Origin of the sequence: Kineosporia sp. A_224, assembly GCF_002198655.1 — a bacterium.
Taxonomy (GTDB): Bacteria; Actinomycetota; Actinomycetes; order Actinomycetales; family Kineosporiaceae; genus R-H-3.
In genome coordinates, this window is sequence record NZ_MWLN01000212.1 from 1 (window position 1) to 56,734 (window position 56,734).

General features: G+C 75.3%; 50 protein-coding genes and 2 pseudogenes (1 of these 52 cut by a window edge). 23 read left to right on the forward strand and 29 right to left on the reverse strand.

Annotated features, from left to right (window positions below; all coding sequences use genetic code 11):
• Nucleotides 1-166 precede the first annotated feature (166 nt).
• The 3 genes from EDJALFJO_RS26540 to mraZ all read right to left on the reverse strand — a co-directional run bounded on the left by EDJALFJO_RS26540 (nucleotide 167) and on the right by mraZ (nucleotide 2,502).
• The gene (locus tag EDJALFJO_RS26540) at nucleotides 167-784 is read right to left on the reverse strand and encodes a hypothetical protein (RefSeq protein ID WP_088289338.1); all 618 of its coding nucleotides are present in this window, start codon (nucleotides 782-784) and stop codon (nucleotides 167-169) included.
• Complete coding sequence (gene rsmH / locus EDJALFJO_RS26545) at nucleotides 781-1,800, reverse strand: 16S rRNA (cytosine(1402)-N(4))-methyltransferase RsmH (protein ID WP_088289339.1); 1,020 nt, start codon at nucleotides 1,798-1,800, stop codon at nucleotides 781-783. The genes EDJALFJO_RS26540 and rsmH overlap by 4 nt, the downstream gene beginning before the upstream one ends.
• A gap of 270 nt (nucleotides 1,801-2,070) precedes the next feature.
• Nucleotides 2,071-2,502, reverse strand: a complete 432-nt coding sequence (gene mraZ, locus EDJALFJO_RS26550; protein WP_088289340.1) for a division/cell wall cluster transcriptional repressor MraZ — start codon at nucleotides 2,500-2,502, stop codon at nucleotides 2,071-2,073.
• Between the two features lie 544 nt (nucleotides 2,503-3,046).
• Here mraZ and EDJALFJO_RS26555 point away from each other — a divergent pair.
• From EDJALFJO_RS26555 to EDJALFJO_RS26565, 3 genes are all read left to right on the forward strand, one after another.
• Nucleotides 3,047-4,003, forward strand: a complete 957-nt coding sequence (locus EDJALFJO_RS26555; protein WP_088289341.1) for a MoxR family ATPase — start codon at nucleotides 3,047-3,049, stop codon at nucleotides 4,001-4,003.
• Nucleotides 4,004-4,087: 84 nt separating this feature from the next.
• Complete coding sequence (locus EDJALFJO_RS26560; RefSeq protein WP_088289342.1) at nucleotides 4,088-5,422, forward strand: DUF58 domain-containing protein; 1,335 nt, start codon at nucleotides 4,088-4,090, stop codon at nucleotides 5,420-5,422.
• A complete protein-coding gene (locus EDJALFJO_RS26565; protein WP_088289343.1) occupies nucleotides 5,419-7,830 on the forward strand; it encodes a DUF3488 and transglutaminase-like domain-containing protein in 2,412 nt (803 codons plus the stop codon). Before EDJALFJO_RS26560 ends, EDJALFJO_RS26565 begins: the two co-directional genes overlap by 4 nt.
• Nucleotides 7,831-7,888: 58 nt before the next feature.
• On the opposite strand, the gene EDJALFJO_RS26570 is transcribed toward EDJALFJO_RS26565, so the two are convergent.
• From EDJALFJO_RS26570 to EDJALFJO_RS26600, 8 genes and pseudogenes are all read right to left on the reverse strand, one after another.
• Nucleotides 7,889-9,139, reverse strand: coding sequence for a cytochrome P450 (locus tag EDJALFJO_RS26570; RefSeq protein ID WP_088289344.1), 1,251 nt, complete (start codon nucleotides 9,137-9,139; stop codon nucleotides 7,889-7,891).
• A 151-nt stretch (nucleotides 9,140-9,290) separates the two neighbouring features.
• Entirely contained in the window at nucleotides 9,291-9,686 is a 396-nt protein-coding gene (locus tag EDJALFJO_RS26575) for a DUF3040 domain-containing protein (protein ID WP_088289345.1), read from the reverse strand.
• Nucleotides 9,687-9,925: 239 nt separating this feature from the next.
• A complete protein-coding gene (locus EDJALFJO_RS26580) occupies nucleotides 9,926-11,170 on the reverse strand; it encodes a DNA polymerase IV (RefSeq protein ID WP_088289346.1) in 1,245 nt (414 codons plus the stop codon).
• Nucleotides 11,171-11,191: 21 nt separating this feature from the next.
• Complete coding sequence (locus EDJALFJO_RS26585) at nucleotides 11,192-12,022, reverse strand: bifunctional 2-polyprenyl-6-hydroxyphenol methylase/3-demethylubiquinol 3-O-methyltransferase UbiG (protein ID WP_233150046.1); 831 nt, start codon at nucleotides 12,020-12,022, stop codon at nucleotides 11,192-11,194.
• A gap of 139 nt (nucleotides 12,023-12,161) precedes the next feature.
• Nucleotides 12,162-12,527: pseudogene (locus EDJALFJO_RS35815) on the reverse strand (hypothetical protein); the annotation flags it as partial.
• A gap of 1 nt (nucleotide 12,528) precedes the next feature.
• Nucleotides 12,529-16,640, reverse strand: a pseudogene (locus EDJALFJO_RS26590) (DNA polymerase III subunit alpha); the annotation flags it as partial.
• 60 nt (nucleotides 16,641-16,700) lie between these two features.
• Entirely contained in the window at nucleotides 16,701-17,246 is a 546-nt protein-coding gene (locus tag EDJALFJO_RS26595) for an SAV_6107 family HEPN domain-containing protein (protein ID WP_198950675.1), read from the reverse strand.
• 8 nt (nucleotides 17,247-17,254) lie between these two features.
• Nucleotides 17,255-17,668 carry a DUF6504 family protein gene (locus EDJALFJO_RS26600; protein WP_088289348.1) on the reverse strand — a complete coding sequence of 138 codons (414 nt, stop codon included), beginning with the start codon at nucleotides 17,666-17,668 and terminating at the stop codon, nucleotides 17,255-17,257.
• Nucleotides 17,669-18,084: 416 nt separating this feature from the next.
• Between EDJALFJO_RS26600 and EDJALFJO_RS26605 the strand changes: the two genes are divergently transcribed.
• The 4 genes from EDJALFJO_RS26605 to EDJALFJO_RS26620 all read left to right on the forward strand — a co-directional run bounded on the left by EDJALFJO_RS26605 (nucleotide 18,085) and on the right by EDJALFJO_RS26620 (nucleotide 23,015).
• Nucleotides 18,085-19,383 carry a Fic family protein gene (locus EDJALFJO_RS26605; protein WP_088289349.1) on the forward strand — a complete coding sequence of 433 codons (1,299 nt, stop codon included), beginning with the start codon at nucleotides 18,085-18,087 and terminating at the stop codon, nucleotides 19,381-19,383.
• 205 nt (nucleotides 19,384-19,588) lie between these two features.
• Nucleotides 19,589-20,305 (forward strand): succinate dehydrogenase cytochrome b subunit, encoded by a 717-nt coding sequence (locus EDJALFJO_RS26610; protein ID WP_198950676.1) that lies wholly within the window; start codon nucleotides 19,589-19,591, stop codon nucleotides 20,303-20,305.
• Nucleotides 20,306-20,319: 14 nt separating this feature from the next.
• On the forward strand, nucleotides 20,320-22,275 hold the full coding sequence (locus tag EDJALFJO_RS26615) for a fumarate reductase/succinate dehydrogenase flavoprotein subunit (protein WP_088289390.1): 1,956 nt from the start codon (nucleotides 20,320-20,322) through the stop codon (nucleotides 22,273-22,275).
• Nucleotides 22,272-23,015: a succinate dehydrogenase/fumarate reductase iron-sulfur subunit gene (locus EDJALFJO_RS26620; RefSeq protein WP_088289351.1), complete on the forward strand. Its 744-nt coding sequence runs from the start codon at nucleotides 22,272-22,274 to the stop codon at nucleotides 23,013-23,015. The genes EDJALFJO_RS26615 and EDJALFJO_RS26620 overlap by 4 nt, the downstream gene beginning before the upstream one ends.
• Nucleotides 23,016-23,063: 48 nt before the next feature.
• On the opposite strand, the gene EDJALFJO_RS26625 is transcribed toward EDJALFJO_RS26620, so the two are convergent.
• Nucleotides 23,064-23,780 (reverse strand): hypothetical protein, encoded by a 717-nt coding sequence (locus EDJALFJO_RS26625; protein ID WP_088289352.1) that lies wholly within the window; start codon nucleotides 23,778-23,780, stop codon nucleotides 23,064-23,066.
• 121 nt (nucleotides 23,781-23,901) lie between these two features.
• Between EDJALFJO_RS26625 and EDJALFJO_RS26630 the strand changes: the two genes are divergently transcribed.
• The 7 genes from EDJALFJO_RS26630 (at nucleotide 23,902) to EDJALFJO_RS26660 (ending at nucleotide 29,929) form a co-directional block, all read left to right on the forward strand.
• Nucleotides 23,902-24,426 (forward strand): YbaK/EbsC family protein, encoded by a 525-nt coding sequence (locus EDJALFJO_RS26630; protein WP_233150048.1) that lies wholly within the window; start codon nucleotides 23,902-23,904, stop codon nucleotides 24,424-24,426.
• Between the two features lies 1 nt (nucleotide 24,427).
• Complete coding sequence (locus tag EDJALFJO_RS26635) at nucleotides 24,428-25,183, forward strand: monooxygenase (protein WP_088289353.1); 756 nt, start codon at nucleotides 24,428-24,430, stop codon at nucleotides 25,181-25,183.
• 9 nt (nucleotides 25,184-25,192) lie between these two features.
• Complete coding sequence (locus EDJALFJO_RS26640) at nucleotides 25,193-25,804, forward strand: DUF4126 domain-containing protein (protein WP_088289354.1); 612 nt, start codon at nucleotides 25,193-25,195, stop codon at nucleotides 25,802-25,804.
• A 65-nt stretch (nucleotides 25,805-25,869) separates the two neighbouring features.
• The gene (locus EDJALFJO_RS26645; RefSeq protein ID WP_088289355.1) at nucleotides 25,870-26,757 is read left to right on the forward strand and encodes a carotenoid biosynthesis protein; all 888 of its coding nucleotides are present in this window, start codon (nucleotides 25,870-25,872) and stop codon (nucleotides 26,755-26,757) included.
• Nucleotides 26,754-27,875 carry a glycosyltransferase family 2 protein gene (locus EDJALFJO_RS26650; RefSeq protein ID WP_233150049.1) on the forward strand — a complete coding sequence of 374 codons (1,122 nt, stop codon included), beginning with the start codon at nucleotides 26,754-26,756 and terminating at the stop codon, nucleotides 27,873-27,875. The genes EDJALFJO_RS26645 and EDJALFJO_RS26650 overlap by 4 nt, the downstream gene beginning before the upstream one ends.
• Nucleotides 27,876-27,917: 42 nt before the next feature.
• Nucleotides 27,918-28,364: a hypothetical protein gene (locus EDJALFJO_RS26655; protein ID WP_088289356.1), complete on the forward strand. Its 447-nt coding sequence runs from the start codon at nucleotides 27,918-27,920 to the stop codon at nucleotides 28,362-28,364.
• Nucleotides 28,361-29,929, forward strand: a complete 1,569-nt coding sequence (locus EDJALFJO_RS26660; protein WP_088289357.1) for an NAD(P)/FAD-dependent oxidoreductase — start codon at nucleotides 28,361-28,363, stop codon at nucleotides 29,927-29,929. Before EDJALFJO_RS26655 ends, EDJALFJO_RS26660 begins: the two co-directional genes overlap by 4 nt.
• 434 nt (nucleotides 29,930-30,363) lie before the next feature.
• On the opposite strand, the gene EDJALFJO_RS26665 is transcribed toward EDJALFJO_RS26660, so the two are convergent.
• Entirely contained in the window at nucleotides 30,364-31,011 is a 648-nt protein-coding gene (locus EDJALFJO_RS26665; protein ID WP_088289393.1) for a CDP-alcohol phosphatidyltransferase family protein, read from the reverse strand.
• Between the two features lie 20 nt (nucleotides 31,012-31,031).
• The gene (locus EDJALFJO_RS26670; protein WP_158220576.1) at nucleotides 31,032-31,676 is read right to left on the reverse strand and encodes an SIMPL domain-containing protein; all 645 of its coding nucleotides are present in this window, start codon (nucleotides 31,674-31,676) and stop codon (nucleotides 31,032-31,034) included.
• Between the two features lie 103 nt (nucleotides 31,677-31,779).
• On the opposite strand from EDJALFJO_RS26670, the gene EDJALFJO_RS26675 reads away from it, so the two are divergent.
• Complete coding sequence (locus tag EDJALFJO_RS26675; RefSeq protein ID WP_088289394.1) at nucleotides 31,780-32,562, forward strand: SDR family NAD(P)-dependent oxidoreductase; 783 nt, start codon at nucleotides 31,780-31,782, stop codon at nucleotides 32,560-32,562.
• 19 nt (nucleotides 32,563-32,581) lie between these two features.
• Here EDJALFJO_RS26675 and metF read toward each other — a convergent pair whose 3' ends face one another.
• Nucleotides 32,582-33,484, reverse strand: a complete 903-nt coding sequence (gene metF, locus EDJALFJO_RS26680; RefSeq protein ID WP_088289359.1) for a methylenetetrahydrofolate reductase [NAD(P)H] — start codon at nucleotides 33,482-33,484, stop codon at nucleotides 32,582-32,584.
• Nucleotides 33,485-33,730: 246 nt separating this feature from the next.
• Between metF and EDJALFJO_RS26685 the strand changes: the two genes are divergently transcribed.
• Genes EDJALFJO_RS26685 through EDJALFJO_RS26695 form a run of 3 tightly spaced genes read left to right on the forward strand, consistent with a single transcriptional unit; the run spans nucleotide 33,731 to nucleotide 37,430 of the window.
• Nucleotides 33,731-34,873, forward strand: coding sequence for a polyprenyl synthetase family protein (locus EDJALFJO_RS26685; RefSeq protein WP_088289360.1), 1,143 nt, complete (start codon nucleotides 33,731-33,733; stop codon nucleotides 34,871-34,873).
• A complete protein-coding gene (crtI, locus tag EDJALFJO_RS26690; protein WP_088289361.1) occupies nucleotides 34,873-36,435 on the forward strand; it encodes a phytoene desaturase family protein in 1,563 nt (520 codons plus the stop codon). The genes EDJALFJO_RS26685 and crtI overlap by 1 nt, the downstream gene beginning before the upstream one ends.
• 56 nt (nucleotides 36,436-36,491) lie before the next feature.
• Nucleotides 36,492-37,430, forward strand: a complete 939-nt coding sequence (locus EDJALFJO_RS26695) for a phytoene/squalene synthase family protein (RefSeq protein WP_088289395.1) — start codon at nucleotides 36,492-36,494, stop codon at nucleotides 37,428-37,430.
• A gap of 6 nt (nucleotides 37,431-37,436) precedes the next feature.
• Here EDJALFJO_RS26695 and EDJALFJO_RS26700 read toward each other — a convergent pair whose 3' ends face one another.
• A complete protein-coding gene (locus EDJALFJO_RS26700; protein WP_088289362.1) occupies nucleotides 37,437-37,862 on the reverse strand; it encodes an Rv2175c family DNA-binding protein in 426 nt (141 codons plus the stop codon).
• Nucleotides 37,863-38,054: 192 nt separating this feature from the next.
• Here EDJALFJO_RS26700 and EDJALFJO_RS26705 point away from each other — a divergent pair, with 192 nt between their 5' ends.
• From EDJALFJO_RS26705 to EDJALFJO_RS26715, 3 genes are all read left to right on the forward strand, one after another.
• Nucleotides 38,055-39,419, forward strand: coding sequence for a LysM peptidoglycan-binding domain-containing protein (locus EDJALFJO_RS26705; RefSeq protein WP_088289363.1), 1,365 nt, complete (start codon nucleotides 38,055-38,057; stop codon nucleotides 39,417-39,419).
• Nucleotides 39,420-39,526: 107 nt separating this feature from the next.
• A complete protein-coding gene (gene pknB, locus EDJALFJO_RS26710) occupies nucleotides 39,527-41,605 on the forward strand; it encodes a Stk1 family PASTA domain-containing Ser/Thr kinase (RefSeq protein ID WP_088289364.1) in 2,079 nt (692 codons plus the stop codon).
• A 7-nt stretch (nucleotides 41,606-41,612) separates the two neighbouring features.
• Complete coding sequence (locus tag EDJALFJO_RS26715; RefSeq protein WP_088289365.1) at nucleotides 41,613-42,962, forward strand: DUF6461 domain-containing protein; 1,350 nt, start codon at nucleotides 41,613-41,615, stop codon at nucleotides 42,960-42,962.
• 20 nt (nucleotides 42,963-42,982) lie between these two features.
• On the opposite strand, the gene EDJALFJO_RS34565 is transcribed toward EDJALFJO_RS26715, so the two are convergent.
• The 7 genes from EDJALFJO_RS34565 to EDJALFJO_RS26750 all read right to left on the reverse strand — a co-directional run bounded on the left by EDJALFJO_RS34565 (nucleotide 42,983) and on the right by EDJALFJO_RS26750 (nucleotide 49,359).
• On the reverse strand, nucleotides 42,983-43,147 hold the full coding sequence (locus tag EDJALFJO_RS34565; RefSeq protein WP_158220577.1) for a hypothetical protein: 165 nt from the start codon (nucleotides 43,145-43,147) through the stop codon (nucleotides 42,983-42,985).
• 62 nt (nucleotides 43,148-43,209) lie between these two features.
• On the reverse strand, nucleotides 43,210-43,812 hold the full coding sequence (locus EDJALFJO_RS26725; protein WP_088289367.1) for a sulfite oxidase-like oxidoreductase: 603 nt from the start codon (nucleotides 43,810-43,812) through the stop codon (nucleotides 43,210-43,212).
• 73 nt (nucleotides 43,813-43,885) lie between these two features.
• The gene (locus EDJALFJO_RS26730; protein ID WP_198950677.1) at nucleotides 43,886-44,935 is read right to left on the reverse strand and encodes a low specificity L-threonine aldolase; all 1,050 of its coding nucleotides are present in this window, start codon (nucleotides 44,933-44,935) and stop codon (nucleotides 43,886-43,888) included.
• A gap of 139 nt (nucleotides 44,936-45,074) precedes the next feature.
• On the reverse strand, nucleotides 45,075-46,451 hold the full coding sequence (locus EDJALFJO_RS26735) for a class II 3-deoxy-7-phosphoheptulonate synthase (protein WP_233150051.1): 1,377 nt from the start codon (nucleotides 46,449-46,451) through the stop codon (nucleotides 45,075-45,077).
• Nucleotides 46,452-46,551: 100 nt separating this feature from the next.
• Nucleotides 46,552-47,256 (reverse strand): response regulator transcription factor, encoded by a 705-nt coding sequence (locus EDJALFJO_RS26740; protein ID WP_088289369.1) that lies wholly within the window; start codon nucleotides 47,254-47,256, stop codon nucleotides 46,552-46,554.
• A 2-nt stretch (nucleotides 47,257-47,258) separates the two neighbouring features.
• The gene (gene macS, locus EDJALFJO_RS26745) at nucleotides 47,259-48,470 is read right to left on the reverse strand and encodes a MacS family sensor histidine kinase (RefSeq protein ID WP_233150052.1); all 1,212 of its coding nucleotides are present in this window, start codon (nucleotides 48,468-48,470) and stop codon (nucleotides 47,259-47,261) included.
• Between the two features lie 49 nt (nucleotides 48,471-48,519).
• Nucleotides 48,520-49,359 (reverse strand): lysophospholipid acyltransferase family protein, encoded by an 840-nt coding sequence (locus tag EDJALFJO_RS26750; RefSeq protein WP_088289398.1) that lies wholly within the window; start codon nucleotides 49,357-49,359, stop codon nucleotides 48,520-48,522.
• A gap of 241 nt (nucleotides 49,360-49,600) precedes the next feature.
• Between EDJALFJO_RS26750 and EDJALFJO_RS26755 the strand changes: the two genes are divergently transcribed.
• Both EDJALFJO_RS26755 and EDJALFJO_RS26760 read left to right on the forward strand, forming a co-directional pair.
• Nucleotides 49,601-50,371, forward strand: a complete 771-nt coding sequence (locus EDJALFJO_RS26755; RefSeq protein ID WP_088289370.1) for a carboxylesterase — start codon at nucleotides 49,601-49,603, stop codon at nucleotides 50,369-50,371.
• A complete protein-coding gene (locus EDJALFJO_RS26760) occupies nucleotides 50,368-50,904 on the forward strand; it encodes a hypothetical protein (protein WP_088289371.1) in 537 nt (178 codons plus the stop codon). The genes EDJALFJO_RS26755 and EDJALFJO_RS26760 overlap by 4 nt, the downstream gene beginning before the upstream one ends.
• A gap of 176 nt (nucleotides 50,905-51,080) precedes the next feature.
• On the opposite strand, the gene EDJALFJO_RS26765 is transcribed toward EDJALFJO_RS26760, so the two are convergent.
• From EDJALFJO_RS26765 to EDJALFJO_RS26790, 6 genes are all read right to left on the reverse strand, one after another.
• Nucleotides 51,081-52,049, reverse strand: a complete 969-nt coding sequence (locus EDJALFJO_RS26765; protein WP_143448800.1) for a hypothetical protein — start codon at nucleotides 52,047-52,049, stop codon at nucleotides 51,081-51,083.
• A 260-nt stretch (nucleotides 52,050-52,309) separates the two neighbouring features.
• Nucleotides 52,310-53,053, reverse strand: coding sequence for an endonuclease/exonuclease/phosphatase family protein (locus EDJALFJO_RS26770; protein WP_088289373.1), 744 nt, complete (start codon nucleotides 53,051-53,053; stop codon nucleotides 52,310-52,312).
• A gap of 12 nt (nucleotides 53,054-53,065) precedes the next feature.
• Nucleotides 53,066-54,052 carry an ROK family glucokinase gene (locus tag EDJALFJO_RS26775; protein ID WP_088289399.1) on the reverse strand — a complete coding sequence of 329 codons (987 nt, stop codon included), beginning with the start codon at nucleotides 54,050-54,052 and terminating at the stop codon, nucleotides 53,066-53,068.
• Nucleotides 54,053-54,141: 89 nt separating this feature from the next.
• Nucleotides 54,142-55,086, reverse strand: a complete 945-nt coding sequence (locus EDJALFJO_RS26780) for an ROK family glucokinase (protein WP_088289374.1) — start codon at nucleotides 55,084-55,086, stop codon at nucleotides 54,142-54,144.
• Between the two features lie 58 nt (nucleotides 55,087-55,144).
• Nucleotides 55,145-55,537 (reverse strand): hypothetical protein, encoded by a 393-nt coding sequence (locus EDJALFJO_RS26785; RefSeq protein WP_143448801.1) that lies wholly within the window; start codon nucleotides 55,535-55,537, stop codon nucleotides 55,145-55,147.
• Nucleotides 55,534-56,734, reverse strand: the 3' portion of a protein-coding gene (locus EDJALFJO_RS26790) for an ArsA family ATPase (protein WP_088289376.1). Its footprint extends 26 nt past the window's final position; only the last 1,201 of its 1,227 coding nucleotides appear in the window; its start codon lies beyond the right edge, outside the window — the gene reads right to left on this strand; the stop codon is at nucleotides 55,534-55,536. The genes EDJALFJO_RS26785 and EDJALFJO_RS26790 overlap by 4 nt, the downstream gene beginning before the upstream one ends.

Here is a 56,734-nt window from a genome sequence, read left to right on the forward strand (position 1 = left end):
CGTACGACGACGCGCCGGCCGGCGCGTCGTCGTACGCCGCGCAGCAGGCGCGGCACCGCGCGCGTCGCGCGGTCCCGTCCCCCGTGTCCCGTCCGCCACCGGTCGCCTCCTGGCCTGGAGTGTGGCCGCCGGGGCGGCCGTCATTCGCGCCTCCCGGCGCCCGTCGTCAGTTCGTGGGCTTGCTCGTCGCCTTCGCCGTCGCGGTGCCGGACCTCGTGGCCGGCTTCGTGCTCTTCTTCGCCGCGGTGCCACCGGCCTTCGCCGTCGACGTGGCGGCCGGCTTCGTCCCCGGCTTCGCCCCGCTCTTCGCCCCCGCCGAGCCCTTCGCCGACGGGGTCGGCGTGGCCACCGCAGGCTTCTTCACCGTAGGTGACGGCTTGGCTACGCCAGCAGCAGGCACGCCGAGCACCTTGCCGTCGGAGGCCCGCAGGAACGCCGGGTTCGGCGCCGGCACCATGCCGTACCTGCTCGCCTGGGCCGCGAGGTTCTGCGGGGCCTGGAGCCGCTCGAGCTCCTCCTGGAGCGCCTGCTGCTGCTCCCCGAGGACGCGCGCCTGGCTCTGCGCGCGCTGCAGGGCGTAGGCCCCGCGCTCGAGGCTCATCTGGACCAGGAGCAGGGTGACGAGCCCGGCGACGAGCAGCGTCGCGCACGCGACGACGGCGCCCGCCCGGGACCGGGTGTGCGCCGGTGCTGCGACGACCCGCAGCCGCGGCGGCGCCGGGACCGGTCGGGCCGCCGGCCGCGCGTGGCGCGTCGGCATCCGGACGGCGGTGGACTGGCTCATGCTGCATCCCCTCTGGTGTGCGTGCGCCCCCTGGCGGGCGCACCCCCCCGGCCGGCCCTGACCCGCTCGGCGGCGCGCAGTCGCACCGACGCCGCGCGGGGGTTGGCCGCGATCTCCGACTCCGTCGCCGTCTCCGCCCCGCGGGTGAGCAGCCGGAGCACGGGCGCGTGCTCGGGCAGCTCGACCGGCAGGCCGGGCGGCGTGGTGCTGCGCGCCCCGTCGGCGAGGGCGTGCTTGACGATGCGGTCCTCGAGCGAGTGGTAGGCCATGACGACGACCCGGCCGGAGACGGCCAGGGAGTCCAGCGCGGCCGGCACCGCGCGCTCGAGGACCTCCAGCTCGCGGTTCACCTCGATCCGCAGGGCCTGGAAGGTGCGCTTGGCCGGGTTGCCGCCCGTGCGCCGGGCCGGCGCGGGGATGCTGTCCCGGATGAGCTCGACGAGCCGGGCGCTCGTCGTGAACGGGCTGGTGGCGCGGGCCCGGGCGACGTTCTCCGCGATCCGGCGGGCGAACTTCTCCTCGCCGTACCGGGAGATGACCCGGGCCAGGTCGCGCACCTCGTACGTGTTGAGCACGTCGGCGGCGGTCGGCCCGGTCGTCTGGTCCATCCGCATGTCGAGCGGGGCGTCCACGCTGTAGGCGAAGCCGCGGTCCGCCTCGTCGAGCTGGAGCGAGGAGACGCCGAGGTCGAGGAGCACGCCCTGCGCCGGGCCGAGCCCGAGCCGCTCGAGGACGGCGGGCATCTCGTCGTAGACCGCGTGCACGAGGCGCACCCGCTCCCCGAACGGCGCGAGCCGCCGGCCGGCGAGCTCGAGGGCGTCGGGGTCGCGGTCGATGCCGACGAGCACCGCCTGCGGGCAGGCCTCGAGGAGGGCCTCGCTGTGGCCGCCCATCCCGAGCGTGCCGTCGACGACGACGGCGCCCGGCGCGGCGAGGGCCGGGGCGAGCAGGGCGACGCAGCGGTCGCGCAGCACCGGCACGTGCCGGTCGCGCGCGTCACCCCCGCTGCCCGTCATCTCGACCCTTTCCTCCCCCGGTGGACCGGGACCTCGTCGTGCTGCGCCTCGTCGTGCTCGTCGTCCTGCTCGACGACCTGCTCGTCGTCCCCGCCGGCGTGTCGCGGAACATCGCCGGAGGGCTGCCCGGGTACGGCCCGGCCGCCAGGTCCCCATCCGCCCGCCCTGACGGCCTGACACCGGGGAAGGTGAGTCAGGACGTCACGGGCGGCTGGAGACCTCGCGGCCGGATCAGTCGGGTCGTGCGGGTCGTGCCGTGGTGCCGGGTGGTCAGAACAGGCCGGGGACCACCTCGTCGGTCTGCTCGGCGAACGCCTCCTCGGATGCGGACAGGTAGGTCTCCCAGGCCTGGAGGTCCCAGATCTCGACCCGCTCACCGGCACCGATGACGGCGCAGTCGCGCTCCAGACCCGCATAGCTGCGCAGGAGCGGCGGGATGGTGACCCGCCCCTGCCGGTCGAGCTGCTCGTCGCTGGCCCCGGAGAGGAAGACCCGCAGGTAGTCGCGCGCCTGCTTGCTCGTCACCGGTGCCTGCCTGAGCTGCCCTGCGAGCCGTTCGAACTCGGCGACCGGGAAGACGTAGAGGCAGCGTTCCTGCCCCCTCGTCACCACGACGCCGCGCTCGAGCTGCTCGCGGAACTTCGCCGGAAGGATCAGCCGCCCTTTCTCGTCGAGCCGGGGGGTGTGCGTGCCGAGGAACACGGCCGCCTCCCTCCGGTCCCGCCGGCGACCGTGGCCTTCGATCGCTGGACGAGCCATTCCGCTCCAACGCCCCCCACAGTACTCCACTTTCCCCCACGGTCAACGATGAAACGCCCCCGATCTGGATCTGCGGGCGGCATCCGCGCAGGTCAGAGGGGTGGTGCGCAGGTGGGGGGTGTCAGCCGTCCGGCCCATGCCAGGGCGGGGCGATCTGGGCGAACCGGGACGCCGGCGGGCCCGTCGGGGGCCCGGTGGGGGCTCCCCGGCCGGTTCGTGGGGCGAAGTGGGGGGCTCCGGGGGCGGCGCGTGCCCGGGCCGATTCGTCGGGATCGGAGAAGATCGGGGAGGATCGACGACGGATCGACGCAACCCGGTGGCCGGGACGGGCGTCCTCTGCCCGGACTCCACGCCCGGCGGAGCCGCCCGTGAACGAACGCCGCGGTCGCGCCGTTGTCAGGGATGACGCCGGGCTGCCACCTGAGAGACTGTGGGTCACGCCGCTGGGCACGAAGCAGAAGGAGACGGTGTGAGCACACCTGCCCCCATGTCGCTCGACGACCTCGTCCGCGCGACCGGTGCCATCCGCGCCGCCGTGGAGACCGTCGTCGAGGGCAAGCCCGACGTCGTCCGCCTGTCGGTGACCGTCCTGCTCGCCGAGGGGCACCTGCTCCTCGAGGACGTCCCGGGCGTCGGCAAGACGATGCTCGCCAAGTCGCTGGCGCGGGCCGTCGGCTGCTCGGTGCGCCGCATCCAGTTCACGCCCGACCTGCTGCCGAGCGACGTCACCGGCGTGAGCATCTACAACCAGGAGCGGCAGGACTTCGAGTTCAAGCCGGGCGCCGTCTTCGCGAACGTCGTCGTCGGGGACGAGATCAACCGGGCCTCGCCGAAGACCCAGTCCGCCCTCCTGGAGTGCATGGAGGAGCGGCAGGTCACCGTCGACGGCACGACGTACCGGCTCCAGCCGCCGTTCATCGTCATGGCGACCCAGAACCCCGTCGAGATGGAGGGCACCTACCCCCTCCCCGAGGCGCAGCGCGACCGCTTCATGGCCCGGCTGTCGATGGGCTACCCGTCGGCCGCCGCCGAGGTCGACATGCTCGAGCGGCACGGCGAGCACGACCCGCTGTCGGCGCTCGCCCCGGTCGCGGACGCCGAGCTGGTCCGCCGGCTCATCGCGACGGCCCGGGCGGTCTACGCCTCGGACGCCGTCAAGGAGTACGTCGTCTCGCTCGTCCGGGCGACCCGGTCCACCGCGGACCTGCGCCTCGGCGCCTCGCCGCGCTCGGCCCTGCACCTGCTGCGGGCCGCGAAGGCGCACGCCGCGATGGAGGGCCGTCAGCACGTCCTGCCGGACGACGTCCAGGAGCTCGTGCACCCCGTCCTCGCGCACCGGCTGCTGCCGAGCGCGGACGCCCAGCTCGCCCGGCGCTCTCCCGAGGAGGTCCTCTCGGGCCTGCTCGCGCACGTCGCCATCCCGAGGTCGCGCGCGACCGCGTGACGCCCGGCCGGCCGACGGGCTCACAGGAAGGGATGGCACCGTGTCGACGATGAGTGCACCGACCAGCGCACCCGGGGGACGTCGATGACCGACCTGCGCTCCTGGCTGCGCCCGGCGCTGTCCGGGCTCACGACCCGCGGCAGGTCCTTCCTCGCGGCGGGCGGCGCGGCCGCGGTCTGCGCGGTCGTCCTCGGCCAGCAGGACCTCCTGCGGGTCGCCGTCCTGCTCGCCGCCCTGCCGCTCGGCTGCGCGATCGTGCTCGGCCGGTCGCGGTACCGGCTCGCCCTGACCCGGACGATCACCCCGCAGCGGGTCGTCGCCGGCACGACCGCCCGGGTGCGCCTGGAGCTGGAGAACCTCACCCGGCTCGCGACCCGCGTCCTGCTCGCCGAGGACCGCGTCCCCTACTCGCTCGGGCCGTCGCCACGGTTCGTCCTCGCCCGGCTGCCCGGCGGGCGCCGGGCCGCGGTGACGTACTCGCTGCGCTCGGAGGTCCGCGGCCGCTACAGCGTCGGCCCGCTCCGGCTGCGCCTCACCGACCCGTTCGGGATGTGCGAGCTGACCCGCTCGTTCACCGCGACCGACCCGCTCGTCGTCGTCCCGCGGACCTGGCCGCTGTCCCCCGTGACCGCCGGCGGGCAGTGGTCCGGCAGCGGGGAGTCGCTGGCCCGCAGCGCCGCCGCGAGCGGCGAGGACGACATCGCGACCCGGGAGTACCGCTACGGCGACGACCTGCGCCGGGTGCACTGGCGCTCGACGGCCCGCCGCGGCGAGCTCATGGTCCGCCGCGACGAGCAGCCGCGGCAGATGCGCGCGACCGTCCTGCTCGACGTCCGGCCGCAGGCGCACCGCGGCGAGGGCCCGGCGTCGTCCTTCGAGTGGGCGGTGAGCGCCGCGGCGTCCGTCGCGGTGCACCTCGCCGGGCAGCGCTACGGCGTCCGGCTCGTCGTCGACGAGCGGCCCGCCGGCTGGACCGGCCCCTACAGCGGGGACGGCGCCGGCCAGCTCCTCGACGAGCTCGCCGTCGTCGACCTCGGCGACGCCCCCGACCTCAACGGCGCGGTGACCGCGATGGCCCGCACCGGGGGCGACGGGCTCGTCGTCGCCGTGCTCGGCGAGTGCGGCGAGGAGGAGGCCACGGCCCTGGCCATGATGGGCCGCCGGACCGGCCGCGGGATCGCGATCCTGCTCCGGACGACGGCCTGGGGCCCCGCGCCCGACCGCGCGAGCGGCGAGGCCGACGAGAACCGGCGCCGCGCGGCGGCCGTGCTGCGCTCCGGCGGCTGGGTCGTCACCGAGGCCGGCCCCGAGGAGACCGTGCGGCAGGCCTGGGACCGGGTCGCCGACGCCCGCCCCGGCACCGAGTTCCGGCTCGCGCCCGTGCCCGCCCCGCTCCCCGGCGCAGGAGGATCCCGATGAGCTCGACGACCCAGGCCCGGCTCACCCTCGCGTCGGTCCTCGCGACGATGCTCGCGGCGCTCACGCTGAGCCCGCTCGTGCGCGGCAAGGCCTGGCTCGTCGCGGTCTTCGTGCTCGTGGCCGTCGTCGCCGGTGTCGGCGCCGCCGTCCGTCAGGTGACCCGCTCCTGGCTCGTCGTCCTGCTCGCCCAGCTCGCGGCCTTCGCGCTCGCGGTGACGGCGCTGTTCGCCCGCAACGCGGCCCTGTGGGGCGTGCTCCCCGGGCCGGAGGCGTGGCGCGCGCTCGCCGAGCTGGTCCGGGCCGGGGTCGAGATCACCGAGCAGGACGGCCCGCCGGTCGAACCGGCCCGCGGCCTCATCCTGCTCGTCGCCGGCGGTGTCGGCCTCGTCGGGCTCGTCGTCGACGTCCTCGCCGTCTCGCTGCGCCGCCCCGCGGTCGCGGGCCTGCCGCTGCTCGCCGTGTACTGCGTCCCGGCGGCGGTGCTGCCGGACGGCGTCTCGTGGGTCTGGTTCGTCCTCGGCGGGCTCGGCTACCTGCTCCTCATCGCCGCGGACGCGACCGACCGGATCCGGGGCTGGGGCCGGGTCCTGGGCAACCTCGGGCCGGACGGCGAGGGCCGGACCATGGCCGGCGGCCCGCTGAGCGGCGCCCGCCGGATCGGGGTCGGGGCGCTCGCCGTGGCGGTCCTCGTACCGCCGCTCGTGCCCGGGCTCGGGGAGCAGATCCTCGGCAACGGCTCGGGCTCGGGCGACGGCAAGGGCAACCGGCAGATCGCCGTCGTCAACCCGATCCTCACCCTCCGCGAGGACCTCAACGACCGCGCGGACATCACCGTGATGACGTACAAGCTCTCCGGGGACCAGCAGCCCGAGCCGCTGCGGATCGTCGCCGACACCCAGTACCGCGGCGACAAGTGGGAGCCGCCGACGGACCGCAAGATCCCGCGGGACAACACGGTCCAGACCCAGATGGGCACGCCGCCCGGCCTCACCCCGGCGGTCGCCACCGAGCGGCTCCAGATGTCGGTGACGGTCAACGACTACAAGCAGAACTTCCTCCCGCTGCCCTACCCGGCGTACAAGGTCGACATCGAGGGCGACTGGCTCTGGGACGCCTCGACCCTCAACGTCGTCGGCAGCGGCACGGACACCCGCAACAAGCAGTACGAGGCCTACTACTACGACGTGCAGCCGACGGCCGAGCAGCTCCAGGCCGCGGGCCTGCCGCCGCAGAGCATCAGCGACGAGTACACCAAGCTCCCGGCCGACTTCCCCGCCACGCTCCGCGACACCGCGAAGCAGGTCGCCGGCAACGGCTCGGACTACGAGCAGGCGACGGCGCTGCAGAAGTACTTCCGGGACGGCGGCTTCCGGTACGACACGAACGCACCGGTCGGCACCGGCTCGAACGACGGCAGCCAGGACGTGCTCGTGCAGTTCCTGCGCGTCAAGCGCGGGTACTGCGTGCACTTCGCGTCGGCGATGGCCGTCATGGCCCGGGCGCTGAACATCCCGGCGCGGGTCGCGGTCGGCTTCCTGCCCGGGAGCAAGGGCGCGGACGGCACCTACACCGTCAGCCTGCGGGACGCGCACGCGTGGCCCGAGCTCTACTTCGACGGCGTCGGCTGGGTGCGGTTCGAGCCGACCCCGGCCGGCCGGGTCGCCCAGGTCCCCGGCTACACGACGGGGGTCCAGGAGCCCGAGGAGTCGCCGACGCAGACGCAGACGCAGACCTCGGAGCCGTCGAGCAGCGCGTCGTCCGCGCAGCAGCGCACCGGCGCCCCGGACGAGAACCTCGGCCCGGTGGAGCAGACGCCGCTGCTCGAGCGGGTCCTCGCCGCGATCCCGTGGCGCGTCGTCCTCGCCGTCCTGCTCCTCGGGCTGCTCGGGCTCGTCCCGCTGCTCGCGGCGACCGTCGTCCGGCGGCGGCGCTGGCGGCGGGCGGTGACGGCGTCCGCACGCGCGGAGGCCGCGTGGGAGGAGCTGCGCGAGCGGCTCGCCGACCTCGGTGTCCGGTGGGCCTCGTCGTGGACGCCGCGCGCCCTGCAGCGCCGGCTCGCCGACGACCACACCCTCGGCGGCAGCGAGCGCGGGGCGCTCGGCCGGCTCGTCGACGACGTCGAGTCGGCCCGCTACATGCCGCCCGGTGCGCCGGGCCGCGACCCCGACGAGATGGGCGAGGACGTCCGCACGGTCGCCGACGGCGTCGCCCTCACGGTGCCCAAGGGAGCCCGGCGGCGGGCCCGCTGGTTCCCACGGACCGGGGTCGAGGTGCTGGGCGGGATCGCCCGCAGCGCCGACGTCGCGGCCGACGAGGCCGGACGGCGGGCGGCGGCGCTCGGTGCCCAGGTGCGCCAGAGCGTCGGGGCCGGGCGGCGCAGCGGTCCGGGCGACGGCCCGGAGGACTGAGCCCCCGGGGGTCGTCCCCCGGGTTCGGTCGTCGGGCGTGCTTCTCGGCCGCGGCCCCTCAGCCGCGCCGCACCCGCACCCGCACCGGGAGGCGGAGCATCCCGCGGATCGTCGTCCCCGGGCGGCGGACGGGCCGGCCGGCCGGTTCGAGGTCGAGCCGGGCGGCGAGCGTCGCGAGGGCGACCTCGCCCTCGAGCCGGGCGAGCGGCGCCCCGACGCAGTAGTGGATTCCCGCCGAGAAGGCGAGGTGCTCGACGGCGGGCGTCCGGAGCAGGTCGAACCGGGCCGCGTCCGGGTGCACCGCGGGGTCGCGGTTCGCCGCGCCGATGAGGGCGACGACCCACTGGCCGCGCCGGACCGGGACGCCGCCGAGGTCGAGCGGGGCGTGCGCGACCCGGGCGGTCCGTTGCACGGGCGGGTCCTGCCGGAGCGTCTCCTCGACGGCGGCCGCGGCCAGGCCCGGGTCGGCGCGCAGCAGCTCCCACTGGTCGCGGTCGGCGAGCAGGGCGTGGACGGCGTTGCCGACGAGGTTCACGGTCGTCTCGAACCCGGCGACGAGGAGGAGCTGGACGAGCGGCAGCAGCTCGGCGGCCTCGATGCCGTCGCCCTCGTGCGCGACGAGGTGGCTGATGACGTCGTCGCCCGGGTCGGTGCGGCGCCGGACGACGAGGTCGCCGAGCAGCGTGGTGAGCGCCTGCTGGGCGGTCATGAGGTCCCGGGCGTGGCGCAGCGACCGGATGCCGTCGAGCGCGCTGCCGATCGTCGTCCCGTAGCGGGCGAACCGCGCGCTGTCGGCGTCCGGGACGCCCAGCAGGTCGGTGATCACGGCGATCGGCAGCGGCGCCGCCAGCGCGGCCACGAGGTCGAACGTGCCTCCGGTCGCGGCGTCGTCGACGAGGCGGTGGGTGAGCTGCTCGATCCGGGTGCGGTAGGCGGCCATCCGCCGCGGGGTGAACGCGGGGGCCGCGAGCCGGCGCAGCCGGGTGTGGTCCGGCGGGTCGCGCTCGAGGAACGACAGGTCGATGCCCTCGGTGCGGTCGGGCATGCCCAGGGCCCGGACGCCGAGCCGGCGGTCCCGCAGGGCCTCGCTCGTCACGGCGTGCCCGGTCGTGACCCAGTTGCCGAGCCGGGTCGGGGCGACCGGGCCGTGCGCGCGGAGCTCCTCGTAGACCGCGTACGGGTCGACCCGGCCGGGGCGGAGCATGAGGCGGGCCATCGGGTCCCGGCGGCCGTAGCCCTGCCAGGCGGTCGCGGCGCGTTGCGCGTACAACCCGCCGGCGAACCGCACGACGTCCGTCACGGTGCTCATCCCGGCCTCACCCCCACGGGCGCCCTGCTCTGCTCCCCGGGCTCCCCCGGCCCCAGCCTCGCACGGACGCAGCGGAGGGGCCCGCCTGGTGGCGGGCCCCTCCCGAGGCTGGGTGCCGTGCTGCCGGCCGACAGGCGGCCGGGTGGTCAGCTCAGTTCTGGTCGCGGCGACGGTCCCAGCGGTCCTCGAGACGCTGCATGAACGAGCCGTTCCCACCGCCCCGGCGCTTCACGGGGCGGCCCTTGACGGTGCCGGCGGCGGAGACCACCCCTGCGGGGCCGCCCTTGCGCTGGCTCGACACGGCGTACGCCGTGCCGGCGAGCATGAAGATGAAGCCGAGGATCGCGAGGACGTAGTTCTTGCCCGCGACGCCGGCGACCAGTCCGACGAGTCCGAGGGAGATCGCCGCTGCACCGATGAGGATCTTCCGGCCCGCCCCGGCCCGGCGGTTGGCACCGCGCATGGTGGAGGCGAACTTGGGATCCTCGGCGTAGAGGGCGCGCTCCATCTGCTCGAGAAGGCGCTGCTCGTTGTCCGAGAGCGGCACGTCGACCTCCCAGGTGCAGTCCGCGATACAAACAGGATAAGTCCGGGCCGCGCGGCGCGAAACCCGATCCAAGGATGACTCGGCAACCCCGTGTTTCGACTTGATGACGCTCGGGGGGTCCGAAAGGTTCGTCGTGACATCACCCGATCAGCAGCATGGTGCATCGGATCCCGGCGCACCACCCGGTGAAACGGTGCGAAACGGCGTCGAACGGGCCTGGACGGTCGCCGGACGGTGGATCACGCCGACTCGTCCGGCTGCACGAGGCTCGCCGGCCGGACGGCGCCCGCCCCGAACCGCGCGCTCGCCCGGTCGACCGCCTGCTCGGCCTCGCGCCAGCCCTGGGGCCGCTCGTCGAGGGCGAGCTGGTGGTGGCTCCCGGCGGCGTCCGCCAGCCCCTCGACCCGCACCCCGACGAGCCGGATCCGGGCCCGGTCGAGCCCGAGCGCGGCGTAGAGGTCGCGGGCCACGGCGTAGACGGTGCGCGCGACGTCGGTCCGCTCGGGCAGCGTGCGGGCCCGGGTGATCGTCGTGAAGTCGGCGAACCGGACCTTGATGCTCACGGTGCGCCCGACCATGCCCTGCGACCGCATCCGGGCGGCGACCCGTTCGGACAGCCGCAGCAGCTCGCGCAGGACGACCTGTGTGTCGTCGACGTCCCGGGCGAACGTCTCCTCGGCGCCGATGCTCTTCTCGACCTGCTCGGGGACGACCGGGCGCGGGTCCCGGCCCCACGAGAGCGCGTGCAGGTGGCTGCCGGCGGCGTCCCCGACGGCCCGGCGCAGCGTCTCCACCGGGACGTGCGCGAGGTCGGCGACCGTGCGCAGCCCGAGCCGCTGGAGCGCCTCCTCGGTGCGCTCGCCGACGCCCCAGAGCGCCCCGACGGGGAGCCTGTGCAAGAAGGTCACCGTCTCGTCCCGCGGGACGACGAGCAGCCCGTCCGGCTTGGCCCGCCCGGACGCGAGCTTGGCGACGAACTTCGTCGAGGCGACGCCGACCGAGCACGTGATGCGCTGCTCGTCGGCCACCCTGTCCCGGATGATCTGCCCGATCGCGGCGGGCGGCCCGAGTCGGCGGAGGGCGCCCGCGACGTCGAGGAAGGCCTCGTCGAGGCTCAGCGGCTCCACGGCCGGCGTCACCGAGCGGAAGATCTCCATGATGCCGTGGGAGACCTCGCTGTACCGGTGGTGCCGGGGCTCGAGGACGACGGCCTGCGGGCAGAGCCGGCGGGCCCGGCCCATCGGCATCGCCGAGTGGATGCCGAACCGGCGGGCCTCGTACGTCGCCGAGAGGACGACGCTGCGCCCGCTGCCGCCGCCGACGACGACCGGCAGGCCGTGCAGGTCGGGGCGGTCGATGAGCTCGACGGACGCGAAGAAGGCGTCCATGTCGACGTGGAGGATCGTGCAGCCGTCGTCGTCACCGGTGAGGCCGTCGTCGAAGCCGCCCGGGCGCCCGGCCCGGTCGAGCTGGCGGCGGCTCACGGGGCACCTCCCCCGGTGGCCTCAGGCCCGGCGCTGGGCGACCAGGTGGAGCTGGGCCGCGACCGCGGACAGGACCGCCCGGTCGGGGTGCTCGCTCGCGGCCCGCTCGAGGTCGAGGAGGGCCTGGGCGGCCTCGGGGTCGCCGTCGACGAGCGCGCCGGGGAGCAGGTCGGTGAAGATCCGCACGCCGTGGACGAGCCGGACCTCGACCGAGCCGCCGCCCGAGCCGTCACCGGTCGCGGCCGGCCGGTCGGCGAGCAGGCCGCGTAGGGCGGCCTCGTCGAACCGGCGGGGCATGGGGTCACCGTCGCCGCCGCGGCCGGCGGGGTCGTCAAGGATCCGCCGGGCCTCGGCGAACCGGCCGGAGAGCGCCCGGGCGAAGAGGGCGCCGAGCCGTTGCGCGACGAGGACGCTGAGCAGCCCGTCGGGCCGCAGCGCGTCGACGGCGTCGTGGAGGGCCGCGTGCGGGTCGTCGACGTACTCCAGGGCGCCGTGGCACAGGACGACGTCGGCGACCCCGGCCCCCAGGACCGAGGTGAGCGCCCCGGCGTCCCCCTGCTCGGCCCGGACCCGGTCGGCCACACCGGCGTCGGCCGCCCGGCGGCGCAGGGCCGCGAGGGCGTCCGGGCTGGGGTCGACGACGGTGACCCGGTGCCCCAGCTCGGCGAGCGGGACGGCGAAGCCGCCGGTGCCGCCGCCGACGTCGACGACGTCGAGGGACGCCCGGCCGACGGCCTGCGCCTGCTCCGCGACGAGGGTGTCGAGCACCTCCCAGACGACGGCGGTCCGGATCGCCGAGCGCGGGTCGCCCCGCAGTGCCCAGCGACGGGCTCGGGCGGTGTCAGGGGCCACGGTCGGTCTCCCGGATGAGGTCGCGTCGTCCACGGTCGGGACGTCGCCTCCCAGCCTAGTGAGCGCGTGCCCCGCGGCGGCGGCGCGGTCACCGGGACACCCGCGGGACGCGCCGGTACCGCGCGGTGCAGGTCGTCGCTCACCGGCCGCTGCTCCCCGGGCTCGTGTGCCAGAGCTTGCGCGGCGGCTCGCTGCGGCGGCGCCGCTCGCCCCCGGCGTCGCGCGGGTCTCCCCCGGCCGTGACCGGGTCGTTCGCCGCCTGGTCGCCGGCTGCCGGGTCGCCGGCTGCCGGGTCTCCCCCGGCCGGCCGCTCCCCCGGCCGCAGCGGGCGGCGGCCCCGGTCGCCGTCGACGACCGGGCCGGCTCCTTCGGCGGCGAGCATCCGCCGGGTGTCCCGGGTGTTCTCCCCCGGCGGCTTGATGTCGGCGTACGGCGACTGCCGGAACCCGCTCGCGTGGACGAGCACCCGGCGGTGCCCGGACCCGCCGCCCATCCCGCCGGCCCGNGCCGCCGCGGCGGCCGCCGGCCGGGCGACGTCCCGGTCGCCGCTCGGCAGCCCGGTGCGGGTCAGCGCGGCGGCGTACTCCTCGTCGGCCGTCGGACCGCCGTCGGAGACCGGGACGACGACCCCGCCGCCGAACGTCGTGACCGGCGGGCGGACCATGACCGGCCGCGACGACCGGCTCGCCGCCGCCCCGCGGACGGCGGCCTGGGTCGTCTCGTCGTCCCACGAGCGCTCGGCGGTGACGATCCGCCGGACCGCCTCCAGACCGCCCTCGACCCAGGCGTCCCAGAGCACCGGCAGCTCCCACGCCCCGGTCGCCCGCAGCGACACCCCGCGCGGGCCGGTCCGGCGCAGGACACCGCGGACGACGAGCAGCCAGGAGTGGAAGACCGTCGCGGCGTACGGGCCCTGGGCGTCCTCGAAGAACGTCGCGTCGACCGGACCGGTCGCGTCGTCGAGGGTGAGGAAGACGACCCGGCGCCCGGACCGCACCGGCGGGGTCTGGGTCGCGACCTTGACCCCGGCGACGAGCAGCTCGCTGCGGCTGCGCCGGCGCAGGACGTCGGCGGAGCGGGTCACCCCGAGCGCGTCGAGGAGCGGGACGTAGAAGTCGAGGACGTGCCGGCTCGCGTCGAGCCCGAGCACCTCGAGCTCGGCCCGGACCCGCTCCGCCCCGGTCATCTCGGGCAGCCCGCTGCGGACGGTCTCGTCCGGGGCGTCGCCGAGGTCGAGGGCGAGCTGGACCGAGTGGTCCTGCGGCGGGGCCGCCGTCCGGGGGGCCTGCGACTGGCGGGCCGCGGCCTCCCGGACGGCGTCCGGGTGCGGTCCGTCGGGCCCGACGTCCCCGACGTGCCCGCCCTGCCCGACGTGCCCGACCTGCCCGTCCCGGGCCGCCCCCCGGGACGCCCCGGTGCCCGGCCGGCCCTTCGTCACCGACCGGGTCCACCGCTCGAGCTCGGCGACCTGCAGGAGCAGGTCGCGCCGGGTCACCCGGCCGCGCCGCCGGACCGGCAGGGTCGAGCCGAGCCCGTAGAGGGTGTCGAAGGCCCCGGCGACGACGAGCCGCTCGACGACCGGGCGGGACACGTGCGCGCGGTGCCAGAAGTCGGCGAGCGAGTGGTACGGCCGGCCCGCGACGATGCGCGCGACCTCGGCCTCCGAGATGCCCTTGACGTCGGCGAGGGCGAGCCGGATGCCGTACGGCCGGCCGTCGGGCAGCCCCTCCCCGGGCAGCGGCCGCGGGGTCGGCGGGTCGTCGGGCGCGTCGTCCGGTGCCTGGCCGAAGAGCCCGTCGGGGTGGGTGTCGGGGTGCGCGTCGGGCCGGGCGTCGTGGCCCGCGTCGGCCGCGGCCACGTCGGGGCTGGTGCCCCGCGAGGGCCGGGCGTCGACCTGGTCGAGGATCCGCGGCGGCGGCTCGTCCCACCAGGTGACCTTCTCCACCCGGTACGTCGCGTCGGAGACGTTGACGTCGAGCGGCAGGACGGCGATGCCGAAGTTGCGGGCGTCGTCGAGGATGAGCCGCTTGGGGTACATCCCCGGGTCGTGGGTGAGTACCCCGGCGAGGAAGGCCGCCGGGTGGTGCGCCTTGAGCCACGCCGAGTGGTAGGTCGGCAGCGCGAACGCCGCGGCGTGCGCCTTGCAGAACCCGAACGACGCGAAGGCCTTGAGCACCTCCCAGATCCGGTCGACCGTCGCGGCGTCGTAGCCGAGGGCGGTCGCCCGCGGCCGCCACCACGCCTCGACGTCCACCTGGCCCGCGGGCGAGCCCATCGCCCGCCGGACCTCGTCGGCCTGGGCGAGGCTGCACCCCGCGGTGACCGCGACGATCTTGAGCACCTGCTCGTGGAAGACGACGACGCCCGCGGTCTCGGCGAGGGCCGGCTCGAGGCTCGGGTGCAGGTAGTCGGGCTCGTCCCAGCGCTGCCGGGCCCGCAGGAACGGGGTGACCATGTCGGACTTCACCGGCCCGGGCCGGAACAGCGAGATGTCGATGATGAGGTCGCCGAACGTCTCCGGGGCGAACTTGCCGACGAGCTCGCGCTGCCCGGGCGACTCGATCTGGAACATCCCGAGGGTGTGCGTCGAGCGGATGAGGCGGAACGTCGCCTCGTCGTCGTGCGGCACGGCGTCGAGGTCGATCCGGCCGGTACCCGGGTCGAGGTAGCCGGTCACCGGGTCGGCGGCCACCTCCGGGTGGCGCCCGGCGGCGAGGGCGTCGGGACCGTCGACCCGTTCGACCTCCTGCAGGGCGTAGGCCATCGAGGACTGCATCCGGATCCCGAGGACGTCGAGCTTGAGCAGGCCGAGGTCCTCGACGTCGTCCTTGTCGAACTGGCTCATGGGGAACCCGACCCAGCTCGACTCGACCGGGGTCCGGTCGAGCAGGCTCCGGTCGGAGAGCAGGACGCCGCACGGGTGGAGCGCGACGTGCCGCGGCAGCCCGTCGAGCCGCTCGACGAGGTCGAAGAGCAGGTCGAGCCGGGCCGCGCCGAGCCCGGACGCCCGCAGCTCGGGCAGCTCCCGGATCGCGTGCCGGACGTCCCGGGCCCGGATGTGCGGGAACGACTTGGCGATCGCGTCGACCTCGGGCGGCGGGAGGCCGAGCGCGGCGCCGACGTCCCGGACGGCGTGCCGCACCCGGTAGGTGTCCATCATCGACACGCAGCTGACCCGCTCCGACCCGAAGCGCCGCAGGATCTCCTCGTAGACCTCGGTGCGCCGGGCGGACTCGACGTCGACGTCGATGTCGGGCAGCTGGGCGCGCATCGGGGAGAGGAACCGCTCCATGAGCAGGTCGTGCCGCAGCGGGTCGACCCCGGAGATGCCGAGCAGGTAGTTCACGAGGCTGCCGGCCCCCGAGCCGCGCGCCGCGACCCGGACCCCGATCCCGCGGATGAGCCGGCACACCTCGCCGACGGTGAGGAAGTAGGCCGGGAAGCCCATCTCCGTGATGGTCGCCAGCTCGTGCTCGAGCCGCTCGGAGACCGCGCGCAGCCGCTGCGCGGACGCCCCGGGGTAACGCCGGCCGATCCCGGCCTCGCACTCCTTGCGCAGCCGGGACTGCGCGCTCTCCCCGATGCCGAGGCCGAGGACCTCGTCCTCCGGCAGGTGGACGCTGCCGGTGCCGAGGTCGGCCTGGGCGTCGAGCCGGCACCGGTCGGCGAGGGCCTGCGTCGCCGCGAGCAGGCCGGCCGCGCCGGCCTCGTCCCCCGCCGCCCGGGCGACCTCGCGGGCGACGGACGCCATGTGCCCGCCCGGCGCGAGGAACCCCTCGGCGCTGACCCGGTCGACGTGCCGGGTGTCGAGGGCGACGAGCCGGCGGGCGGCGTCCAGGACGTCGACGGTCGTCGCGCCGTCCGGCGTCGCGGACCGGACGGCGTTCGTGAGGACGGCGGTCACGCCGGCCTCACGGGCCACTGCGAGCATCCGCGCCGCGTGGCCGACGCTGCCCGGGGTGCCCTGCGCGCCGTGGTGGCAGACGACCTCGACGTAGAGCTCCGCCGGGGCGGGCAGCACGGCACGCCAGCGGTCGAGGACGGCCCGGGCCAGGTCGGGCCGTCGGGCGAGCACCGCCCGGCCGACCTCGGAGCCGGGACCGAGGAGGACGGCGAGGGCGGGCGCCCCGCTGCGGGGGTCGGTCGCGTGCTCGCCGACGAGGTCGGGGGTGGCCACCGGCCGGCCCCGCTCCCCGCGCAGGTGGGTCGCCGACACGAGCCGGCACAGCCGGCCCCAGCCGGCGGCCACGGGCAGCCCGGTCGCGGTGTCCGCGGCGAGGGCGAGGACGGTGACCCGCGGGTGCCGCGGGTCGACGCTCGCCCCGCCGCGCACCGGGGTGCGCCCGGCCGGGCGGGCCGTCGGGACCGCCCAGCCGGGCAGCCCGTCGAGGAGCCCGCTCGGCTCCACGGCGAGGTCGACGCCGAGGATCGGGGACAGCCCCGCCGCAGCGCAGGCCCGGGTGAACTTCACCGCGCCGTAGAGCCCGTCCCGGTCGGTGAGCGCGAGCGCGTCCATGCCGTGCCCGGCCGCCTCCTCGACGAGCGCCGCCGGGGTCGAGGCGCCGTAGCGCAACGAGTAGCCGGAGGCGACGTGGAGGTGCGTGAAGGGAACACCCATGGCCTGGCCCGCCTCTTCCGGTTCTCTCCTACGTGACAGGTGGGCTGACGAGCAGGTGGGTCACGTGCAGGTCGGCAGCGCCCCCGGCAGCACCGGCTGGTAGGGCATGCCGAGCACCGTCTCCACGACGTGGTGGAAGGTCTCGGAGTCGCGCAGGAGGTCGTCGGCGTCGCGCGCCGAGATCCCCTCGCCCCGGCCGGCCTCGATGGCGGCGCGCCGGGTCGCGGTCGCGGCGAAGAAGGCCGCCCACTCGGTGAGCTCGGGGGCGACCCTGGGGAGGATGTCCCAGACGCTGCGGGGACCGCCCCGGGTCGTCGCCCGCCCCCGGACCGCGAGCACCGCGGCCCCGGCCCGCAGCGCCGCGAGGTGCGCCGCGACGTAGCGCTCGCCGCAGCTGCGGGCCGCGCAGGCCTGGAGCAGCCCCGCCCGGGACCGTTCGAGCAGCATGCGTGCGGCCACCGAGACGGGTGGACGGTCCAGAGTGCTCACCGGCATGTCGGCCTCCTGGTCGGCGGGCCCTGCGCCGCCGGTCGTGTCCTGCATCGGGTCGTTCGGGTCGTTCGGGTCGTGCTCGTGCGGGTCGTCGGGCCCGCTCCTGCCGCTCACGACGCACGTCAGTCCGCGACGCGGACGAGGCGCCACCCGTCGGCCCGCGCCCCCTCGCGGCAGAGGTCGAAGACCCCGGTGCCGTGGACCCGGCCACGGCTCGCCTCGACCCGCCACACCTCGCGCTCCGGGGCGAGCGCGACCCGGGGGCCGCGCACCTCCTGCTCGTCCCCCTCGTGCTCGTCCCCCTCGCGCGGCACCACGCCCGGACCGGTGCCCGGACCCGCGCCCCCCGGACCGTGCTCGTCGCCGTCCCCGTGGACCGCCCGCGCCGCCGCGGACGCCCACCAGGCCCGGCGCTCGCGCCAGTGCCCGAGGACGTCGCGGACGACGTAGAGCCGGCCGTGCCACAGGAAGCTCCCCGGTCGTTCGCCGTCCGGTGCAGGACGGACCTCGACCGGTTCCTCGTACCGTCGGACCATTGCGGTGCCTCCCCTCGTGAGTGCGCGCCGGGCGTCGTCGACGTCGGTGTCGACGGGTGCCGGCGACGCCGTGGGGAAGACGGACGCCGGTGCCCCACCCGGCGGGCGCGCTTCCCCACACGCCCGCCGGATGAGACCCGTTGGTCACGGCCCGTGGCACGGCGGGGTCGAGTCGCCGTGCCACGGACCGCTCGCCCGGCGGGTCCGCGATCCCACCAGGCGTTCGAACACGCGTTCGAACGATTTCGACTGTACACCGCCCCCGGCCGGGGCTCAACGGCTTGCGCACCTCCGCCGGGACGGCCGGGCGTGTCGCCGCAGGAGACACGCCCGGATCGCCCGGGAACCGCTGGAAACGTCACTCCGACCGTGCTGTACTTACACTTAGGCACGACAAACGTCAGCGAGGAGGAGTGATGGTGACACTTTCCGCCGCCGGCGCCGCTGACCCCGTGGCCGACCCGGTCACCGACCACGCCGCCGATCCGGGGCCGGAGCCGTGGCCCGCCGTCGCCGGCCAGCCCCGCACCTGGGAGTGGCCCCGGCACGGCCCCAAGCCTCCCCGGGGGGACCGACAGTTCCGCGAGTTCGAGGCCGCGGTGCCGCCCGCGATCGGCGAGCGGCCCGTCCGCCCGGGTCCCGAGGCCCGGGCCGCGCTGGCCGCCGCGACCGAGGCGGTCGCCGTCCTCGACCGCTCCGCGACCGTCGACCTCACCGCCCTCGCCGGCGCCCTGCTGCGCTCGGAGTCCGTCGCGTCGTCCCGGATCGAGCACCTGCGCGCCTCCCAGCGCGAGGTCGGGCTCGCGATGCTCCGCGGCGGCGACCCGCGCAGCGCGGCCGCGCACGTCGCGGCGAACGTCCGGGCGATGACCCTCGCCGTGGCCCGCGCCGCCGACGGCGGCGACACGACCGTCGACGACGTCCTCGACGTCCACCGCACGCTGCTCGCCGACGACCCCGAGCAGTCCGGCTGGGCCGGCCACCTGCGCACCGTGCAGAACTGGGTCGGCGGCTCGTTCCACTCCCCGCGCGGCGCCCTCTTCGTGCCGCCGCAGCCCGGCCTCGTCGCCCCGCTCATGAACGACCTCGTCCGGTTCTGCAACCGGGTCGACGTCGACCCGGTCGCCCAGGCCGCCGTCGCCCACGCGCAGTTCGAGACGATCCACCCCTTCACCGACGGCAACGGCCGCACCGGCCGGGCGCTCGTCCACGTCCTCCTGCGCCGCCGGGGCCTGGTCCGCACGACGGTCGTGCCGGTCTCGACGGTGCTCCTCGCGGACGTCGACGCGTACTTCGCGGGGCTGGCCGACTACCGGGCCGGCCGGCTCGACGTCTGGCTCGCCCGGTTCGCGGCGGCGACGTCGCACGCGGCGTCCGCCGGGCTGCGGCTCGCGCTCGACCTCGCCGAGGTGCGCGGCGCGTGGTGGGACGCCGCCCGGCCGCGGCGCGGGTCCGTCGGCGCGGTGCTCCTCGAGGCGCTCCTGCGCCAGCCCGTCGTCGACATCGACACCCTCCGGGTGCTCGCCGAGGAGGGCGGCGCCGACGGCGCCGTCGCGGACAAGAACCTCTACCGGGCCGTCGACCGGCTCGTCGGGGCCGACGTCCTCGCCGAGGTCTCGGGCGGCTCCCGCAACCGGGTCTGGGCGGCGGTCGACGTCCTGGACCTCCTCGAGCGTTTCGAGACCGACCTCGGACGGCGGCGGGCCCCGCTGTGATGTCGAACAGCTGTGACGTCGGCCGGCTGTGACGTCGGCCGGCTGTGACGTCGGCCGGCGGTACAGCAGCGGCGCCCGGCGGCCCCGCGCACAGACCCACGGACCCCGCCACCGGGACGGACGTGGCGAATTCCACGACGTCCGCACGCGTGTTCCGGGTCCCCGGTCCTGGTAGTCACCCCCGGTGCGCACATAATGTCCACTCGTGGCCACCCAGACCCTGAGCTCCCGGAAGACCGGAGCGCGACGCACGACCGTTGCGATGAAGCTGCTCATGGCGTCGACCGGTGGGTTGTTCGTCTTCTACGTGCTCGCGCACATGTACGGCAACCTCAAGGTCTTCGCCGGGCAGGACGCCTTCGACACCTACGCCCACCATCTCCGGACCATCGGAGAGCCGATCCTCCCGTACGCGGGCTTCCTGTGGCTCTTCCGGGTCGCCCTGATCCTCGCGCTCGTCGGGCACGCGTACTCGGCCTTCTACCTGTGGAGCAAGGCGAGCGGTGCGCGCAGCACGCGCTACGCCGTCAGCGCCGCGAGCCGGATGGCCTGGAAGTCGCAGACGATGCGCTGGGGCGGGGTCGCGCTCCTGCTCTTCCTCGTCTGGCACCTGATCCAGTTCACGATCGTCAAGGTCAACGTCAACCCCGACGTCAAGGACGCCACGATCGGCGACAGCCCCTACGCGCTCGTCGTCGCGAGCTTCCAGGTCTGGTGGGTCGTCGTGATCTACCTCCTCGCGCTGGCAGCCCTCGGGCTGCACCTGCAGCATGGGGTGTGGAGCGGTGCCCAGACGCTGGGGTGGACCAACTCCCCGCGGGCCCGACGGACGGCGAAGACGACCGCGTACGCGATCGCCCTCGTCACGACGATCGGCTTCGCACTGCCTCCGCTGTTCATCCTGTTCGGCGTCGTGGACTGATGGGACCGACCGACATGACCGACCGCACCGCAGGGCTGTTCGTCGAGGGCGAGCCCATCCATGACACCAAGGCCCCGGCCGGGCCGATCGAGACCCGCTGGAGCCGGCGCAAGTTCGAGGCCAAGCTCGTCAACCCGGCGAACCGGCGCAAGCTGTCGGTCATCGTCGTCGGCACCGGCCTGGCCGGTGCCTCGGCGAGCGCGACGCTCGGCGAGGCCGGCTACGTCGTGAAGTCCTTCTGCTACCAGGACTCCCCGCGCCGCGCGCACTCGATCGCGGCCCAGGGCGGCATCAACGCGGCGAAGAACTACAAGGAGGACGGCGACTCCGTCTTCCGTCTCTTCTACGACACCGTCAAGGGCGGCGACTACCGCGCCCGCGAGTCGAACGTGTTCCGGCTGGCCGAGGTCAGCACGAACATCATCGACCAGTGCGTCGCCCAGGGCGTCCCGTTCGCCCGCGAGTACGGCGGCCTGCTCGACAACCGCTCCTTCGGCGGCGTCCAGGTCTCCCGGACGTTCTACGCCCGCGGCCAGACGGGCCAGCAGCTCCTCATCGGCGCCTACCAGGCCCTGCAGCGCCAGGTCGCGGCCGGCTCGGTCGAGGTCTTCACCCGGCACGAGATGCTCGAGCTGGTCATCGTCGAGGGCCGGGCCCGCGGGATCATCGTGCGCGACATGGTGAGCGGCGAGATCGAGACCCACCTCGCCGACGCCGTCGTCCTCGCGACCGGCGGCTACGGCAACGTCTTCTTCCTCTCGACGAACGCCATGGGCTGCAACGTCACCGCGACCTGGCGCGCGCACCGCAAGGGCGCGCTCTTCGCCAACCCGTGCTTCACGCAGATCCACCCGACGTGCATCCCGGTCTCCGGGGAGCACCAGAGCAAGCTCACGCTCATGAGCGAGTCGCTGCGCAACGACGGGCGGATCTGGGTCCCGAAGGACCCGGCGGACCGGGACAAGGACCCGCGGCAGATCCCCGAGGAGGCCCGCGACTACTACCTCGAGCGGATCTACCCGTCGTTCGGCAACCTCGTGCCACGGGACATCGCCTCGCGCGCCGCGAAGTACCAGTGCGACGAGGGCAAGGGCGTCGGCCCGGGCGGCCTCGGCGTGTACCTCGACTTCGCCGACGTCATCGCGCGCCTGGGCGTCGACACCGTCAAGGCCCGCTACGGCAACCTCTTCGACATGTACGCCCGGATCACCGGCGAGAACCCGTACGAGACGCCGATGCGGATCTACCCGGCCGTGCACTACACGATGGGCGGGCTCTGGGTCGACTACGACCTGCAGTCGACGATCCCCGGCCTCTTCGTGGCCGGCGAGGCGAACTTCTCCGACCACGGGGCCAACCGGCTCGGGGCCTCGGCCCTCATGCAGGGCCTGGCGGACGGCTACTTCGTGCTGCCGAACACGATCCGCGACTACCTCGCGGCCGGCCCCTTCCCCACCGTCGCGCAGGACGCCCCGGAGGTCGTCGAGGCCCGCTCGGCGGTGCAGACCCGGATCGAGGGCTTCCTCTCGAGCAACGGGTCGCGCACCGTCGACTCCTTCCACCGCGAGCTCGGCCACATCATGTGGGAGTACTGCGGCATGGAGCGCAGCGAGGAGGGCCTGCTCGAGGCGATCAGCCGGATCCGCGCGTTGCGCAAGGAGTTCCAGGACGACGTCCGGGTGCTCGGCGCCAACGAGCAGGTCAACGCCTCGCTCGAGAAGGCCGGCCGGGTGGCCGACCTCATCGACCTCGGCGAGCTCATGTGCATCGACGCCCTCCAGCGCCGCGAGTCCTGCGGCGGCCACTTCCGGGTCGAGTCCCAGACCGAGGACGGCGAGGCGCTGCGCCACGACGACGAGTACGCCTACGTCTCGGCCTGGCAGTACAGCGGCGAGGACGGCCCACCGGTCCTGCGCAAGGAACCCCTCGTGTACGAGTTCGTCGAGATGAAGCAGCGGAGCTACAAGTGAAGATCACTCTTCGGATCTGGCGCCAGGCCGGCAAGGACGCGCCGGGCCGGCTCGTCAGCTACCAGCGCGACGACGTCTCGCCGGACATGTCCTTCCTCGAGATGCTCGACGTGCTCAACGAGGACCTCATCGCCAAGGGCGAGGAGCCGGTCGAGTTCGACAGCGACTGCCGCGAGGGCATCTGCGGCATGTGCGGCCTCGTCATCAACGGCGAGCCGCACGGCCCGCAGGTGACGACGACGTGCCAGCTGCACATGCGCTCGTTCGAGGGCTGCGACTCGATCACCATCGAGCCGCTGCGCGCGGACGCGTTCCCGGTGCTGCGCGACCTCGTCGTGGACCGCAGCCCGCTCGACCGGATCATCCAGGCGGGCGGCTACGTCTCGGTGAACACCGGCTCGGCCCCCGAGGCGCACTCCCAGCTCGTGCCGAAGGTGCACGCCGACCGGGCGTTCGACGCCGCGGTCTGCATCGGCTGCGGCGCCTGCGCCGCCGCCTGCCCGAACGCCTCGGCGATGCTCTTCCTCGGCGCCAAGGTGACCCACCTCGGCGAGCTCCCGCAGGGCCAGCCGGAGCGCGACGCCCGTGTGGTGAACATGCTCAACCAGCACGACGAGGAGGGCTTCGGCGGCTGCACGAACGTCGGCGCCTGCGCCACGGCGTGCCCGAAGGAGATCCCGCTGGACGTCATCAGCCAGCTCAACAAGGACCTGCGCCACTCCCTCGTCAAGGGGCTGTGACCTCCGCGCAGGAGCACCCGCGCACCTCACCGCTGCGGCACGACCCGGTCAGAAGCCGAGGTCGTGCCGCAGCGGCGTGTTCACCCGGAACCACGCGCCGAGGGCGTCGAGGTCCCGGACCGGGGTCCGGAAGCGGACGACGACGTCGGTGACGCCGTCCCCGGTGAGACAGGCGAGGACGAGCCCGTCGCCCGCGAGCGACCGCACCGAGACCGCCGACGTGCCCGTCGGCCCGCCCCGGGTACCGGCGAGCACGCGCAGCTCGGTCTGGTGCTCACGCTCGAGGTGCTCGGCGACGCCGAGCAGCCGGACGGTCCAGGGGTCCGGCCGGGCGGCACGGAACAGCGCCTGCGGCACGGCCCGCCGGACGACGTCCCCGGTCGCCGACCGCTCGACGAGCTGGACCCGCTCGGCACGCACCGGGGCGGCGACGAGCCCGTCGACGTCGGTCATGCCCGGGCAGTCGCACCCGTCGGACCGCGACAGGTCGCCCAGCGGGACGTCCCGCAGCGGCACGACCGGCCCGCACCGGCCGCCGACGACGAGCTCCCCGAGGGCCCGGTCGTGGGCCCGCCACCGGACCTCGACCGGCAGCCCGGCCCAGCCGCCGGGACGACGGTCCACGACGTAGACGTCGCCGTCCTCGTCCGCGACGACGGCGACCGGCTGCCCGACGCCCACCGCGCCGGCCCGGACCGCGACCCGCGTGGCGGCGGCGAGGATCGTCCGGGCCCGGGCGGCCACGGGGACCGGTGCACCCTGCATGGTTCCTCCTCATAGTTAGGTAAGGCTTACCTAACTAATCATGCGGGCATCGCAGGCCGCAAGGGAGGGCAATCCGGCACCTCGCGCGCGCGTCCCGCCGGGACGTGGCTAGCCTGGCGACGTGACGTCCCCGATCTCCTCCGGCCCCGGCGAGCTCGACGACCACCCGTCCGTGAAGCGCGTGCGCGGCGTCCTCGCCGAGCGCGGCGCGTCCGGCGCGATCGTCGTCCTCGGCGACCACGCGCGGACGGCGCCGCTCGCCGCCGAGCAGCTCGGCGTCGGCGTCGCGCAGATCGCGAACTCGCTCGTCTTCGCCGTCCCGGACGACACCGCGCCCGGCGGCCGGCGGCCGCTGCTCGTGCTCACGTCCGGGGCGCACCGGGTCGACACCGCGAAGGTGGCCGCGCTCGTCGGTGCCCCGCGGCTCGACCGGGCCGACGCCGACTTCGTCCGGGAGACAACGGGTTTCGCGATCGGCGGGGTGGCCCCGGTCGGGCACACCAGCCCGGTCCAGACCCTCGTCGACACCGACCTCGCGCAGTTCGACGAGGTGTGGGCGGCCGGCGGCCACCCGCGCACGGTCTTCCCGACGACGTACGACGAGCTCGTCCGGATCACCGGCGGCACCCCCGCAGACGTCGCCTGACATGTCCGACGCGGACGGCGACACAGGCGGCGACATAGGCGGCACAGCCCTCCCCCTCGTCACCCTGACGTTCTGGGGCGTCTCGGCGTCCGCGGTCCCCGGTGCCGTCTCCCGGATGGCGCTGGACCGCCGGCACCTGCGCCGCGCCCCCGGCCTGCAGTTCGCCAAGCTGCTCGGCACCGGGGACGGGCGGACCTTCACCGTCCGGGACGCCGACCCGAAGCACTGGGGCCTGCTCGCCGTGTGGGACTCGCCGGAGGCCGCCGCGGAGTTCGCGGGCGGGGTGACCCACCGGCGCTGGGAGTCCCTCGCCGCCGAGCGTCTCGACCTCGTGCTCCGGCCGATCGCCGCGCGCGGGCTCTGGGCCGGGCGGGCCCCGTTCGGCGACCCCGCCCCGCGCCGCGTCGAGGGCCCGGTGGCGGCCCTGACCCGGGCCCGGATCCGTACGTCGAAGGCCCGCACGTTCTGGCGCTCGGTACCGCCGGTCTCGGCCGACCTGCACGCGAGCGAGGGCCTGCTGCTCGCCGTCGGCATCGGTGAGGCCCCGGTCGGCCTGCAGGGCACGTTCAGCCTGTGGTCGTCGTCGGCGATGCTCAACGACTTCGCCCACCGCCGGGCACCGCACGCCGAGGCCGTCGCCCGCACGGCGAGCGTCGGCTGGTACGCCGAGGAGCTGTTCGCCCGCTTCGAGGTGCTCTCCGCGCACGGCGCGTTCGCCGGCGTCCGGTACGACGACCTGCTCGCCGCCAAGCCCTAGGCTTGCGCCATGGAGGCGTTGCCCTGGGTCTTCAGCTCGGGCTGGGCGAGCGGCATCAACAGCTACGCCGTCGTGCTGCTCCTCGGGCTCGCCGGCCGGTTCCTCGGGGTCGAGGACGTGCCGCACGCGCTGACCCGCACCGACGTCCTCGTCGCGGCCGGGGTGCTCTTCCTCCTCGACACGGTCGCGGACAAGATCCCCTACGTCGACTCGGTGTGGGACGCCGTGCACACGGCGATCCGGCCGACGATCGGCGCGATCCTCGGCGTCCTCATCGCGGGCGACGCGTCGACCCCCGAGCAGGCCTTCCTCGCGGTGACCGGCGGCACCTCGGCGCTCGTGAGCCACCTCGTCAAGGCCGGGCTGCGGGCGGTCGTCAACACCTCCCCGGAGCCCGCGAGCAACATCGTCGTGAGCACGGCCGAAGACGTCACCGTCGCGGGCGTGGTCTCGATCTCGCTGCTCAACCCGTGGCTCGCGGCCGGGATCGCCGGCGTCCTGCTGCTCGTCGGGCTCGTCGTCGTGCTGCTCCTGCTCGGCCGGGTCCGGCGGTACCGCCGCGAGCGGCGGGAGCGTCGCGCCCGGGCCGCGGCAGGTGCCCCGCCCGCGGGCGGCCCCTGAGGCACGCCAGCCCGCCGGTGGTCCTCGGCGGGTGGGTCCCGGGTCCGCACGCCTAGACTCCGGCCGTGGACGGTTCGGCGACGACGCACCCGCGCAGGGCCCCGGCAGGTGCCGACGGCCCGGCCGGGCCGCACGGCACCGGCGGCGCGGCCCGTGCCCTCCCGCACGTCCTCCCGCTCGTGCTGGCCGGGGCCGTCGTCCTCGCGCAGATCAGCTACCCGCTGCTGTCCGGCGAGGCGCTGCGGCTCTCGACGATCGTCACGGTGCTGCTCTTCGCGACGGCGTCCCTCGTGCACGCGGCGACGACGCGCGGGGCCCGGGCGGCGCTCGCCGTCCTCGTCGTCGCGGGCGGCCTCGGGCTGCTCGCGGAGACCGTCGGCGTCCGCACCGGCGTCCCGTTCGGGGAGTACGCCTACGCGGACAGCCTCGGCACCAAGGCGCTCGGGGTCCCCGTCGTCGTCCCGCTGGCCTGGACGATGATGGCCTGGCCCTGCCTGCTCCTCGGCCGGCGGCTGGCCGCGGGGCTCCCCGGCCGAGCCGCACGCCGGGCCGCGACCGCGGCCGCCGGCGGGCTGACCCTCGCCGCGTGGGACCTCTACCTCGACCCCCAGATGGTGGCGGCCGGGCACTGGACCTGGCGGTTCCCCGAGCCCGCGCTGCCCGGCGTCCCCGGGGTCCCGCTGACGAACTACGCCGGCTGGGTGCTCGTCGCGCTCGTCATGGTCGCGGCGCTCGACGTCGTCGTCCCGCGGTCCGCGCCGGACGCCGACCCCGGTGCGCAGGCGCGCGCCGACCTCGTCCCCGCCGCGCTGCTCGCCTGGACCTGGCTCGGCTCGGGGCTGGCGAACCTCGCGTTCTTCGACCGGCCCGCCGTCGCCGGGTACGGGCTCCTCGCGATGGGTGTGTGCGCCGGCCCCTACCTCGTCCGGGTGGTCCGGGAGGTGCGACGGTGAGCCGGCTGTGGCGGCGCCTCGTGTGGGCCGGCAGTCTCGGCTCGGCCGCGCTCACGGCGCACTCCCTGGTGAACATGCGGACCCTGCGGGTGCCGGACGACGACCCGCCGCCGGTGGACGAGCGGGTCAGCGTGCTCCTGCCGGTCCGCGACGAGGCGGCGCACGTCGGCCGCTGCCTGGCGTCGGTGCTCGAGCAGGTCGGGGTCGGGGACCTCGAGATCCTCGTCCTCGACGACGGCTCGACGGACGGCACGGCGGACGTCGTCCGGCAGGTCGCCGGTGACGACCCGCGGGTGCAACTGCTCACCGGCACACCTCCCCCGGCCGGCTGGCTCGGCAAGCCGAACGCGTGCGCGCGGCTCGCGGAGGCGGCGTCCGGCTCGGTGCTCGTCTTCCTCGACGCGGACGTCCGGCTCGCACCGCACGCCGTCGCCGCGACCGTCGACCTGCTGCGCCGGACCGGCCTCGACCTCGTGAGCCCGTACCCGCGCCAGCTCGCGCGCACCCCCGCCGAACGGCTCGTCCAGCCGCTCCTGCAGTGGTCCTGGCTCACGACGCTGCCGCTGCGGGTCGCCGAGTCGTCGCCGCGCCCGTCGCTGGCCGCCGCGAACGGCCAGCTCCTCGCGGTCGACGCGGCGACGTACGCGAAGGCCGGCGGCCACGGCGCGATCCGCGGCGAGGTCCTCGACGACATCGCGCTCCTGCGCGCGGTCAAGGCCGTCGGCGGCACCGGCGGCGTCGTCGACGGCTCGCACCTCGCGACGTGCCGGATGTACGACGGCTGGGCCGCCGTCCGGGACGGCTACTCCAAGTCGCTGTGGTCGGCGTTCGGCTCCCGCGCGGGAGCCGCGGCGACGGTCGGGGGGCTCGGCGTCCTCTACGTCGTCCCCGCCGTGGCCGCCCTGCGAGGCTCCCGGGTCGGCCTCGCCGGCTACGTCGCGGCGGTCGCCGGCCGCTACGCGGTCGCCGAGCGCACCGGTGGCCGCTCGTTGCCGGACTCCTTCGCCCACCCCGCGTCGGTCGCCGTCCTCGGCTGGCTCACCGCGCGGTCCTGGCGCCTGCACGACGCGGGCGCCCTCACCTGGAAGGGCCGGGCGCTGCCCGGCGGAGACGGATGACCCGACCCATGACCCCGAACCGCCGTCCCGTGCCCGTTCTCGGTGCCGTCCTCGCCCCGGCCCGGGGACCGCACGGTCGGTGCCGCTGTCGCAGCCGGCGAGGACGACGGCGAGCACGGGGACGAGGACCGGGGCGAGGACGGCACCGAGAACGGGCACGGGACGGCGACCGCGGGCCTCATGGCCGGCTTCCCCACCGACGTCATCCCGCTGCTGCCCGGGGCGACGGTCACCGCGAGCGCCGTGCGGACGTCCGGTGACCGGCTCGAGGTGTCCCTCAGCGGGACGTCCACGAAGTCCGCCGACGCGATCCTCGCGTTCTACGACAAGACGTTCCGCAAGCAGGGCTTCGAGTCGACCGACGGCCGCACCCTGGCCCCCGGCACCGGCGGCCGGATCTACGCGCGCGGCGACGAGGTGCTGCTCGTCGCCGTCGAGGGCGCCGGCGCCAGGCGCTCGTTCAGTGTCGGCGGGACCGTGCAGCGGTGAGCCGCGTCGCCGTCGTCGGCGCGGGCCTCGGGGGTCTCGCCGCCGCCGCCCGGCTCGCCCGGCTCGGCCACGACGTGACGGTCCTCGAGCAGGCCGCGACCGTCGGCGGCAAGCTCGGCCGGTACGCCCGCGACGGCTTCGTCTTCGACACCGGGCCGCACCTGCTCACGCTGCCGGCCGTCTACCGCGACCTGTTCCTCAAGACCGGCGGCCCGCTCGAGGACGCCGTCGACATCGCCCCCGTCGACCCCGCCGCGCACTACCGGTTCGCGGACGGCACCGAGCTCGACATGCCGAACGTGTCCCGGGCCCGGATCGCCGCGGCCTGGGACGACGCGGTCGGCGGCGGCGCGGGCGCCGACTGGACCTCCTTCATGGAGCGCGCCGCGCGGATCTGGGACGCGACCCGCGAGACGTTCCTCGAGTCCCCGCTCGACGGCGCCCGCTCGCTCGTCGCGCAGTCTCGCCGGGTCAGCGACCTGCGGACCATCGCGCCCTGGCGGTCGCTGCGCGGCCTGGGCCGGCAGTACCTGCGGCACCCGCACCAGCGGACCTTCCTCGACCGCTACGCCACCTACACCGGCTCCGACCCGCGCCGGGCCCCGGCGGCCCTGGCGACCGTGCCGTACGTCGAGCAGGCGTTCGGCTCCTGGTACGTGCCGGGCGGGATGCGGGTGCTCCTCGACGCCGTGCACGCCCGGGCCCTGGAGTGCGGTGCCCGGGTGCGCACCGGCGCCGACGTCACCCGGATCTGTGTCGACGCCGGGAAGGTCAGCGGCGTCCGGCTCGTCGACGGCGAGACCGTCGCCGCGGACGTCGTCGTCGCCAACGCCGACGCCGCGCACCTCTACCGCGACCTCGTCCCGCCGGACGTCGCGGCCCCCGCGCTGCAGGCGCTGCGCCGCACCCAGCCCTCGCTGTCGGGCGTCGTCCTGCTCCTCGCGCTGCGCGGCCGCACGCCCGGGCTGCGGCACCACACGGTGCTCTTCGGCGACGACTACGACGACGAGTTCGACTCGATCTTCGGCACCGGGCCGCACCGGCTCTCCGGACCGCGGGCGGTCCCGGACCCGACGATCTACGTCAGCGCCCCCGACGACCCGGCGCTGCGGCCGGGCCCGGACACCGAGGCCTGGTTCGTCCTCGTCAACGCCCCGCGGCACGTCGCCGACGGCACCCCGGACCCGGGGGCGAGCCGCATCCTCGGCCGGCCGAGCGGCATCCTCGGCCGGCCGAGCGGCATCGACTGGGACGCGCCCGGCTTCGCCGACGCCTACGCGGACACCGTCCTCGACCTCATGGCCGCCCGCGGGCTCGACGTCCGGGACCGGCTGCTGTGGCGCGTCGTCCGCACCCCCGCCGACCTCGAGCGGGACACCCGCAGCGTCGGCGGCTCGATCTACGGCACGAGCAGCAACGGCGCCCGCGCGGCGTTCCTGCGCCCGGCGAACCGCTCCCCGGTGCCGGGGCTGTTCCTCGTCGGCGGGTCGTCCCACCCCGGCGGCGGCATCCCGCTCGTCGGGCTGTCCGCCGCGATCGTCACCAAGCTCGTCGGGCCCGCCTGACGCCGTCCTGGTCCACCGGGTGTGGTCGTCCCGCCGGTTCTGCGGGTGGGTCCTCTGGTGGGTTCTGCACGCTCTGCGGGCGTCCTCTGGTGAGTGACGCACGCTTCGGGTCGCGTCCTCTGGCGGGATCTGCACGCTACGTCGGCGTCTTTTGGTGACTGATGCACTGAAGGCACGTCCTCTGGTGTACGAAGCACGCTAAAACTCGCGTTTAGGGTGCTTATGCCCCCACAGGACGGGTCTTCGTGCAGAACCCGCCACAGGACGCCACCAAGTGCGCGCAACCCGCCAGAGGACGACGCGCGTAGCGTGCGGATCCCACCAGAGGACGCCCACGTAGCGTGCACAGCCCGCCAGAGGACGCCCACGAGACATGCGGCCCCTCGTCGTCACCTCGACAGCACGCCGGCCCATAGCAAGCCGAGCCCACGCGCTCAGCCCGCGAGCCGTCGCCGCACGACGACCACAACCTGCACGAACCCGACGACGCCCACGACGAGCCACGCCGCGGCCCCGGCGAGCGCCCAGCGCTCACCCGCCCCGGGGTAGATCCCGGCGCCGAGGGCGAACATCACCGTGACGACGATCCGGGTCGGGCGCTCGGAGATGCTCACGACGCCGACCTCGCTCATCCCGCCGGCGGCGGCCCGGGCCCGCAGGTACTCGTGCAGCCACGCGACGGCGCCGCCCGCGACGACGAGCCAGCCGGGGGCGCCGAGCAGCCAGAGGCAGCCGACGAACACGGCGTCGGCGAGCCGGTCGCAGACCGCGTCGAGGACGGCGCCCCGGCGGGTGACCCGGCCCGTCATCACCGCGACGGCCCCGTCGAGGTTGTCGAGGACGCCCGCCACGGTGACGACGACCGCGACGGCGAGCGCGGCCCGGCCCCCGGCGGACGCCGGCCACAGCGCGGCGAGCGCGACGCCGAGCCCGAGCAGGGTGACGCCGTCCGGGCCGACCCGCAGCCGCACGAGCGGCCCGGCGAGCGCGTGCGCCATCGTCAGCCAGCCGCCGACGAGCCCGGTCGCGGGGACGCCGCCGTGCAGCGCCGTCCACCGCTCGAGGTACTCCGCGCGGGGCATCACGGCCGGCGCGGGCCTGCCTACTCGAGCTCCCAGTGGACGGCGAGCGAGACGTGGACGTCGACCCCGCCGGGCTCGACGGCCATGTCGGGCGCGGCCATCGCGGCCATCATCCGCATCTTCGGCATCGGCGGCGGCATCGCGCCGACGCCGCCCTCGACGACGCTGACGACCCGGCCGAGCGGGCGGCCGGCGAGCCCGGCGATCTGCTCGGCCTTCGCGACGGCGTCGCGCCAGGCGGCGGCCCGGGCCTCGACGAGCAGCGGGGCGTCGTCCTCGACGACGAACTCGACGCCGTGCAGCCGGACGTCGTCCCCGCCCGCGACGAGCGCCTCGCCGAGGACGCGGCCGGCGGCGTCCATGTCGCGGGTCGTCACGAGCAGCTCGTGGTCGGAGCGGTAGCCGGTGACCTCGTTGCCCTTGCCCTCGGTCCACACCTGCTCGGCGTGCACGGACAGGCCCTGGGTCACGGCGTCCTTGCCGGCGACCCCGCCGGCGGCGAACGCGGCGCGCACCCGGGCCGCGGCGGACTCGGAGTCGGCGAGGGCCGCCGCGAGGGTCGGGCGGAACGCGCTCGCCGCGAGCCGGATCCGCATCGCGTCCGGGGGCGCGGACGCCGTCCCGGTGCCGCTCACGCTGACGATGGACGGGTTCGTCTCGGTCATGCGCCCATCATGGTCCCCGGCGGGGCCCGGCGTCGCGGGACCGACGCCGTCCGGTGCGGCCCGCCGGGCGCAGGTCGTCGGGCGCGCCGCTACCCTCCGGCGGATGGGCAGGTTCAGCGACCGGGTCGCGATCGTCACGGGCGCGGGCGCGCCGGCCGGCATCGGGTTCGCGGTGGCCCGCGGGCTCGCCGCGGAAGGGGCACGGGTCGTTCTCGGGGCGACGTCGGACAGGGTCCACGACCGGGCCGCGGAGGTGACCGCGGCGACCGGGTCGGACGCCGTCGGGGTCGCCGCGGACCTGACGACCGAGGCCGGGGCGCAGGCCCTCGTCGACGCCGCGGTGCAGCGCTGGGGCCGGGTCGACGTCCTCGTGAACAACGCGGGCATGACGTCGGTGACGGCCGGCTGGGACGCCGAGGAGCAGGTCACGGACCTCACCCTCGCCGGCTGGGAGGCCGCGCTCGCCCGCAACCTCACGACGGCGTTCCTCATGTGCCGGGCAGTCGTCCCCGTCATGCGCGCAGCGGGCTACGGCCGGATCGTCTCGGTCGGCTCGACGACCGGGACGACGAACGCGATGCCGGGCCAGGCCACGTACACGGCCGCGAAGGCGGGGCTCAACGGGCTGTCCCGGGCGCTCGCGCTCGAGGTCGTCGCCGAGGGCGTGACGGTCAACGTCGTCGCGCCCGGCTACGTCGCGACGGGCTCGCAGCTCGCGTTCGAGCAGGCCGCCGCGGCGGCCGGCCCGGCCGGGCGCAGCGGGACGCCGGACGAGATCGCGGCGTGCGTGCTCTTCCTCGCCCACGAGTCGGCGTCGTTCGTCAGCGGGGCGGTGCTCGTCGCGGACGGCGGCCACGGGCTCCCCGAGACGTGGCCCGTGGCCTGACCGGGCGCGTCGGCCGAGGTCAGTGCGCCGCGCCGACCCCGAGGTTGGCGAACACCTCGAGCGTCGAGGTCGAACGGTTGAGCGTGTAGAAGTGCAGCCCCGGCGCGCCGCCCTCGAGCAGGGTGGCGCACAGCTCGCTCGCGAGCTCGACGCCGACGCGCCGGACGGCGTCCGGGTCATCGGAGACGGCCTCGAGCCGGGCGACGTCGGCGGGCGGGAGCGGGACGCCCGACAGCTCGGCGAAGCGCTGGATCTGCTTGATGTTCGTCACGGGCATGATCCCCGGCAGCACCGGGATGTCGCAGCCCAGGGCGGAGAGCCGGTCGACGAGCCGGAAGTAGGAGCCCGCTTCGAAGAAGAACTGGGTCACCGCGAAGTCGGCCCCGGCGTCGGCCTTCATCGCAAGGATCCGCGCGTCGTGCTCGAGGTCGGGGCTCTCCGGGTGGCCGTCGGGGAAGGCCGCCACCCCGATCGAGAAGCTGCTCGTCTCCCGCACCAGCCGGACGAGGTCGATCGCGTGGTCGAGGCCCTCGGGGTGCGGGGTCCACGGCCGGCCGGGGCCGCCGGGCGGGTCTCCGCGCAGCGCCATGACCGTGCGGACCCCCGCGTCGGCGTACCCGCCGACGACGTGCCGCAGCTCGGCGACCGAGGCACCGACGCACGTGAGGTGGGCCATCGGGTCGAGCGTCGTGACCTCGGCGATCTGGCGGGTGATCCGCGTCGTCCGGTCCTGCGTCGAGCCGCCCGCGCCGTAGGTCACCGAGACGAACAGCGGGGCGAAGGGCTCGAGCCGGCGGATCGCCTGCCAGAGCGTCGCCTCCCCCGCGTCGTCCTTCGGCGGGAAGAACTCGAACGAGAACGATCGCCCGCCTCCGGAGAGGTGTCGTCGGAGCGTCTCGCCGAGGCCGTCCTGTCGCGTCATGCGCAACACACTAGGCGAGTTCCACATCGTGGGGAGCGTGACGTCCACGACCCGGACGATTCCTCCCGGACCACCCGGCCGCCGCTGCATCCAACCGGAGCACCCGGCCGGAAGTGCAGGTGCAGGGCGGCGGCACCTCGTGGCCCGACCAGGCTGCGAGGTGCCGTCAGGCCGCCCCGCCCATACCCTCGACGTGGACGCCGCCGCAGCCAGTCCGCTCCCCCATTCGTCGCCCCGGAGGGCCCCGTGACCGCCGAACCGACCACCGCGCAGCACGCGACGACGAGTCCGCTCGACGCCGAGGACCTGCGCGTCCGGGTGCACAAGGTCATCGACACGTTCCTCGCGCGGCAGTCGGACGTCCTCGACGGAGTGAGCCCCGAGTGCGCGCCGATGGTCGACGCCGTGGCGGAGCTCATGCGCGGGGGCAAGCGGCTGCGCCCGGCCTTCTGCTACTGGGGCTGGCGCGGCGCCGGCGGCGCCGACTGCGAGCAGGTCGTCACCGCGGCCGCGGCGCTGGAGTTCTTCCAGGCGGCGGCGCTCATCCACGACGACGTCATGGACGACTCCGACACCCGGCGTGGCATGCCCGCCGTCCACCGCCGCTTCGCGACGCTGCACCGCGGCTCGGGCTGGACCGGCGACGGCGAGCGCTTCGGCCTCGCGGGCGCCGTCCTCGCCGGCGACCTGTGCCTCGTGTGGAGCGACGAGCTCTTCCAGGCGGCCGGTCTCGACGCGACGGCGATGCTGCGCGGGCGCGCCGTCTTCGACCGGATGCGCACCGAGCTCATGGGCGGCCAGTACCTCGACATGCTCGAGCAGGCGATCGCCGGCCAGCAGGCGGCGCACGCCGCCGACCACCCGGACGACACCCGGCCGGACGCCGTCGCCCGCGCCCGCCGGGTCATCCGGTTCAAGAGCGCCAAGTACACGATCGAGCAGCCGCTGCTCATCGGCGGTGCGCTCGCCGGCGCCTCCCCCGAGCTGCTCGCGGCGTACTCGGCCTACGGGCTGCCGCTCGGCGAGGCCTTCCAGCTGCGCGACGACGTCCTCGGCGTCTTCGGCGACCCGGAGCAGACCGGCAAGCCCGCCGGTGACGACCTGCGCGAGGGCAAGCGGACCGTGCTCGTCGCGAAGGCGCTCGAGACGGCGTCCCCGGCGCAGGCCGGCCTCGTCCGGTCGCTGCTCGGCGACCCGGGCCTGGACGCGCACGGCGTCGAGGCGCTGCGCGACGTCATCGTCTCCACCGGCGCCCTCGAGGCCACCGAGCAGCTCGTCGACGACCTCGTCGCGCAGTGCCGGGCCGCGCTCGCCTCGGCGGACGTCGACCCGCACGCCCGCGAGGTCCTCGAGGGTCTCGTCGTCGCCGCGACCGCGCGGGCCTTCTGATGGCCACCCTGTCGCAGCGCGGCCGCCGCGCCGCCGGCTGGCTGCCCGGCCGCACCCGCACCGTGACCGGCCCCACCGACCACGTCGTCGTCGTCGGGGCCGGCCTCGCCGGCCTCTCGACGGCCATGCGGCTGGCCGGTGCCGGCCGCCGCGTCACCCTGCTCGAGCGCGAGGACGTCCCCGGCGGGCGGGCCGGCGTCGTCGTGTCCGACACCGCCGACGGGCAGTACCGGTTCGACCCCGGCCCCACGGTGCTGACGATGCCCGACCTCATCGCCGACTGCTTCGACGCGCTCGGCGAGCGGATGGAGGACTGGCTCGAGCTGGAGCCGGTCGCGCCGCTCTACCGCGCGACCTACGCCGACGGCTCGCGGCTCGACGTCCACTCCGACGTCGACGCGATGGCCGCCGAGATCGAGACGGTCATCGGCGCGGGCGAGGCCGCGGGCTTCCGCAGGTACGTCGACTTCGTCTCCAAGCTCTACGACTACGAGATGCGGGACTTCATCGACCGCAACATCGACTCGCCGCTGGACCTGCTCTCGGTGAACCTCGCCAAGCTCGTCGCGATCGGCGGCTTCCGCAAGCTCGCGCCGAAGGTCGAGGAGTACCTGAAAGACCCTCGCACACAACGGATCTACTCGTTCCAGGCGATGTACGCCGGGCTCTCGCCGTACGACGCGCTCGCGATCTACGCGGTCATCGCGTACATGGACTCCGTCGCCGGCGTCTTCTTCCCCAAGGGCGGCATGCACGCCGTCCCGCAGGCGATGGCCGCGGCCGCCGAGAAGCACGGCGTCGAGATCCGCTACTCGACGACGGTGACGAAGGTCGAGCACTCCGGCGGCCGGGCGAGCGCGGTCGTCACGGCGGACGGCGAGCGGATCGCGTGCGACGTCGTCGTCCTCAACCCGGACCTGCCCGTCGCCTACCGGGACCTGCTCGGCAAGGACCACTGGCGGGCCAAGAGCCTCACGTACTCGCCGTCCTGCTACCTGCTCCTCGCCGGCTCGTCGGCGACCTACCCGGACATCGCCCACCACAACATCCACTTCGGGACGGCGTGGCGCGAGATCTTCGACGAGCTCCTGTCGGGGCGACTCATGAGCGACCCGTCGGTGCTCGTGACGAACCCGACCCGGTCGGACCCCTCGCTCGCCCCGGACGGCAAGCAGATCTACTACGTGCTCTTCCCGACGCCGAACCTCGACGCGCCCCTGGACTGGACGAAGCTCGCCCCGCACTACCGCGAGCACGTCGTCAAGACCCTCGAGGCCCGCGGCTACAGCGGCTTCGGCGACGCCATCGAGGTCGAGCACGTGACGACGCCGCTGGACTGGCAGGCCCGCGGGATGGAGCGGGGCGCCCCGTTCGCGGCGGCCCACTCGTTCCGGCAGACCGGGCCGTTCCGGCCCGGCAACCTGTGGGGCGAGAACGTCGTCTTCACCGGCTCCGGCACCCAGCCGGGGGTCGGCGTCCCCATGGTGCTCGTCTCCGGCCGGCTCGCCGCGGAGCGGGTCCTCGGCCCCGACAAGAGCTACCGGTCGCGCGCGTGGCGGTGACCGACGAGACCCCTGCCGACCTGCGGGTTGCGGGGATCCCCCCGGAGTCCGGCAGGATGCCCCGCGTGAACCGCAGCAGCGCCCGTTGCCTCGATGCCGCCGGGATCACCGATCCCGAGCTCCGCTCCGCCTTCGAGCAGTGCCGGCGCCTGCACGCCGAGCACGGCAAGACGTACTACCTGGCGACCCTGCTCCTCCCGCCGGAGAAGCGCCCGTACGTCTGGGCGCTCTACGGCTTCGCCCGGTACGCCGACGAGTTCGTCGACTCCCTGACCGACCCGGACCCGCAGGCGCTGCTCGACTGGGGCGCGGTCTTCCTCGACGCGCTCGCCCAGGGGTCGACGACGAACCCGGTCGGCGCGGCGATGCTCCACACGATGCGCCGCTGGCAGATCCCCCGCGCGCACGTCGAGGCGTTCCTGGAGTCCATGCGGATGGACATCACCGTCACCGAGTACAAGACCTACGCCGACCTCGAGCACTACATGTACGGCTCGGCCGCGGTCATCGGGCTGCAGATGCTCCCGGTGCTCGAACCGGTCGCCCCCGAGGCCGGTGCCCGGGCCCGGGCGCTCGGCGAGGCGTTCCAGATGTCGAACTTCATCCGGGACGTCGGCGAGGACCTCGAGCGCGGGCGGGTCTACCTGCCCATGGAGGACCTCGAGGTCTTCGGGGTGACCCGGCAGATGCTCGCCCGCGGCGTCGTCACCCCGCCGGTCCGCGAGCTGCTCAAGTTCGAGATCGAGCGCACCCGGCAGCTCTACGCCTTCGCCGAGCCCGGCATCGACATGCTGCACCCGACGAGCCGCGACTGCGTCCGGACGGCGTTCACCCTGTACGGCGGCATCCTCGGCGCCGTCGAGGCGGCGCACTACCAGGTGCTCACCCAGCGGGTCTCGGTCCCGATGCCCGAGCGGCTCAAGGTCGCGATCCCCGGCCTGCGCCGCGCCCGCGCGGCCCGCAAGGACGCCGCGAAGTGGGTCGCCGTCCCCTGACCCCCGTCAGAAGGCGAGGGCCTGCGCGCGGCGGCGGATCTCGGTCTTGTGGCCGGCGCGCAGCGCCTCGACCGGGGTGCCGGACAGCGACTCGTCCGAGGTGAGGAGCCAGCGCAGCGACTCGTCCGGGGTGAAGAGCCAGCGCAGCGACTCGGCGGCGTCGTAGCCGGCGTCGGCGAGGACGCTGATCGTGCCCTTGAGCTCGGGCAGCGGCTGCATCCGGCCGTCCACCTCGATGAGGAGCATCTCGGGGACGGACAGGATCCGGCGCTCGCCCCGGCGGACGGCGAGCAGCGCGCCGTCCTGCAGGAGGCGGCGGACCTTGCCGACGTCGATGCCGAGCTGCTCGGCGACGTCCGGAAGGGGCAGCCAGGCGTCGACGAGCGCGTCGAGGCCGTGGTCTGCGGGGTCGGTCGGGGCCGTCTCGGTCACGGGTCAAGCCTGCCACGCCCGGCCGGTCCCGTGGCGCACGACCCCGTCGGGAGCACCGCGACCCCGGGAACGGGCCCGACAACGTGTCAACACCCGTCGGCGCGCTTCCGTGATCACGGAACGTTGCTCCGCTACCGTCCCATCCGTCCCAGCGACCACAACAGTCACAGGACGTGACAGGAGCCGCTGACCATGAGCAGCAGACGACGCCGCCAGGGTGCAGGGAAGCGCCCCGCGACGCCCCGCCGGGCCTCCGGCGCGCCCTCCGCGACCCCTGCCGTCCCGCCGGTCGTCTCGGCCACCGGCGGCTCCGCGCTGCGGACCGCGGGCATCCCGTTCCTCGCGGCCGCCGTCGTCGGCGGCAGCGCGACCGGGGCCGCGGCGGTCACCACCCCGCCCACGTCGGCTCCGGTCGCACCGCCCGCGGCGACGGGCACCGAGCGGGCCGGCAGCGTCCCGCAGGCCGGGTCGCACAGCGCGCTCACCGCCGTGACGACAGCGCACGCACGGTCCGCGGTCGTCGCCAAGAAGGCGGCCAGGACCAAGGACGTCACGTACGTCGTGCGGTCCGGCGACACCCTGAGCGAGATCGCGCACCGGGCCGGGATCAGCCTCGCCGCCCTGACGCGCGCCAACGGCATCCGGGCGAGCGACCTCATCCACCCCGGCCAGCGGCTCGTGCTCCCCGGGGTGAAGACCCCCTCGCCGTCCACCGCGAAGAAGACGAAGAGGTCCGGCGCCAAGCCGGTCGTGCACGTCGTCCGCGCGGGCGACACCCTGAGCGAGATCGGCCACCGGTACCGGATCACCGTCGCCGCGATCATGAAGGCCAACCACCTCACGTCGACGCTCATCCGGCCCGGGCGCAAGCTCGTGCTCCCCGGCGTCAAGGCGGCCCCGAAGCCGGGGCGCGCCGCGGCGCCGACGCACGTCGTCGTCGTCCGCTCCGGCGACACCCTCTCCGGGATCGCCCTGCGGGAGAAGGTCACGCTCCAGCAGCTCCTGGCGCTGAACCACCTGACGACGCGGTCGGTGATCCACCCCGGGCAGAAGATCCTCGTGCCCGGGGCCGGGTACCCGAACACCTTCGCGGGCCGCACCTACCCCGATGCCGTCGCCCGCGCCGCCGCCGCGAACCGGGCGATCCTCGCGAAGCGGAAGGTCCCCACCCGCGAGCAGATGAAGGCGCTCGTCGCGCGGACCGCGAAGAAGTACAAGGTCGACCCGGCCCTCGCGATGGCGATCGCCTACCAGGAGTCCGGCTTCAACCAGCGGGCCGTGTCCCCGGCGAACGCCATCGGCTGCATGCAGGTCATCCCGTCGTCCGGCGTGTGGGCCTCACGGCTCGTCGGCCACCGGATCGACCTGCTCGACCCCGAGGACAACGTCACCGCCGGGGTGGCGATCATCGCCGCGCTGCTGCGCTCGGCCCCCGACGAGCGGACGGCGATCGCCGGCTACTACCAGGGCCTCGGCTCGGTCCGGAAGAACGGCATGTTCCCCGACACCCGGCGCTACGTCGCCAACGTCCAACGGCTCGAGGCCCGCTTCCGGTGACGCTCGCCACGCCGACGGACACCGTCCGTGCGCGCCCCGGCCGCGCCGCGGACGCTCCTTACCGGGGGTTTGCCGACAGCACCCCCCGGCATACGTAGACTCCCCACGTGGACGCGACCCTCCAGGACCCGCTCGTCGGGCGGCTGCTGGACGACCGCTATCTCGTTCTCGAGCTCGTCGCCCGGGGCGGGATGGCCACCGTCTACCACGCCCTCGACCGTCGGCTCGACCGTGCGGTGGCCCTCAAGGTGCTCCACTCGCACCTCGCGGGCGACGCCGCCTTCGCCGCCCGCTTCGACCGGGAGGCCCGGGCGGCCGCCCGGCTGTCGCACCCGAACGTCGTCGGGGTCTTCGACCAGGGCCAGGACGGCGACCTGCACTACCTCGCCATGGAGTACCTCCCGGGCCGCACGCTGCGCCAGGTGCTCGTCGAGCGCGGCGCGCTGACGCCCAAGGAGGCGCTTCGGGTCATGGACCCGGTGCTCGACGCGCTCGCCGCGGCGCACCGGGCCGGGATCGTGCACCGCGACGTCAAGCCCGAGAACGTCATCCTCACCGACGACGGCCGGGTCAAGGTCGCCGACTTCGGTCTCGCCCGGGCCGCAGCATCGACGAACGCGACGACCGGCGTGCTGCTCGGCACCGTCGCCTACCTCGCCCCCGAGCTCGTCACCGAGGGCACCGCCGACGCCCGCAGCGACGTCTACTCCGCGGGCATCGTGCTCTTCGAGGTGCTCACCGGGCGGCAGCCGTTCGTCGGCGAGCTGCCCGCCCAGGTCGCCTACCGGCACGTCCACGAGGACGTCCCCACCCCGTCCGACATCGCCCCGAACGTCCCCGAGGCGCTCGACGACGTCGTCCTGGCCGCCACCGCGCGCACCCCCGACGAGCGCCCCGCGGACGCCGCCGCGTTCCTCGCCATGCTGCGCTCCGCACGCCGCCGGATCCCCGCCGAGCTCATGGACGAGCGGGCCGACGTGCCGTACGCCCCGGGCGCGGTCGCCGCCGCGATGAACGACCCGTTCGACGGGCTCGCCGCGACCCAGGCCGTCGACCAGGCGGTCGAGAACCGCACCCGGGCGCTCCCCGGGCTCGCGGCGTCCGCTCTGGGCAACGGCGCGGGCGGCGCACCCGGGCACGACGCGCTCGGGAACGGGCACTCCCCCACGGGCATGCAGCCACCGCCGCGCAGCCGCAGGTCGCGGCTCGTCGCCGGCCTGCCCGTCAACGAGGACGAGATCGGCCCGCCCGTCGACGACGCGGCCCTCGCCCGGCTCGCCGAGGCCCGCCGCCGGCGCGGCCTCGTCGTCATGGCCCTCGTGGTCGTCACCGCCGTCGTCCTCGTCATCGGCTCCTACTGGTTCATCGCCGGCCCCGGCGCCCAGGTCGTCGTCCCGAGCACGGCGACGCTCACCCAGGCCGAGGCGACGAAGCAGCTCGCCGACATCCCGCTCGGGGTGAAGGTCGTCACGGCGTTCAGCGACGACGTCAAGAAGGGCATCGTCATCGAGAGCCGGCCCGAGGCCGGGGCGGCGGTCCGCAAGAACAGCACCGTGACCCTCACCGTGTCGAAGGGGCCGGAGCTGTTCGACGTCCCGGACGTCACCGGCAAGCCGAAGGACCAGGCCGACCAGGACCTCCAGGGCGAGGGCTTCGCGCTCGGCAAGGTGAGCGAGAAGTTCGACAACGACGTCGACGCCGGCCTCGTCATCAGCCAGAGCCCCGTCGCCGACGCGAAGCGGGCCAAGGGCACGAAGGTCGACCTCGTCATCAGCAAGGGCAAGGAGCTCGTCGCGATCCCGGACGTCCTGCGCCAGGACGAGAACACCGCCCGCAACACCCTGCGGTCGGCCGGGTTCGTCGTCGAGGTCGGCGACCCGCGCTTCGACCCGTCGGTGCCCCAGGGCCAGGTCGTGGCCCAGGAACCGGGCGGGAACACGAAGGCCGCCCCCGACTCGACCGTGACGATCTTCCTGTCGAACGGGCCGGACCCGGAGCAGACGGTGGAGGTGCCGGACGTCCGCGGCAGGGACGTCGACAAGGCCCGTGAACGGCTGCAGGAGGAAGGTCTGCAGGTGAACGTCGTCGAGCAGCCGAACAAGTTCTTCAACCGCGTCGGCAACCAGAACCCGGCCCCGGGGACCCCCGTCGCGCGGGGTACCGTCGTGACGATCTTCATCTTCTGACCCGGCCGTGACCCAGGGCCAGGGTGACCCCGTCCTGCTGCGGCCGACCGCCCTCGGCGGAGCCGGGATCGGCGACTGGTTCTGCGTGACGGTCGTCCGCGCGCACCCGGACCCGCTCCGCGACGGCCGCCCGACCGGCGGCCCGGACCGGGCTCCCGGCCCGGTCGTCCCGGTCGCCGTCGAGGACTTCGAGAGGCTCGCGGAGGTCGCGGCCCGGATCGGCGCCGACCCCGCCGCGCTCGTCGCCTGGGACCGGGACCTCGGCCGGTTCTGGGACGCGGACGACGCCGCGCCCGTGCTGCTCTCGCTCGTCGTGCCGGACGCCGTTCCGGACGTCGTTCCGCACCCCGTCCCTGCCGTCGTCCTCCTCGAGGTCAACGGGTTCGAGGGGTCCAGGCCGGAGGTCCTCACCGCGCTCTCCCGCGGCGCGGAGGTCGTCTCGCTCTTCCGCGGCGTGCACTCCAGCCGGCTCTCGTACGCCGTCGACGGGCGGCTGCTCGTCACCCTCGACCCGGCCGAGCCGCACGTCCGCCACGGCGAACGGCCCGACGCGCTCGGCGACGACCTCGACGAGCTGCTCTCCGGGGCGCTCCCGCTCGAGGGCGGGGCCGAGATGCTCGCGCTCGACGTCGTCCGGCGCCGGACCGGGGTCGCGCTCGACGCCGCCTGGTGGCAGGGCACCCACCTGCTCGCGGCCGTCGAGCCGCTCGACGCCGACGAGAGCGTCCCCGGCCTGCCCGACGCCGTCGAGGCCGCGCTCGACGAGATCGGCCGCCAGACGGCGGCGGACCCGACGGGCGCCGTCGCCGACCTGCTCCTCGCGACGCTCCAGGACGCCGTCCGGGCGGCGCTGCACTTCACCGGGCTCGCCGAGGACGACGAGCACGGCCCGGGGCTCGCGCAGGCCGTCGCCGAGGCACGGATCCTGCGCCGGCTCGCCGTCGAGGCCCGGCCGGCCGCGTTCGAGGCCGCCCAGGCCGCGGCCGTGCGCTCGCCGGACGAGGTCGCCGAGCCCGACGAGACGATCCGTTCGGAGTCGATCGCCGCCCAGCAGCGGGTCGCCGGCACGGTCGCCGCGCTGTGGGAGGCCTACAGCCCCGGGGACCTGCGGCAGGACGCCGGGCCGGGCCGGGGCCGTCCGGGCGCGCCGTTCCAGGAGGACGACCCGCTCTGGCACCGGCTGCAGGCCGGGATCGCCGTCACCGAGCTCCTCGCCTGGGCCGTCGCGCCGGCCAACCCCTACGACGACGCGCACTCACCGGCGGACGTGCTGCTCCACGTGCGGTTCGCGCTCGCCGACCGGTGGCCGGCGTTCGAGGACGCGCTCGCGGCGCACCTCGAGGCGCACCTCGGCTGACTGCTGCCTGCTCCGGTGCGTCAGACCGCCGGCACGTGCTGGTGGACGACGTCCCGGCGGCAGCCGGAGCACATGAAGACCCAGTCCTGCCCGCCCGTCGGGGACGGGCGCAGGCCCATGTCGACGAGGGTCTCCCCGCACGCGCTGCACAGGGTGAGGTCCGCAGGAGGCAGCTGGATGGTCATGGCGTCCCAGTACCCGGCGCGGACCGGTTCATGCCCGCCCGGCGGCCGCTCCTGCCGGGCGGTCACTCCTGGTAGGAGTACCGCTCCTCGCGCCACGGGTCCCCGAGCGTGTGGTACCCGCGCTCCTCCCAGAACCCGCGGCGCTCGGCCGTGAGGTACTCGATGCCGCGCAGCCACTTCGGGCCCTTCCACGCGTACAGGTGCGGCACCACGAGGCGCAGCGGGTAGCCGTGCTCGGGGGTCAGCGGCTCGCCGCCGCGGTGCGTCGCGAGGACGCTGCGCGGGGAGGCGAAGTCGTCCAGGCGCATGTTCGCCGAGTAGCCGTACTCCGCCCAGGCCATGACGTGCGTGGCGTCGTCCGCGGGCGGGTAGGCGGCCATGAGGTCGCGGGCGCCGACGCCCTCCCAGTCGTTGTCGAGCACGGTCCAGCGCGTCACGCAGTGCATGTCGGCGCTGACGGCCGTACGGGGCAGCGCGGAGAACGTCTCGATGTCGATCTGGTGCTCGGCGCCGTCCGCCGTGGCACCGTTGACGACGAGGCGCCAGGAGTCCGGCCTGAAGCGCGGGACCGGCCCGTAGTGGAGGACGGGGAAGTCCTTCGCGAGGCGCTGACCGGGCGGCAGGGCCCGGGCCGGCTGCTCGGAGGCGTCCGTCACGGGGCACATCCTCCCATCTGCCGGGCCGTGCCCCGACACCGCCCCGGAACCGCCCCGACCCCGTCCTGCATCGGCGCGACCCTCAGGACGACAGCACCTTCGCGAGCACCCGGGCCGCGCCCGCGGCCGCCTCGTCGTCGAGGTCGAGGTGGGTGACAGCCCGCACCATCCAGGGACCGAGCGCCGACACGAGGACGCCGTGCTCGCGGGCCGCGGCCGCGACGTCCGCCCCCGACCGGCCGGACGCCGTGAGGTCGAGGACGACGATGTTCGTCTCGACGTCGTCCGGGTCGACCGCCGACGGCAGCACCTCCGCGACGGCCTCGGCGATCGACCGCGCGTGCGCGTGGTCCTCCGCGAGCCGGGTCAGCTGGTGGTCGAGCGCGTAGCGGCCGGCCGCCGCGAGGATGCCGACCTGGCGCATCCCCGCCCCGTAGCGCTTGCGCAGGATCCGGGCCCGGGCGATCCGCTCCGCGCTGCTCACGAGGACCGACCCGACCGGTGCGCCGAGCCCCTTGGACAGGCACACGGAGACGGTGTCGGACAGGGCGCCGTACTCGGCGAGCGGCACCCCGGTCGCGACGTGCGCGTTCCACAGCCGGGCGCCGTCGAGGTGCACGGCGATGCCGAGCGCCGTCGCGCCCTCGCGCAGCCGGCGCAGCTGCTCGACCGGCTGGACGGTGCCGCCGCCGAAGTTGTGGGTGTTCTCGACGGCGATCGCCGTCGTCGAGACGAGGTACGGGCCGGCGTCCGGGGCAGCGGTCGCGAGGAGCGCCTCGGCGTCCATCCGGCCGCGCGGCGACGGGACGGTCCGGGTCGTGATCCCGCCGAGCGCCCCGTGCCCGCCGAGCTCGGCCCGGACGACGTGCGCGAGGGTGTCGCAGATCAGCTCCTGCCCCGGCTCGACGAGCAGCCGGACGCCGAGCATGTTCGCGAGCGACCCGGTCGGGGTGAACAGGCCCGCCTCGTGGCCGAGCAGGTCCGCCACGTGCTGCTCGAGGGCGTTGACCGTCGGGTCCTCGCCGTAGACGTCGTCCCCGACCTCGGCCGCCGCCATCGCCTCGCGCATCCCGGGGGTCGGCTTCGTCAGGGTGTCCGACCGCAGGTCGGCGACGATCGGGGACGACGGCATGGTGCTCCTTCGGGGTCGGCGCCGGCGGGCGGCGTCGGACGTCGAGGGCGAGGCTACGCGGACCGGCCCGACGGACGACGGGCGGGCCGACGCGTGTCGGCCCGCCCGTGCTCCGGATCGGTTCTGGTGGTGCCCGCCGTCAGCGGTTGCCGAGCATCTCCGCGACGAGGAAGGCGATCTCGAGCGACTGCTGGTGGTTCAGCCGCGGGTCGCAGAGCGTCTCGTACCGGGTCGCGAGGTCGGCCTCGTCGATGTGCTCGGCGCCGCCGAGGCACTCGGTGACGTCGTCGCCGGTGAGCTCCATGTGCAGCCCGCCGGGGACGGTGCCGAGCGCGGCGTGCACCTCGAAGAAGCCCTTGACCTCGTCCATGACGTCGTCGAAGCGCCGCGTCTTGTACCCCGACGAGGACTCGAACGTGTTGCCGTGCATGGGATCGCAGACCCACAGCACGTCGGCGCCGGAACGGGAGACCGCCTCGACGAGCGCCGGCAGGTGGGTCCGGACCTTGCCCGCACCCATCCGGCTCACGAAGGTCAGCCGGCCGGGCTCGTTGTCGGGGTTGAGCTTCTCGACGAGGGCGAGCGCGTCCTCGGGGGCCGTCGTCGGGCCGAGCTTGACCCCGATCGGGTTCCGGACCCGGCTCATGAGGTCGACGTGGGCGCCGTCGAGCTGACGGGTGCGCTCGCCGATCCACACGAAGTGCGCCGAGACGTTGTACGGCGAGCCGGTCCGGGAGTCGATCCGGGTGAGCGGCCGCTCGTAGTCGAGGAGCAGCGCCTCGTGGCTGGAGTAGAAGTCGACGGTCCGCAGCGCGTCGAAGTCGCCGCCGCAGGCCGCCATGAAGCGCATGGCACGGTCGATGTCGCGCGCGAGCGCCTCGTACCGGGCGTTCGCGGCGGTCGCGACGAAGCCGCGGTTCCACTCGTGGACGTGCCGCAGGTCGGCGAAGCCGCCCTTGGTGAAGGCCCGGATGAGGTTCAGCGTCGCGGCGCTCGTGTGGTACGCCCGGAGCAGCCGCTGCGGGTCGGGCATCCGCGCCTCGGGCGTGAAGTCGAAGCCGTTGATCGCGTCGCCGCGGTACGCGTGCAGCTCGACGCCGTCGCGCACCTCCATCGGCTTGCTGCGCGGCTTGGAGTACTGGCCGGCCATCCGGCCGAGCTTGATGACCGGCATGCTCGCGCCGTAGGTGAGGACGACGGCCATCTGGAGCAGGGTCTTGACCTTGTTCCGGATCCGGTCCGCGGTCGCGTCGGCGAAGGTCTCGGCGCAGTCGCCGCCCTGGAGCAGGAACGCCTCGCCGCGGGCCGCGGCGGCCAGCCGGGTCTTGAGGTCGTCGCACTCACCGGCGAAGACGAGCGGCGGGTAGGAGGCGAGCTCGGCGGTGACGGCGGCGAGGGCGGCGGTGTCGGGCCAGCCCGGCTGCTGGGCCGCCGGCAGGTCGCGCCACTCGTCGAGGCCCGCGAGGAGCGCGGCCTCCGGCGTGTCGGGGGCGGAGACGGGAACGGTCGAGGTCACGTGCCCAGGGTAGGTGACGTGTCGACGGCGTTTCGGCGCCGTCCGCCGTCCGGACGCCCGCGACCACGATCCGTCACGACGCGTCCGCATGGTTCGTCGGTCACGACTCGTCGAGGCCCTGCTCGATCGCGTAGCGGGTGAGCTCGACCCGGTTGTGGAGCTGGAGCTTCGTGAGGACGTTCTGGGTGTGGTTCTGCACCGTCCGGTGCGAGATGACGAGCCGGTCGGCGATCTGCCGGCTCGACAGCCCCTTGGCGACGAACCGGAGGATCTCGGTCTCCCGGTCGGTGAGACGCGGCGTCATCCCCTCGGGCTCGTCCGCCGGCGCGGCGCTCGCCATCCGGCGGAACTCCCCGAGGACGAGCCCGGCGAGGCCCGCGGTGAAGACCGCCTCGCCCTGCGCCGTCCGGCGGACGGCGTCGAGCAGCTCGGCGGACGACGCGGACTTCACGAGGTAGCCGGTCGCGCCGGCCTTGACCGCCTCGAGGACGTCGGCCTGCTCGCCGCTCGCGGTGAGCACGAGGACCCGCACCCCCGGGTGCCCGGCGACGACGCGCCGGGTCGTCTCGACGCCGTCGAGCGTCGGCATCTGGAGGTCGAGGACGACCACGTCGGGCCGGGCCGCGGGCAGCCGGCGCAGCGCCTCGGCGCCGTCACCGGCGGTCGCGACGACGGACATCCCGGCCTCGCTGAGGTCCCGGGCGACGCCCTCGCGCCACATCGGGTGGTCGTCGACGACCATGACCCGCAGCGGCTGCGTGCCGCCGTCCCCGCCCTGCTGCTCCGTGCTCACGACCTGCTCCATGCTCACGACCTGCCTCCCTGACCGCCCGGCCGCTTCGGGACCCGGATCTCGACCTCGGTGCCCTGCCCGGGGGCGCTGACGACGACCACGCTGCCCCCGACGTCCTCGATCCTGCCGCGGATCGACGCCGCGACACCGAGCCGCCCCTCGCGCTCGGCGTCCTCGAGCCGCCCCGGGTCCATCCCGGCACCGTCGTCCCGCACGCTCACGGTGAGGACGTCGTCCTCGTCCTCGACGAGGACCCACGCGTTGGCGCCCGGCCCGGCGTGCCGCTCGACGTTGTCGAGGGCGGCCCGGACGGCGCCGTTGACGGCCTTGACGGCCCGCTCCGGGACCATGACGGGCTGCGCGGGCCCGGTGACCGTGACCCGGCCGGTCGCCAGGCCTCCGAGGACGGCGCGGACGTCCTGCTCGCCGCCGGCCGCGCTCGCGACCTCGCCGGTCGCGACCAGCGCCCGCAGCCGGACCTCCTGCTCACCGGCGAGCCGGCCGATCTCCGCGGCCTCTCCCCCGACCTCGTTCCCGCGCTTGCGCACGTAGGCGAGCACCTGGAGCACCGAGTCGTGGATGTCGGCGGCGAGCCGCTCCCGCTCCCGGGTCGCGGCCTCGACGGCGACCGCCCGGGCCAGGTCGCGCCGTCCGGCCCGGAACAGCTCGACCGCGTAGCCGACGATGGCGCCGGCGAGCAGGAGCAGCACGATGTTGTTGACCGTCGGCGGGGAGATCCGGCCGCCGACCTCGACGACGTCGACGACGCAGACGAGGACCGCCGCGGCGAGGCCCGCCCGCCAGCCCTTCCACACGGCGAACGCGAGCACCGGGGTCGCGGCGTAGATCGAGGGCAGCGTCTGGGCGCCGGCAGCGACCCGCTCGGGGTCGTCGAGCACGCGGGTCGCGAGGACCGCGAGGCAGACGAGCGCGAGGTCCGCGGCGAGCGCCCAGGGCCGGCGGTCCCGGCGGACGACGAGGTAGACGGTCCACAGGGTGAGGACACCGAGGACCGCCCAGCCGCCGGTGCCGTGCCGGTAGTCCCCGTCGGCCCGGGCGTGCAGGACGGCGGCGTATGCCAGGGAGGCGACCCGGAAGATGCCGACCGCCCGCCAGAGCCGGTCGTCGGCGAGCCGCTCGGCGTCCGGGGCGCCGGTCGCACCGGTCGCGCCGGTCGTGCCCGTGGCGCCGGTGGGCACCGGCGGCGGCGCGGTCGGGGAGGTCACGGGGTGATCCTGCCCGACGCACCCACGCGGGGCGGCAGAGCAGCAGTACTCAGCCGGCGGCGGCCGCGGGCGGGCGGGCGTCGTCCGGGCCGTCCGCGGCAGGCCCGACCGCGCCGTCCGCGCTCTCGGCGGCGGGCACGAGCGTCGCCTCCTCCGCGGGGACCTTCTCCGGCTGCAGGCTCGGACCGCTGGGCACCTTGGCCTTCTTCGCGGCCGCGATGCGCTCCTTCATCGTCGTGGCGTAGACGTCGACGTACTCGCGCTCGGACAGCCGCATGAGCTCGTACATGATCTCGTCGGTGATGGACCGCAGCACGAACCGGTCGTCCTGCATGCCGTCGTACCGGGAGAAGTCGAGCGGCTCGCCGATGACGACGCCGACCCGGCCGATGTTGGGGATGACCTGCCCGGTGGGCTGCACCTTGTCGGTGTCGATCATCGCGACCGGCAGCACCGGCACCTTGGCCTCGAGCGCGAGCCGCGCGACGCCCGTCTTGCCGCGGTAGAGCCGGCCGTCGGGCGACCGGGTGCCCTCGGGGTAGAGCCCGAGGAGCTCGCCGCGGCGCAGCACCTTGAGCCCGGTGCGCAGGGCCGCCTCGGAGGCCTGGCCCCCGGAGCGGTCGATCGGGAGCTGGCCGACACCGCGGAAGAAGCCCGCCGTGAGCCGGCCCTTGATCCCGGTCCCGGTGAAGTAGTCCGCCTTCGCCAGGAAGGTCACCCTCCGCTTGACGACGAGCGGCAGGAAGATCGAGTCCGAGAACGACAGGTGGTTGCTGGCGAGGATCGCCCCACCGGTCTCCGGGACGTGCTCCTCGCCCTTCACCCACGGGCGGAAGAAGGCGTGCAGCAACGGCCCCAGGATGATCCGCTTGAGCACCCAGTAGAACACCACGCACCTCCTCGACGTCATCGGCGCCGGAGCGTGACGTGCTCCTACGGTGGCGCACTGCGAACTCTACGGACTGTGCACCCCCGGCGCTGCCGTCCGCCGGGTCGAATCGCCGCGGCCGCGGCGACCGGGACGGATCCCGACGGGAGGCCGGTCCCCCTCGACCGTGCCCGCGGGCGCGTGTCACGATGGCCGTGCGCCGCGCCCCCACGGCGCGTGCCTGCCATGCGAGGAGACCGGCGTGAGCGTCCTGCCCGGCGCGGAGCCCTTCCACCACGACGGTGGGCGGGTCGGCGTCGTGCTGTGCCACGGGTTCACCGGCACCCCGCAGAGCCTGCGCGACTGGGGCGTGGCCCTCGCCGCCGCCGGGTACACCGTGCGGCTGCCGCTGCTGCCCGGGCACGGCACCCGCTGGCAGGACATGAACGCCACGACCTGGAACGACTGGTACAGCGCCGTCGACGCCGCCTTCGCCGAGCTGCGGGCGTCCTGCGACCACGTCTTCGTCATGGGGCTGTCGATGGGCGGCGGCCTCGCGCTGCGCCTGGCCGAGGAGCACGGGGACGACGTCGCGGGCGTCGTCGTCGTCAACCCGTCGGTCGCGGGCACGGACTGGCGCATGACGTACCTGCTGCCGTGGCTGCGGCACGTCGTCCCGGCCTTCCCCGGCGTCGCGAGCGACATCAAGAAGTCCGGCCCGGTCGAGCTCGCGTACGACCGGTCGCCGCTGCACGCCGCGTACTCGCTGACCCGGCTGTGGCAGGTCGTCGCCGCGGACCTGCCGAAGGTCACCCAGCCGCTCGTCGTCCTGCGCTCCGCCGAGGACCACATCGTCCCGGCCGCGAGCGGCGAGCTCGTGATCGCCAAGGCCGGCTCGACGGACAAGACCGAGGTCGTGCTCCACGACAGCTACCACGTGGCGACCCTGGACAACGACGCCGAGCTCATCGTCAAGACGTCCCTCGACTTCGTCGAACGCGTCCTCGCGTCGAGCCCCGGGCGCGCGCAGTGACCGGCGACCACGCGGGCGACGGGGGCGAGGTGCCCCAGGAGGAGCGCGACGACCGCCCCGAGCTCGACGTCGACACCGCGTTCGCCGCGATCATCGCCCACCTGCGCGACGAGCCGACCGGTGGTGTCGGCCGCTGGCCCGCCGCCGAGGACCTCGCCGACGGTGACGACGGCACGGTCGGCACCGACCCCGGCCCCGACCCGGACGACGAGCCTGTGCGCGAGGCTGCGCTGAGCGGCCCGTCCGGCAACCTGTTCGCCGGTACGTCGTCGCGCGAGGTCGTCGCGGACGACGAGGGCTACGTCCCGCCGGAGCCGCCGCCGTTCCCCCGCGGTGACCTCGTCTCCCGGCTCGCCTGGGCCGGCGTCATCGGCGGGCCTCTGTTCCTCCTCCTCGCCGCGATCGTCTGGCAGACCCTGCCGAAGATGCTCCTGCTCGCGGCCCTCGCCGCGTTCGTCGGCGGCTTCGTGAGCCTGGTCGCCCGGATGCCCAGCGAGGCGCCCGACGAGCCGGACGACGGCGCGGTCGTCTGAGGCGTTCACCGGACTCGGTCGGCGTCCGGTCTGCCGCTGCGGTGCGTTCATCGCTGCTGCAGCGGTCGATGCAGGCGTGTGCACGCCTTGGCGTGCATCCGGCCGCAACCACGTGTGCACCGAATCACGGAGCCGTCCCCAGAGACGTCCCCTGAGCTGCGTCCGCCGCGGGCCCGTCATCGCGGAGCCGGGGCCACGAGGCCGTGACCGACCGGTGCGGCCAGGACCGACGGGCGCGGACGTTGGGCCGCGGCGGCGTACGACCGCTCGATGCGGGCGAGGACGGCCGCCGGTGACCGCGCGATCCGGCGTGGTGTCACACCGACGACGACGATCCCGTACTCCGGGTAGATGCCGTCCGACATCACGGTGTCGTCCCACAGGTCGCCGTCGTGGTACGCGCGGGAGTGCACCTGGACGGCCATCGCGACGTCGTCGAACCAGCCGTCCGGTCGTGGCAGCAGCGTCCCGTCAGGGGCCGACAGGTCCGGGTTCAGCCAGAGCTGCGGAAGCGCACGGCTGCCTCGGCACAGCCGGCCGAGATCGGCCTCGGGCCCGGACCAGGCCCCGGCCTCGGCGTCCTGGAGCGCGTCACGCAGCAGCCGGCTGTCGCGGCGCTGACCGGCCTCGAGCTCGTGCCGGACGTCGTCGAGCCGGACGAGGCCGCGTTGGACCGCCTCGATGACGACGGCGCGCGCGGTCGGCGCGGACCCGCAGTCACGTGCGGCGTCGGCGACCGCCCGTGCCCTGGAGACGAAGGTCAGCGGGCCACGCCGGAACGGGTGCGGATCGGGTCTGGTCGTCCGACGGACGACGACGAACGAGCTCGAGAGCGGGCCGCGGTTCTGCGGGACGAGGACATGGACCGGGTGCTGGGGCGGCACGCAGGTGACTCCGTGCCAGGCCGCCGCCGCGAGCGAGGTGAGCGCTGCACCCGGGCCGGCGTAGAGCAGCGCCGCCACCAGGCGTTGCCGCTCGCTGAGCGGCCCGCGTTGCGCCGCGACCACGCGGGGAAGGACGAGACGCCAGTCACGGCCGAGCCGCCAGGCGAGCGCGGAGCGGCTCAGGCCGGCCGTCGTGAGCTGTGCTCGGGTGGCGAGACCGGCCTGTGCGGCCAAGAGCCGTGCGACGGGATCCGTGGTCATGCGAGCACCGTCGCACCGGGCACCCTCCGCCGGCGTCACACCAGCGCGAGGCTGTGGACAGTGGGACGAACCCGTCGTCTGTGGACGGGACGAGGTCGACCGATCGGCCGAGCGGTCCAGCCGCTCCGTGCAGGCGAGTACCGGGCCCAGGCCGTCACAGCAAGGGTGGTTGCAGACAGCGGCACGCTACGACGTGCAGGGGCCTGCATCCATGGCTGCAGCACCGGTCGACGCAGGTCTGGGCTCTGCCGCTGCTGCTCCTACCCCCGAACCGGCAGCCCCAGCACCGCGACGACCGGCACGTGGTCGCTCGCCGCGCGCACGTCCGCCGGGTCGACCCCGCCGTCCCCGTACCCGAGCACCTCGACCCCGCTCCCGACGAGCACGGCGTCGAGCCGGGATCGCGGTCCCTTCGCGGGGAACGTCGGGGGCGCGCCGGGCGCGGGGTCGCGGACGTCGTCGCCCCACGCCCGCCAGGCCGGGCCGTCGGGGCGCTCGTTGAGGTCGCCGCAGACGACGGGCGGACGACCGGTGCGGCCGAGCAGGTCGACGACGGCCGCGCAGTGCCGCAGCCGCTCGTCGGCGTCCAGGCTCAGGTGCACCGACGCGACGGCGACCCGGCCGGTGCCCGGCAGGCCGACCTCGGCGACGACGGCCCCGCGGGTTCGGGTCGTGCGGCCGCCGACCGGCAGCCGCACCGCCCGGGCGCGCCCCACCTCGGTGCGCAGCGACACGAGCAGGGCGGTCCCGCCCGAGTCGCGGCCGCCCGCCACGTAGAGCAGGCCCGTGGCGCGGGCGAGGGTCGAGGCCTGCCAGCGCGACCCGGGCCGGCGCGGGACCTCCTGGAGGCAGGCGACGTCCGGCTCCAGCGCCCGCAGGACGCGGTGCACGGCGAGCGGGTCGCCGAGCAGGTCGCGGATGTTCCACGAGACGACGCGCAGACCGGCCCGGGTCTGCGCCCCGGCCGTGCCCTCCGCCGTCCTCTCCCCCGTGCCCGCGACCACGTGCGTGCCCGGTCAGCCGACCCGCGCGAGGTCGGCGGCGCCGACGAGGCCCGCCTCGGGCCCGAGGGCCGCCTTGACGATGCGGGGCTCCGGCCGGAACCCGCGGCCGGTCAGGGTGCGCCGGAACGACTCCCGGGCCGGGCGCAGGAGCAGCTCCCCGGCGTCCGAGACGCCGCCGCCGATGACGAACATGCCGGGGTCGAGGGCGGCCGCGAGGTTCGCCAGGCCGATCCCGAGCCAGCGGCCGACCTCCTCGAAGAGCTCGATCGCGACCGGGTCGCCGTCCCGGGCCGCCTCGGTGACGACCGGGCCGACGAGGGCGTCGATGTCGCCGCCGACGCGCTCGACGAGCGGGACGATGACGGGCGACTTGGCCCGGGCCATCTCGCGCGCCTCACGGCCCAGCACGTTCCCGGACGCGTACTGCTCGAGGCACCCGCGGTTGCCGCACTCGCAGCGGTGCCCGTCGGGGACGACGACCATGTGGCCGAACTCGCCGGCCATCCCCCACCGGCCGCGCTGGACGGCACCGTCGAGGACGATGCCCCCGCCGATGCCCGTCCCGAGGGTGACGCAGACGAGGCGGTCCTCGCCCTGGCCGGCGCCGAACCGCCACTCGGCCCAGGCCGCCGCGTTGGCGTCGTTCTCGACGACGACCGGCAGCCCGACCGCGGCCGTCACGGCGTCCCGCAGCGGCTCGTTGCGCCACGCGAGGTGCGGGGCGAACATGACGCGCGACCGGGCCGCGTCGACGAACCCGGCGGCCCCGATGCCCACGGCGACGACCTCGAAGGTCTCGCGGAGCTCCTCGACGACCTCGGTGATCGTGCTCTCGACCGCCTTCGGGCTCTGGGACGGCGTGAGCCGCCGGGCCCGGGCGAGCACCTGCCCGTTCATGTCGACGACCCCGGCGGCGACCTTCGTGCCGCCGATGTCGACACCGACGGAGAACGGCCCCACCGGGTCGGCGACCGGGACCGCCCGGGTGGCCGGCTGCACGTAGAAGGCGCCGAGCGCGTCACCGGTGGCGCTCGCCCGCTCCCGCGGCCCCGTGCCCTCGGCCGGGCGCCCGCCGGCGTAGTCCTCGCTCACGGCTGGCGGGCCAGGTCGGCGGCGCCGATGAGACCGGCGTCGTTGCCGAGCTCGGCGGCCGTGATCGTCAGGTGCGGGCGGTGGGCGGCGCCGACGAGCGCGGTGGCGTACGCGGCACGGGCGGGCCCGAGGAGGAAGTCACCCGCCTCGCTCACGCCGCCGCCGATGACGACGACGGCCGGGTCGAGCACGTTCGCGATGTCGGCGATGCCCTCGCCGAGCCAGCGGCCCGTCTCGGCGAGCAGCGCGCGGGCGGTCAGGTCGCCGTCGACGGCGGCCTGGGTGATCATCCGGCCGTCGATGCCGTCCGGCGTCCCGCCGGCCAGGTCGAGCAGCACCTTCGCGCGGTCCGGCTCGGCGACGGCGAGCGCCCGCGCCTCGCGCACGAGCGCCGAGCCCGAGGTGTACTGCTCCCAGCAGCCGTGGTTGCCGCAGCCGCAGGGCAGCCCGCCGGGGACGATCCGGACGTGCCCGAACTCCCCCGCACCGCCGAAGGCGCCGCGCAGGAGCCGGCCCTCGAGGACGGTCCCGCCGCCGAGGCCGGTGCCGACGGTGATGAGGACGACGTCGGTGACGCCGCGGCCGCCGCCGAACCGGTACTCGCCCCAGGCGGCCGCGTTGGCGTCGTTCTCGACGACGACCCGGACGCCGACGAGCGGCTCGATCGTCGCCTTGAGCGGCCGGTCGGCCATCGGCAGGTTCGGCGCGAACCGCAGGATCGAGCGCTTCTCGTCGACCCAGCCGGCCATCGCGAGCCCGACCGCGGTCACCGTGTGGCGGGCGGTGAGGCGGCGGACCGCCTCGACGATGCCGGCCTCGACGGTCTCGGCCGTGGCACCGGGTGTGCCGACCCGCACCTTCTCCAGGACCCGGCCGTCGGGGTCGACGACGCCTGCGGCGATCTTCGTCCCGCCGACGTCGACTCCGATGGTCAGGTCCACGGGTGCCACCCTCTCCTCGGTCCGCCGGTGGGGCCCGGCCAAAGCATCGCCATGGACCCTAGTCGGTGACGACGATCGGCTCGACGCACGGTTCCTCCCGGGGCGTCGGCGGCGGCGGTGCCGCGTCCTGCGCCCCGGCCACCACCTCGCGCCAGGCGTTCGCGAGCTCGGCGGCGGCGAGGGCGAGGTGCTCGACGGCCTCGGGGCGCAGGGTCCGGACGGCGGCGATCACCCGGCAGACCGGGCAGGCCCGGCACTCCGGGCCGGTGTGCGCCGCGCCCTGCGCGTCGGCGCCCACGCCCAGGAACGCGGACGCCGCGTCCGCGGCGCGGTCCCGGACGCCGTCCGCGTCGCGCAGCGCCTCGACGAGCCGCAGCGCCTCGTCGACGAGCCGGCGGCCGGCGTCGCCCGCTGCGCTGCCGGCGCCGCTGCCCTCGGGAGCGGCCGTCACAGCGGCCGCCACAGCTCGGGGTCGGGCTCGAAGCGCACCCGCAGCCGGCCGTCGCGCAGGTGCGCCCCGACGACGCGGCACCGGCGCAGGGCGCTCGGCAGCGCGATGACCCGCCGCGCCGACCCGACGCCGACGAGCAGGTCGTCGCCGCGGCGTCCGAGCTCGAGGTCCTCGCGGCGGGCGAGCGGCAGGTCCAGGACGAGGACGAACTCCGGCCCGGACCGCTCGACGCGCAGCGGCGCCTCCCCGGTCGGCTCCGCGAGCAGGGCCCGGGCCGAGGCGGCCCCGGCCGGGCCGTAGAGGGTCTCGCCGAGGTCGGCGAGCGCCGCGGCGCCGACCGGCTCGGCGGCCGCGTAGGGCACCGTGAGCACCGGCACCGGCGCGAACGACGACCCGACCTCGGCCAGCCGGACGGCCTGCGCCGCGGCCCACCCGGAGCGCCACGCGTCCTCGCCCTGGGCGGGGATGACCCGGTTGGCGACGACGCCGTCGACCCGGTAGCCGTGCAGCGCCAGCGAGGTCCAGGTCCGCCGGGCCTCCGCGACGACGACCGTCTCGGGGGTGAGCACGAGCCGCACGGACGTCGCGGTGTCCGTGAGGACCTCGCGGACCCCGTTCAGCTCGGCGTGCAGCCGCTCGGCCGCCTCGACGACCGAGTCCCGCGGCACCGGGACGCCGCCGCGCCGCGCCGTCCGCCCGGCCGTGCCTGCGCCCCGCCCGGCGGACAGCGCACGCAGGACCCGCCGCTCGACGGGCAGCATCCGGTCCAGGTAGCGGCTCAGCGCCTCGGGGAGCGCGAGCAGCCGCAGCGTCTCGGCGGTCGGTGCGCAGTCGAGGACGACGAGGTCCCACGGGCCGCCGCGGACCTGGTCGCGCACCTCGAGCAGCGCGAGCACCTCCTCGGCCCCGGGCAGCACGGTGAGCTCCTCGGCGGCGACCGGGTCGACGCCGAGCGCGTCGAGGACGCCGATGAGGTACTCCTGCACCTCGCGCCAGGACTGCTCGCCCCGGGCCCGGGCGTCGACCTGCTGGGCGAACAACCCGTCGGCCACCTCGGTCGGCGTGCTGCCGACCGGCGCCGCGAGCGCGTCGCCGAGCGAGTGCGCGGCGTCCGTCGACGCCACCAGGGTCTTGACCCCGCACCGGGCCGCGTGGACGGCGGTCGCCGCGGCGACGGTCGTCTTGCCGACGCCGCCC

Coding starts and splice junctions, on each gene's coding strand:
- EDJALFJO_RS26665 (WP_088289393.1), bottom strand. CDS start 31,011: ATGCCCCGCGCGGAGTACCTCGAGCGGTGGACGGCGCTGCACGGCGGC.
- EDJALFJO_RS26540 (WP_088289338.1), bottom strand. CDS start 784: ATGAGCCAGTCCACCGCCGTCCGGATGCCGACGCGCCACGCGCGGCCG.
- EDJALFJO_RS26635 (WP_088289353.1), top strand. CDS start 24,428: ATGTCCGACGCGGACGGCGACACAGGCGGCGACATAGGCGGCACAGCC.
- EDJALFJO_RS26730 (WP_198950677.1), bottom strand. CDS start 44,935: ATGCCGTCGTCCCCGATCGTCGCCGACCTGCGGTCGGACACCCTGACG.
- EDJALFJO_RS26600 (WP_088289348.1), bottom strand. CDS start 17,668: ATGGTCCGACGGTACGAGGAACCGGTCGAGGTCCGTCCTGCACCGGAC.
- metF (WP_088289359.1), bottom strand. CDS start 33,484: ATGACGCGACAGGACGGCCTCGGCGAGACGCTCCGACGACACCTCTCC.
- EDJALFJO_RS26725 (WP_088289367.1), bottom strand. CDS start 43,812: ATGTGCCCCGTGACGGACGCCTCCGAGCAGCCGGCCCGGGCCCTGCCG.
- EDJALFJO_RS26670 (WP_158220576.1), bottom strand. CDS start 31,676: ATGACCGAGACGAACCCGTCCATCGTCAGCGTGAGCGGCACCGGGACG.
- EDJALFJO_RS26695 (WP_088289395.1), top strand. CDS start 36,492: ATGCCCCGCGTGAACCGCAGCAGCGCCCGTTGCCTCGATGCCGCCGGG.
- crtI (WP_088289361.1), top strand. CDS start 34,873: ATGGCCACCCTGTCGCAGCGCGGCCGCCGCGCCGCCGGCTGGCTGCCC.
- EDJALFJO_RS26560 (WP_088289342.1), top strand. CDS start 4,088: ATGACCGACCTGCGCTCCTGGCTGCGCCCGGCGCTGTCCGGGCTCACG.
- EDJALFJO_RS26615 (WP_088289390.1), top strand. CDS start 20,320: ATGACCGACCGCACCGCAGGGCTGTTCGTCGAGGGCGAGCCCATCCAT.
- EDJALFJO_RS26605 (WP_088289349.1), top strand. CDS start 18,085: ATGGTGACACTTTCCGCCGCCGGCGCCGCTGACCCCGTGGCCGACCCG.
- EDJALFJO_RS26570 (WP_088289344.1), bottom strand. CDS start 9,139: ATGAGCACCGTGACGGACGTCGTGCGGTTCGCCGGCGGGTTGTACGCG.
- EDJALFJO_RS26765 (WP_143448800.1), bottom strand. CDS start 52,049: ATGACCACGGATCCCGTCGCACGGCTCTTGGCCGCACAGGCCGGTCTC.
- EDJALFJO_RS26625 (WP_088289352.1), bottom strand. CDS start 23,780: ATGCAGGGTGCACCGGTCCCCGTGGCCGCCCGGGCCCGGACGATCCTC.
- rsmH (WP_088289339.1), bottom strand. CDS start 1,800: ATGACGGGCAGCGGGGGTGACGCGCGCGACCGGCACGTGCCGGTGCTG.
- EDJALFJO_RS26555 (WP_088289341.1), top strand. CDS start 3,047: ATGTCGCTCGACGACCTCGTCCGCGCGACCGGTGCCATCCGCGCCGCC.
- EDJALFJO_RS26565 (WP_088289343.1), top strand. CDS start 5,419: ATGAGCTCGACGACCCAGGCCCGGCTCACCCTCGCGTCGGTCCTCGCG.
- EDJALFJO_RS26640 (WP_088289354.1), top strand. CDS start 25,193: ATGGAGGCGTTGCCCTGGGTCTTCAGCTCGGGCTGGGCGAGCGGCATC.
- EDJALFJO_RS26705 (WP_088289363.1), top strand. CDS start 38,055: ATGAGCAGCAGACGACGCCGCCAGGGTGCAGGGAAGCGCCCCGCGACG.
- EDJALFJO_RS34565 (WP_158220577.1), bottom strand. CDS start 43,147: ATGACCATCCAGCTGCCTCCTGCGGACCTCACCCTGTGCAGCGCGTGC.
- EDJALFJO_RS26740 (WP_088289369.1), bottom strand. CDS start 47,256: ATGGAGCAGGTCGTGAGCACGGAGCAGCAGGGCGGGGACGGCGGCACG.
- EDJALFJO_RS26675 (WP_088289394.1), top strand. CDS start 31,780: ATGGGCAGGTTCAGCGACCGGGTCGCGATCGTCACGGGCGCGGGCGCG.